The organism is Microbispora sp. NPDC046933 (assembly GCF_040644635.1).
Lineage (GTDB): Bacteria > Actinomycetota > Actinomycetes > Streptosporangiales > Streptosporangiaceae > Microbispora.
Genome location: NZ_JBEYWW010000006.1, coordinates 163,602 through 219,514, shown reverse-complemented (window position 1 = coordinate 219,514; position 55,913 = coordinate 163,602). Strand labels below are relative to the sequence as shown.

54 protein-coding genes (1 of these 54 only partly in view) are annotated in these 55,913 nt (G+C 70.3%); 23 read left to right on the top strand and 31 right to left on the bottom strand.

Annotation, left to right across the window (positions count from 1 at the left end; all coding sequences use genetic code 11):
• Positions 1-174 precede the first annotated feature (174 nt).
• Positions 175-489, top strand: coding sequence for a nuclear transport factor 2 family protein (locus tag ABZ857_RS10730; protein WP_357040798.1), 315 nt, complete (start codon positions 175-177; stop codon positions 487-489).
• A gap of 19 nt (positions 490-508) precedes the next feature.
• Here ABZ857_RS10730 and ABZ857_RS10725 read toward each other — a convergent pair whose 3' ends face one another.
• Positions 509-1,099 carry a DinB family protein gene (locus ABZ857_RS10725; RefSeq protein WP_357040795.1) on the bottom strand — a complete coding sequence of 197 codons (591 nt, stop codon included), beginning with the start codon at positions 1,097-1,099 and terminating at the stop codon, positions 509-511.
• 251 nt (positions 1,100-1,350) lie between these two features.
• The gene (locus tag ABZ857_RS10720; protein WP_357040792.1) at positions 1,351-1,659 is read right to left on the bottom strand and encodes a MiAMP1 family antimicrobial peptide; all 309 of its coding nucleotides are present in this window, start codon (positions 1,657-1,659) and stop codon (positions 1,351-1,353) included.
• Positions 1,660-1,881: 222 nt separating this feature from the next.
• Here ABZ857_RS10720 and ABZ857_RS10715 point away from each other — a divergent pair, with 222 nt between their 5' ends.
• Positions 1,882-2,367 (top strand): FBP domain-containing protein, encoded by a 486-nt coding sequence (locus ABZ857_RS10715; RefSeq protein ID WP_357040789.1) that lies wholly within the window; start codon positions 1,882-1,884, stop codon positions 2,365-2,367.
• A 266-nt stretch (positions 2,368-2,633) separates the two neighbouring features.
• Here ABZ857_RS10715 and ABZ857_RS10710 read toward each other — a convergent pair whose 3' ends face one another.
• The 4 genes from ABZ857_RS10710 to ABZ857_RS10695 form a co-directional block, all read right to left on the bottom strand.
• Positions 2,634-3,443, bottom strand: coding sequence for a PHP domain-containing protein (locus ABZ857_RS10710; RefSeq protein ID WP_357040786.1), 810 nt, complete (start codon positions 3,441-3,443; stop codon positions 2,634-2,636).
• A gap of 139 nt (positions 3,444-3,582) precedes the next feature.
• Complete coding sequence (locus ABZ857_RS10705; protein WP_357040783.1) at positions 3,583-4,020, bottom strand: DUF1232 domain-containing protein; 438 nt, start codon at positions 4,018-4,020, stop codon at positions 3,583-3,585.
• 215 nt (positions 4,021-4,235) lie between these two features.
• The gene (locus ABZ857_RS10700; RefSeq protein WP_357040780.1) at positions 4,236-4,865 is read right to left on the bottom strand and encodes a DUF305 domain-containing protein; all 630 of its coding nucleotides are present in this window, start codon (positions 4,863-4,865) and stop codon (positions 4,236-4,238) included.
• Positions 4,866-4,944: 79 nt separating this feature from the next.
• The gene (locus ABZ857_RS10695; RefSeq protein ID WP_357041095.1) at positions 4,945-5,352 is read right to left on the bottom strand and encodes a DUF6153 family protein; all 408 of its coding nucleotides are present in this window, start codon (positions 5,350-5,352) and stop codon (positions 4,945-4,947) included.
• Between the two features lie 214 nt (positions 5,353-5,566).
• Between ABZ857_RS10695 and ABZ857_RS10690 the strand changes: the two genes are divergently transcribed.
• The 3 genes from ABZ857_RS10690 (at position 5,567) to ABZ857_RS10680 (ending at position 8,343) form a co-directional block, all read left to right on the top strand.
• Positions 5,567-5,896: a hypothetical protein gene (locus ABZ857_RS10690; RefSeq protein WP_357040777.1), complete on the top strand. Its 330-nt coding sequence runs from the start codon at positions 5,567-5,569 to the stop codon at positions 5,894-5,896.
• Between the two features lie 153 nt (positions 5,897-6,049).
• Positions 6,050-7,048 carry a PLP-dependent cysteine synthase family protein gene (locus tag ABZ857_RS10685; RefSeq protein WP_357040774.1) on the top strand — a complete coding sequence of 333 codons (999 nt, stop codon included), beginning with the start codon at positions 6,050-6,052 and terminating at the stop codon, positions 7,046-7,048.
• On the top strand, positions 7,048-8,343 hold the full coding sequence (locus ABZ857_RS10680; RefSeq protein ID WP_357040771.1) for an MFS transporter: 1,296 nt from the start codon (positions 7,048-7,050) through the stop codon (positions 8,341-8,343). Before ABZ857_RS10685 ends, ABZ857_RS10680 begins: the two co-directional genes overlap by 1 nt.
• Before the next feature lie 176 nt (positions 8,344-8,519).
• Here ABZ857_RS10680 and ABZ857_RS10675 read toward each other — a convergent pair whose 3' ends face one another.
• On the bottom strand, positions 8,520-9,134 hold the full coding sequence (locus ABZ857_RS10675) for a DUF305 domain-containing protein (RefSeq protein ID WP_357040768.1): 615 nt from the start codon (positions 9,132-9,134) through the stop codon (positions 8,520-8,522).
• Positions 9,131-9,742, bottom strand: coding sequence for a DUF3105 domain-containing protein (locus ABZ857_RS10670; protein ID WP_357040765.1), 612 nt, complete (start codon positions 9,740-9,742; stop codon positions 9,131-9,133). The genes ABZ857_RS10675 and ABZ857_RS10670 overlap by 4 nt, the downstream gene beginning before the upstream one ends.
• 309 nt (positions 9,743-10,051) lie before the next feature.
• Here ABZ857_RS10670 and ABZ857_RS10665 point away from each other — a divergent pair, with 309 nt between their 5' ends.
• Together ABZ857_RS10665 and ABZ857_RS10660 are read left to right on the top strand one after the other, a co-directional pair.
• On the top strand, positions 10,052-10,459 hold the full coding sequence (locus tag ABZ857_RS10665) for a metalloregulator ArsR/SmtB family transcription factor (protein WP_357040762.1): 408 nt from the start codon (positions 10,052-10,054) through the stop codon (positions 10,457-10,459).
• Positions 10,452-11,576, top strand: coding sequence for a cation diffusion facilitator family transporter (locus tag ABZ857_RS10660; RefSeq protein ID WP_357040759.1), 1,125 nt, complete (start codon positions 10,452-10,454; stop codon positions 11,574-11,576). Before ABZ857_RS10665 ends, ABZ857_RS10660 begins: the two co-directional genes overlap by 8 nt.
• A 71-nt stretch (positions 11,577-11,647) precedes the next feature.
• On the opposite strand, the gene ABZ857_RS10655 is transcribed toward ABZ857_RS10660, so the two are convergent.
• From ABZ857_RS10655 to ABZ857_RS10640, 4 genes are read right to left on the bottom strand one after another with little or no spacing between them, the layout of a single operon-like run.
• A complete protein-coding gene (locus ABZ857_RS10655) occupies positions 11,648-12,445 on the bottom strand; it encodes an amino acid ABC transporter ATP-binding protein (protein WP_357040757.1) in 798 nt (265 codons plus the stop codon).
• Complete coding sequence (locus ABZ857_RS10650; protein ID WP_357040754.1) at positions 12,442-13,089, bottom strand: amino acid ABC transporter permease; 648 nt, start codon at positions 13,087-13,089, stop codon at positions 12,442-12,444. Before ABZ857_RS10650 ends, ABZ857_RS10655 begins: the two co-directional genes overlap by 4 nt.
• Positions 13,089-13,931 carry a transporter substrate-binding domain-containing protein gene (locus tag ABZ857_RS10645; protein WP_357040751.1) on the bottom strand — a complete coding sequence of 281 codons (843 nt, stop codon included), beginning with the start codon at positions 13,929-13,931 and terminating at the stop codon, positions 13,089-13,091. The genes ABZ857_RS10650 and ABZ857_RS10645 overlap by 1 nt, the downstream gene beginning before the upstream one ends.
• 44 nt (positions 13,932-13,975) lie before the next feature.
• Positions 13,976-14,959, bottom strand: a complete 984-nt coding sequence (locus tag ABZ857_RS10640; RefSeq protein ID WP_357040749.1) for a cation diffusion facilitator family transporter — start codon at positions 14,957-14,959, stop codon at positions 13,976-13,978.
• Between the two features lie 15 nt (positions 14,960-14,974).
• Here ABZ857_RS10640 and ABZ857_RS10635 point away from each other — a divergent pair, with 15 nt between their 5' ends.
• Complete coding sequence (locus ABZ857_RS10635; protein WP_357040746.1) at positions 14,975-15,127, top strand: hypothetical protein; 153 nt, start codon at positions 14,975-14,977, stop codon at positions 15,125-15,127.
• Positions 15,128-15,204: 77 nt separating this feature from the next.
• On the opposite strand, the gene ABZ857_RS10630 is transcribed toward ABZ857_RS10635, so the two are convergent.
• Positions 15,205-16,272: a hypothetical protein gene (locus tag ABZ857_RS10630; RefSeq protein ID WP_357040743.1), complete on the bottom strand. Its 1,068-nt coding sequence runs from the start codon at positions 16,270-16,272 to the stop codon at positions 15,205-15,207.
• A 341-nt stretch (positions 16,273-16,613) separates the two neighbouring features.
• Positions 16,614-17,315: a DivIVA domain-containing protein gene (locus tag ABZ857_RS10625; protein ID WP_357040740.1), complete on the bottom strand. Its 702-nt coding sequence runs from the start codon at positions 17,313-17,315 to the stop codon at positions 16,614-16,616.
• 592 nt (positions 17,316-17,907) lie between these two features.
• Between ABZ857_RS10625 and ABZ857_RS10620 the strand changes: the two genes are divergently transcribed.
• Entirely contained in the window at positions 17,908-18,795 is an 888-nt protein-coding gene (locus tag ABZ857_RS10620) for a hypothetical protein (RefSeq protein WP_357040737.1), read from the top strand.
• Here ABZ857_RS10620 and ABZ857_RS10615 read toward each other — a convergent pair.
• Both ABZ857_RS10615 and ABZ857_RS10610 read right to left on the bottom strand, forming a co-directional pair.
• Positions 18,741-19,109, bottom strand: coding sequence for an MmcQ/YjbR family DNA-binding protein (locus ABZ857_RS10615; protein ID WP_357040734.1), 369 nt, complete (start codon positions 19,107-19,109; stop codon positions 18,741-18,743). The genes ABZ857_RS10620 and ABZ857_RS10615 overlap by 55 nt on opposite strands.
• A complete protein-coding gene (locus tag ABZ857_RS10610) occupies positions 19,106-19,501 on the bottom strand; it encodes an MmcQ/YjbR family DNA-binding protein (protein ID WP_357040731.1) in 396 nt (131 codons plus the stop codon). Before ABZ857_RS10610 ends, ABZ857_RS10615 begins: the two co-directional genes overlap by 4 nt.
• A 232-nt stretch (positions 19,502-19,733) precedes the next feature.
• Between ABZ857_RS10610 and ABZ857_RS10605 the strand changes: the two genes are divergently transcribed.
• Positions 19,734-20,564: an AraC family transcriptional regulator gene (locus ABZ857_RS10605; protein WP_357040728.1), complete on the top strand. Its 831-nt coding sequence runs from the start codon at positions 19,734-19,736 to the stop codon at positions 20,562-20,564.
• 30 nt (positions 20,565-20,594) lie between these two features.
• Here ABZ857_RS10605 and ABZ857_RS10600 read toward each other — a convergent pair whose 3' ends face one another.
• Both ABZ857_RS10600 and ABZ857_RS10595 read right to left on the bottom strand, forming a co-directional pair.
• Entirely contained in the window at positions 20,595-21,614 is a 1,020-nt protein-coding gene (locus ABZ857_RS10600; RefSeq protein ID WP_357040725.1) for a zinc-binding dehydrogenase, read from the bottom strand.
• A gap of 279 nt (positions 21,615-21,893) precedes the next feature.
• Positions 21,894-23,330 carry a carboxylesterase family protein gene (locus tag ABZ857_RS10595; protein WP_357040722.1) on the bottom strand — a complete coding sequence of 479 codons (1,437 nt, stop codon included), beginning with the start codon at positions 23,328-23,330 and terminating at the stop codon, positions 21,894-21,896.
• 270 nt (positions 23,331-23,600) lie between these two features.
• Between ABZ857_RS10595 and ABZ857_RS10590 the strand changes: the two genes are divergently transcribed.
• Positions 23,601-23,783 carry a hypothetical protein gene (locus ABZ857_RS10590; protein WP_357040719.1) on the top strand — a complete coding sequence of 61 codons (183 nt, stop codon included), beginning with the start codon at positions 23,601-23,603 and terminating at the stop codon, positions 23,781-23,783.
• 523 nt (positions 23,784-24,306) lie between these two features.
• On the opposite strand, the gene ABZ857_RS10585 is transcribed toward ABZ857_RS10590, so the two are convergent.
• The 7 genes from ABZ857_RS10585 to ABZ857_RS10555 all read right to left on the bottom strand — a co-directional run bounded on the left by ABZ857_RS10585 (position 24,307) and on the right by ABZ857_RS10555 (position 29,559).
• Positions 24,307-25,182, bottom strand: a complete 876-nt coding sequence (locus tag ABZ857_RS10585; protein WP_357040715.1) for a hypothetical protein — start codon at positions 25,180-25,182, stop codon at positions 24,307-24,309.
• A 74-nt stretch (positions 25,183-25,256) separates the two neighbouring features.
• Positions 25,257-25,961, bottom strand: a complete 705-nt coding sequence (locus ABZ857_RS10580; RefSeq protein ID WP_357040711.1) for a cation transporter — start codon at positions 25,959-25,961, stop codon at positions 25,257-25,259.
• Entirely contained in the window at positions 25,961-26,296 is a 336-nt protein-coding gene (locus ABZ857_RS10575) for a metalloregulator ArsR/SmtB family transcription factor (protein WP_357040708.1), read from the bottom strand. The genes ABZ857_RS10580 and ABZ857_RS10575 overlap by 1 nt, the downstream gene beginning before the upstream one ends.
• Positions 26,297-26,508: 212 nt before the next feature.
• On the bottom strand, positions 26,509-27,456 hold the full coding sequence (locus ABZ857_RS10570; RefSeq protein ID WP_357040705.1) for a M56 family metallopeptidase: 948 nt from the start codon (positions 27,454-27,456) through the stop codon (positions 26,509-26,511).
• On the bottom strand, positions 27,453-27,809 hold the full coding sequence (locus ABZ857_RS10565) for a BlaI/MecI/CopY family transcriptional regulator (protein WP_357040702.1): 357 nt from the start codon (positions 27,807-27,809) through the stop codon (positions 27,453-27,455). The genes ABZ857_RS10570 and ABZ857_RS10565 overlap by 4 nt, the downstream gene beginning before the upstream one ends.
• A 496-nt stretch (positions 27,810-28,305) precedes the next feature.
• Complete coding sequence (locus ABZ857_RS10560; RefSeq protein ID WP_357040699.1) at positions 28,306-29,130, bottom strand: alpha/beta hydrolase; 825 nt, start codon at positions 29,128-29,130, stop codon at positions 28,306-28,308.
• Between the two features lie 72 nt (positions 29,131-29,202).
• The gene (locus ABZ857_RS10555; RefSeq protein WP_357041092.1) at positions 29,203-29,559 is read right to left on the bottom strand and encodes a MerR family transcriptional regulator; all 357 of its coding nucleotides are present in this window, start codon (positions 29,557-29,559) and stop codon (positions 29,203-29,205) included.
• A gap of 413 nt (positions 29,560-29,972) precedes the next feature.
• Between ABZ857_RS10555 and ABZ857_RS10550 the strand changes: the two genes are divergently transcribed.
• Positions 29,973-30,881, top strand: a complete 909-nt coding sequence (locus tag ABZ857_RS10550; protein ID WP_357040695.1) for an MFS transporter — start codon at positions 29,973-29,975, stop codon at positions 30,879-30,881.
• A 67-nt stretch (positions 30,882-30,948) separates the two neighbouring features.
• Here the strand turns inward: ABZ857_RS10550 and ABZ857_RS10545 are convergent, their stop codons facing one another.
• Entirely contained in the window at positions 30,949-31,794 is an 846-nt protein-coding gene (locus ABZ857_RS10545; protein WP_357040692.1) for an NAD(P)H-binding protein, read from the bottom strand.
• A 109-nt stretch (positions 31,795-31,903) separates the two neighbouring features.
• Here ABZ857_RS10545 and ABZ857_RS10540 point away from each other — a divergent pair, with 109 nt between their 5' ends.
• Positions 31,904-32,305 (top strand): helix-turn-helix domain-containing protein, encoded by a 402-nt coding sequence (locus ABZ857_RS10540; protein WP_357040689.1) that lies wholly within the window; start codon positions 31,904-31,906, stop codon positions 32,303-32,305.
• 139 nt (positions 32,306-32,444) lie between these two features.
• On the opposite strand, the gene ABZ857_RS10535 is transcribed toward ABZ857_RS10540, so the two are convergent.
• Positions 32,445-33,107, bottom strand: coding sequence for a response regulator transcription factor (locus ABZ857_RS10535; protein WP_357040686.1), 663 nt, complete (start codon positions 33,105-33,107; stop codon positions 32,445-32,447).
• Entirely contained in the window at positions 33,095-34,219 is a 1,125-nt protein-coding gene (locus tag ABZ857_RS10530) for a histidine kinase (RefSeq protein WP_357040683.1), read from the bottom strand. Before ABZ857_RS10530 ends, ABZ857_RS10535 begins: the two co-directional genes overlap by 13 nt.
• Positions 34,220-34,351: 132 nt before the next feature.
• On the opposite strand from ABZ857_RS10530, the gene ABZ857_RS10525 reads away from it, so the two are divergent.
• Positions 34,352-35,341, top strand: coding sequence for a hypothetical protein (locus tag ABZ857_RS10525; protein ID WP_357040680.1), 990 nt, complete (start codon positions 34,352-34,354; stop codon positions 35,339-35,341).
• Positions 35,342-35,436: 95 nt separating this feature from the next.
• Here the strand turns inward: ABZ857_RS10525 and ABZ857_RS10520 are convergent, their stop codons facing one another.
• A complete protein-coding gene (locus ABZ857_RS10520; protein WP_357040677.1) occupies positions 35,437-36,279 on the bottom strand; it encodes a helix-turn-helix transcriptional regulator in 843 nt (280 codons plus the stop codon).
• Between the two features lie 264 nt (positions 36,280-36,543).
• Here ABZ857_RS10520 and ABZ857_RS10515 point away from each other — a divergent pair, with 264 nt between their 5' ends.
• The 6 genes from ABZ857_RS10515 to ABZ857_RS10490 all read left to right on the top strand — a co-directional run bounded on the left by ABZ857_RS10515 (position 36,544) and on the right by ABZ857_RS10490 (position 41,093).
• On the top strand, positions 36,544-37,302 hold the full coding sequence (locus ABZ857_RS10515; RefSeq protein WP_357040674.1) for a glucose 1-dehydrogenase: 759 nt from the start codon (positions 36,544-36,546) through the stop codon (positions 37,300-37,302).
• Positions 37,303-37,405: 103 nt separating this feature from the next.
• Positions 37,406-38,173 (top strand): SDR family NAD(P)-dependent oxidoreductase, encoded by a 768-nt coding sequence (locus ABZ857_RS10510; protein WP_357040671.1) that lies wholly within the window; start codon positions 37,406-37,408, stop codon positions 38,171-38,173.
• Positions 38,174-38,405: 232 nt separating this feature from the next.
• On the top strand, positions 38,406-38,726 hold the full coding sequence (locus ABZ857_RS10505) for a hypothetical protein (RefSeq protein WP_357040668.1): 321 nt from the start codon (positions 38,406-38,408) through the stop codon (positions 38,724-38,726).
• A gap of 19 nt (positions 38,727-38,745) precedes the next feature.
• Positions 38,746-39,204 carry a DUF4158 domain-containing protein gene (locus tag ABZ857_RS10500; RefSeq protein ID WP_357041089.1) on the top strand — a complete coding sequence of 153 codons (459 nt, stop codon included), beginning with the start codon at positions 38,746-38,748 and terminating at the stop codon, positions 39,202-39,204.
• 8 nt (positions 39,205-39,212) lie between these two features.
• A complete protein-coding gene (locus ABZ857_RS10495) occupies positions 39,213-39,989 on the top strand; it encodes a Tn3 family transposase (RefSeq protein ID WP_357040665.1) in 777 nt (258 codons plus the stop codon).
• A gap of 96 nt (positions 39,990-40,085) precedes the next feature.
• Positions 40,086-41,093 carry an RNA polymerase subunit sigma-70 gene (locus ABZ857_RS10490; RefSeq protein WP_357040663.1) on the top strand — a complete coding sequence of 336 codons (1,008 nt, stop codon included), beginning with the start codon at positions 40,086-40,088 and terminating at the stop codon, positions 41,091-41,093.
• A 320-nt stretch (positions 41,094-41,413) separates the two neighbouring features.
• Here the strand turns inward: ABZ857_RS10490 and ABZ857_RS10485 are convergent, their stop codons facing one another.
• Entirely contained in the window at positions 41,414-41,998 is a 585-nt protein-coding gene (locus ABZ857_RS10485; protein ID WP_357040660.1) for a dihydrofolate reductase family protein, read from the bottom strand.
• Between the two features lie 175 nt (positions 41,999-42,173).
• Positions 42,174-42,470: a hypothetical protein gene (locus tag ABZ857_RS10480; protein WP_357040657.1), complete on the bottom strand. Its 297-nt coding sequence runs from the start codon at positions 42,468-42,470 to the stop codon at positions 42,174-42,176.
• Between the two features lie 420 nt (positions 42,471-42,890).
• Between ABZ857_RS10480 and ABZ857_RS10475 the strand changes: the two genes are divergently transcribed.
• The 3 genes from ABZ857_RS10475 to ABZ857_RS10465 form a co-directional block, all read left to right on the top strand.
• Positions 42,891-52,343 (top strand): calcium-binding protein, encoded by a 9,453-nt coding sequence (locus ABZ857_RS10475; protein ID WP_357040655.1) that lies wholly within the window; start codon positions 42,891-42,893, stop codon positions 52,341-52,343.
• 13 nt (positions 52,344-52,356) lie between these two features.
• Positions 52,357-54,624: a hypothetical protein gene (locus tag ABZ857_RS10470; RefSeq protein ID WP_357040652.1), complete on the top strand. Its 2,268-nt coding sequence runs from the start codon at positions 52,357-52,359 to the stop codon at positions 54,622-54,624.
• A 465-nt stretch (positions 54,625-55,089) separates the two neighbouring features.
• Positions 55,090-55,913 carry the 5' portion of a dicarboxylate/amino acid:cation symporter gene (locus ABZ857_RS10465; RefSeq protein ID WP_357040649.1) on the top strand. Its footprint extends 475 nt past the window's final position, so 824 of the gene's 1,299 nt are visible here — the first part of the coding sequence; the start codon lies at positions 55,090-55,092; its stop codon lies off the right edge, out of view.

Here is a 55,913-nt window from a genome sequence, read left to right as displayed (position 1 = left end):
CCTCATCCTGAGGACGGCGGCCCCCTGCCGTTATCGGCCGGAAGCATGGTTCACACCACCCGCGACCGTACTTCCGGCCGGTTCTCCCCCTCGTGACAGGCGTGGCGCCTCACGACGCGTACAGGTTTTCGACTGCTTCCCGCGGAGAGACTCAGGGGTGCGGGCTCGGGAGTGATGGTCGACGATACGGGTCAGCAGCCGGGCGAGCTCCTCGCGTTCGGTGTGCGAGAGCGGCGCGCACAGGTCCTCCTGAATCTGCGCCAATACGCGACCGATCGTTATGAGCTCAGCGACCTCGTAGCCCGCCTCGGCCGCTTGTTGGACGAGAAGCGTCTCGGGGATGTACGGACCGTTTTCACCGAAGACGCCTCGGTCGCCACCGCCATCGGAGTGAATCGGAACGGAAACCGCCGTCCGCGGAGCTCTCGCGACCCGGCACGCTGCGCGGGCCCGGGATCCGGCGGATTTCCGTCCGGCGGGTGGAGGTGACGACGGCGGCGGGGCGAGGTCAGCCGCGGGCGGCGTCCCGCGCGGTCTGCTCCAGCCGGTTCCGGTAGCTCTCCCACCAGGCCTGATCCCCGGAGGGCAGGTTGAGGTTTCCGTCCCGCATCCCGGCCGCTCCGTCGACGAGCTCCCTGACGATGTCGGCGTGGCCGGCGTGCCGGTTGGTCTCCGCGATCACGTGCACCAGGATCTGGTGCAGCGTCACCTCGCTCCGCTCATCCGGCCACCACCGCACGCGGCCGACCGCGTCGAGCGCCAGCGTGGCGATCGTGGCGTCCGAATGCCGCCACACCCGGCGGTACAGCTCGACGATGTGGTCGCGCGACTCGTCCGCGGTCGCCCACATGTCCGCGTTGTCCTCGGCGTCGTCGGCCATCCACGGCAGCGGTTCGCCGAACGGCCGCCCGAAGGTCTCGCCGAAGTAGACCGCCTCCACTCCGGCCACGTGTTTGACGAGCCCCAGGAGGTTGGTGCCGGTGGGGGTCAGCGGGCGGCGGATCTCATACTCGGAGAGCCCGTCGAGCTTCCACAGCAGGGCATCGCGGGCGGCTTGCAGATAGCGTTGGAGATCAGTCTTCGGTTCCGATGTGGCCATGCCCGGCAGTCTTTCAGCCGGCACCGGCGGCCCGCACCGGCCTTTTCGCGGGCGTTGAGCCCCGCGACGATGGGAGCGATCGCGGGGATCGCGTCCTCCCGGACCACGTAATCGAGCAGGGCTCACCTGCACGGAGAAGGTCCCCACGCCACCAGCTGACGCAGCAGGGGTGCGGCCGGCCCACCTGCACGCGGAATGCGGAACGCCCCGCCCCCGGCAGGTGCCGGAGGCGGGGCGTGGCGGAGCCGGGGTCAGCAGACGATGAAGATGCTCTGCCAGCCGACCGGAGTCCTCTGCTCCGCGTTCCTGTCGGCGGCGAGCGTGAAGTGGGCGACGCCCTGCGCGTCGGGCTGGTTGTACATCCGGCCGCTCTGGCCGTCGCCGTACCAGCGGTACGACCCGTGGAAGGGGATGTTGGACACGCCGCAGCGGTCGATGACCACCGACCTGCCGCTGAAGCCGGGCCCCTCATAGGCGACGTACTGGGAGGCGTAGGCGGCGCCGGCGCTGATCGCGATTGTCGCGGCCGTCAGGGCGGGGACGAGGAGGTACCTTTTCATGACGCTCCTTGGGCTGGCCGAACTTCTACTATCAGTAATCGGATAGTAACGGAGAGTGTTCGGTCCGTCATCCCCTGCTCGTGGGGGAGTTCAGGTGATGGTCGGCGCAGCCGGGCGACCGCGCCCGGGCTGCAGTAAGTGAACAGCGTCCGCCTTCCTAGGACCCCTAGGTGAATACATAATCGCTTGCCCCTGATTTTAAGGGGCGATAGCTTCGTGCCTATGAGGCCAATTGCCGAGCGCGAGATCCGCGCCTCGTTCGTCAACTGCACCAAGGGCGAGGTCAAACGCCTTGCCGTACCGAGGGACCTGGATGTGCGGCCCTGGGACGACCTGGACTTCCTGGGCTGGCAGGACCCCTCCTCGCCGGGGCGTGCCTACCTCGTGGCAGAGCAGGGCGACCGGCTGGTCGGGGTGGCGCTGCGACGGGCCACCTCCAATGCCGGGCATGTGCGGCGCAGCATGTGCTCGCTCTGCCTGACGACGCACACCGGCGACGGCGTGTCGCTGATGACCGCCCGCCGCGCCGGCGGCAACGGCAACTCCGTGGGCGCCTACATCTGCACCGACCTGGCGTGCTCTCTCTACCTGCGCGGCAAGAAGGACGTCGGGCCCGGCGGGCGGATGCCCGAGTCGCTCACGCTCGAAGAGAAGATCAGCAGGACCGCGGTGAACGTGAGCGAGTTCCTCCAGAAGGTCACCCAATGAATCCGCCCCCCGTACGCGGCGGCCTGCCGGAGCCGGAATCCTCGCCGGTCACCTGACCCGGCGAGGGCGCCGTCGAGGGACGGTCATGCCGGGGTGCCGGTCGACGAACCTGCCACCGGCCTCATGGCCCGGGTGGCCGCTGAGGTCGAACGCGCCAGGGAGGAGTCGCGCCCCGGATCGTCGGCCCAGGCGTCGCCGGTGGACCATTCTGCGGCATCCGATGCGTTTCGCGGTCCGGCGCGCCAGATCGCGCCCCTGCCCGGCCGTCAGCGTCGCTTCCAGAAGTCGGTCAGGTGCGCCCCGGGCCGGAATCCGCAGGACTCGGCCATCGCACTCGCCTCCGAGAAACCGCGGGCCAGTGAGGGGGGATCGTGCGCGTCGCTGGCGAAGGTGACGGCCTGACCGCCTTCCTCGTGCCACCAGCGCACGACCAGCGGATGCAGGGGAACCCTGGTGTTGATCTCCAATGCCTTGCCCGCACCCGCGAGGGCCCGCAGGACCACGCGGTAGTCGTCCTCGAACGCCACGGGATCGTACGGTTCGGCATCGGCGGGCCAGTGCCGGACCGGATAGTCGATGTGGGCAAGGATCTCGAAGTCGTCGAACCGCTCGATCATCCGCAGGGTCTCGGCCAGGTAGCCGCGCACCACCGCGGAGGCCGGCTGGTCCCGGTAGAGACCGGAGACCTCGGTGGACCCGCTGCCGACCGGCAGGAAGTGCACGGAGGCGAGCACACGGTCGAATCCCCCCGACGCGAGGAGCGCACCGGCCCGGTGGCCGTGCCGGTGGGGTTCGCTCAGCTCGACGCCCGACAGGATCCGCAGGTCCGGAAAGCGGTCGCGGCATCGGTGCAGGCACTCCAGATAGCCGTCGAGGTCGATCTCCGGTGGGGTGAGCACCCGGCCGTTCACCAGTGCCTGCCAGGCGTCGGGAATCCTGTCGTGCTCGCGCAGGAGCCACGGGGTGAAGTCGGCGTGCTCGGTGAAGGCCAGGGACGGCAACCCGATCTCGACGGCCCGCTCACAGGTCCGCTCCATGGAGCCGGCCAGAGCGTCCCAGGACCATTCGCTGTGCACGTGACTGTCTGCGGGAAGCGGGTTCGCCGCCGGTGAACGCAATGAGACCGCCTCAGCGCCGAGGGGACGGGACATCAACAGATCTGCGAAGGCCGATGCTGCTGTGAAGCGCGCAGTTATCGACACTACTTGCGCCAGGTCACGATGAATCAGGGGCGGCGGGCGGCTTGTCCAGTCCGGTCAGCCTGACCAGGACGGCGAAACCATCGTCGGTGCCGGGCCAGTGCCGCCGCACAGCGGGTAAGCCGGCGCGGCGGACGACCGAGCGCAGGACGGCGGTGACGATGATGGCGTCGTCGGCATAGCCCAGGACCGGGATGACGTCGGGCACCAGGTCGATGGGGATCGCCAGGTAGGCCAGCAGCAGCGCGAGCCGTACGCGGATGCCGCGGGGCAGGTCGCGATCGGCGGCCAGGCGGCGGACCAGGCGCAGCGTGTCGGGCAGCAGCCGCAGCGCCTCGCGCAGCAGCCCGCCGCGGGGGCGAGCGATGGCCAGCGCGCCGATCAACGCCAGCCAGGTGACCGCCAGCGCGACCGCGAGCCCGATGAGCAGGTCCCAGCCCTGCGATCCGGTCATGCCTGCTCGCTTTCGTCACGGCCGGGCACCGTGGCGCCTGGTTCGATGGGTTGTCTCGGCCGCGAGTGCGTGCCGAGGCGCAGGCCGGGGCGGCGCAGCAGTCGCGTGCGGCGATAATAGCTGTCTGCTTTGTTCGGCCGGCCGCAGTCAGCACCGCCTCGAACGCCATGCGATCGATGGGCGGCGAGGCACGCTCGCCGCCCATCCCGCCACACCTACCGCAGGAGCCGCTTCATCGCGGTGATCTCCGCGGACTGGCTGGAGATGATGGAGGCGGCCATCTGCTTGGCCGGCTCGTAGATGCCGCCTGCCTGCTCCTGCTCGGCCATGGTGATGGCGCCTTCGTGGTGCTGGATCATCATGGTCAGGAACGCCCGGTCGAAGGCCGCTCCCCTGAGGCCTTCGAGCTTCTTCATGTCCTGGCTGGACATCATTCCGGGCATGCCGTGGTCCATCGGCGTGGTGTGCTCGCCGGGCACCTGCGCGCCCCAGCCGGTGAGCCAGTCGCTCATCGTTCGGATCTCGGGATCCTGGGCCGCTTCGATCTTCTTGGCCAGTTCCTTGACCCGACTGCCGGCGGCGTGGTTCTTGGCCAGCTGCGCCATCTCCACCGCCTGGCGGTGATGAGGGATCATCATCTGGGCGAACATGACGTCCTGGTCGTTGTGATCGGCTGCCGGGCTCGTGGCCGGAGTCGACGCCATCGGCATGGCCGACGTGGAGGCCATGGCCGGCGTGGTGTGATCGGCGACAGTGGCGTGATCGGCGGCATCCGTGGAGCCGCAGGCGGTGACCAGCAGACCGGCCGCTGCGAGAACGGCCGCGGGAATGACAATGCGCTTCATGAACGAACACCCTCCGTGTTCATCGAGGTGTATGGAAAGCCGGCGCTCGGCGGTCGAAGCAGACCGCCGAGTGCGGCCTCTACACCCGGATCACGCAGAGTTGCGCGAGAGTCGGTCCTCGAGGACGGGCGGTGGGCCCGAGCGGCATCCTTCCCCGCAGGGGCCGTATCGACGCCGGCACGGCCCAGCCGAGTACCGTCGCGACGGCGAGGAGCACGAGAGCCGTTCCAGCCGCCGGGAAGGCGAGGCAGACCTGGCCGCCCGCGTGGCCGTTGTGGGAGGAGCCGTGCCCGTCCTGGTGACGGTTGTCGAGCGACATCGGGGTGCCGGCGCCGACGGCGTGATCAAGCCCCATGGCGAGAACGCTTGGAGCGGGCGCCGGGCCAGGTGAGGGTTGCATTCCGTGCATGGCGACCAGCCCGCACAAGACGGCGGCGACCAGCAGCAGCCCGCCCAGCGGAGTGAGCCTGCGAGCCGCATCGCCCATCGTCACGGTCGTCACATTACCGGCCGTTGCGGCCGGCCCCGCGCCCTGGGGCGACGCCGGCTCACCGCGTAAGAGCGTGGGGCATCTTCACGGAGGGAAAGGACAACACGTTGGCCGTGACCACGCTTTGCGATTGATCGATTACAGTGAGCGACTTGTGGAGTGGGGTGCGCGAGGCGGAGCACGCCAGGCGAGGGTCCTGGTGTGGGCCTGCGTGCTGCTCGCAATCGTCACCATCGCTCACCTGTCGGCGCATACGCTGACGCCGCACCATCACAGCGAGTGCGGCTCCCGTCCGGCGCAGTCGTGCGATCACCATCCGGTGCCGCACCATCATGATGCGATCGCTCATCCGGACGCCTTTCCCGTGCCGGAATGCCAGCAGCTTGCCGTCGCGCCCGCGACCGCACCGCGGCTCGTCATCGCCGAGTCCGCTGTCGCGGTGAGCGCGGCCCTGCCACCGCCGGCTCCGGGACGAGACCCTCCATGCGGCCATCGCGCACGCTCGGTGCGGACGCACACGCTCGAGGTGTATCGGCCCTGAAGGTCACAGGCGACGCCGGCCCTCCACGAGGTCCGGCCTGCCCGCCCTGTGTGCATTCCTTCAGGACCCCGGCGCCGTGCGCCGGAGAGAGCGTGACCGACCATGTCTTTGATCAATACTGTTCCGACGTCCAGACCTTCCCTTGCTCAGCTGGTGGGCAACACTCCCGTCTGCTGGATCTCCGAGCCGTTCACCCCGCCCGGGCGGGGCTTCTGGGCCAAGCTGGAGGGCGCCAACCCCGGGGGGCTCAAGGACCGCCCTGCCCTGCACATCGTGCGGCGCGCCCTCATGCGAGGCGATCTCACCCCCGGAGCGATGATCGTCGAGTCCACTTCCGGAACCTTCGGCCTGGGACTCGCGCTGGCCGGCATCGTCTACGGTCATCCCGTCACCGTGGTGTCCGACCCGGGGATGGAGGCGATCGTGCATCGCCTTCTGCGCGCCTACGGCGCGCGTGTCGAAACCGTCGAACGGCCGCATCCGGAGAGGGGCTGGCAGCAGGCCCGCCTGGACCGGGTGCGCCATCTGCTGACCCGGCATCCGGGAGCCTACTGGCCCCGGCAGTACGACAACCCCGACAACGTCGACGCCTATGCCGGACTGGCACACGAACTCGTCGAGCAACTCGGCCGGGTCGACGTGCTGGTCTGCAGCGTGGGCACCGGGGGCCACTCGGCGGGAGTGGCCAAAGTCCTGCGCCGTCATCACCCTGCCATGCGCCTGGTCGGCGTGGACGCGGTGGGATCGACGATCTTCGGACAGCCCGCCCGCCCGCGTCTGATGCGCGGCCTGGGCAGCAGCATCCATCCCCGCAACGTCGCGCGTGAGGAGTTCGACGAGGTCCACTGGGTCGCCCCGCACGAGGCCGCCTGGGCCTGCCGCACCTTGGCCGCCACGCACTACGCCAGCGGAGGGTGGAGCGTCGGCGCCGTCTGCGTGGTCGCCTCCTGGCTGGCCACCACCTTGCCCGGCGACTCCCGGATCGTGGCGATCTTCCCTGACGGCCCCGCCCGGTACTACACCACGATTTACGACGACGTCTACTGCGCCGCACATCACCTGCTGGGCAGGCCTCCGGCCTCCGAACCCGAGGAGATCAAGCACCCGGGCGAAGCCGAGGCGGTCACCTGGACGCGGATGGTGATGCGCTGATGTGGCACCGCTACCGCTCCTTCGACCGCAGCGTCCGGCTGCTCATGCTCAACCAGTTCGCCATCAACGTCGGCTTCTACATGCTGATGCCCTATCTGGCCGGTCACCTGGCCCACGGCCTGGGCATGGCGGCCTGGACCGTCGCCCTGGTTCTGGCCATGCGCAACCTCAGCCAGCAGGGCCTGTTCCTTCTCGGCGGCGCTCTGGCCGACCGGCTGGGCTACCGGCCGATCATCATCGCGGGCTGCCTGCTGCGCACCTGCGGATTCGCTCTGCTCGGCTTCGCCGCCACTCTGCCCGCGCTGCTGGTCGCCTCGGCGATGACCGGTCTGGCCGGTGCGCTGTTCAACCCCGCGGTCCGGGCCTACCTCGCCCATGACGCCAAAGACCGCCGGGTGGAGGCGTTCGCCCTGTTCAACGTTTTCTACCAGGCGGGCATCCTGGCCGGTCCCCTGATCGGGCTCGCCCTCGTGACCGTCGGCTTCCCGCTGGTATGCGGAACGGCCGCGACCGTGTTCGCGCTGCTGACCCTGCTGCAGTCGGCGGCACTGCCGCCCTGCCGCAGCACCACTGATGCGCCGACGGGGCTGCCGGCCGGATGGCGCATCGTGGTCACCAACCGGCCGTTCCTGCTGTTCACCCTGGCCATGTGCACCTCCTACGTACTGGCTTTCCAGATCTACCTGGCGCTGCCACTGCACCTGGGCAGCACAGGCGAGGTCAGCGCCCTGTTCGTGGTGTCGGCCGTGGTCGCCATCGGCGGCCAGCTGCGCATCACCGAGTGGGCCCGCGCCCGCTGGAGCAGCGGTCAGGCCATCAGCCGCGGGCTCGCGCTGATGGCGCTGGCCTTCGTGCCCATAGCGATCACGGCCTGGACCGGGGGCGGGCGATCGGATGGCCTGCGTCTGGCGGCGGTGCTCGTCTGCACGGTGATGCTGGCGCTCGGCGGCGCACTGACCTACCCGTTCGAGATGGACACGGTGGTGCTGCTGTCGGGGGAACGGCTCGTCGCCACCCATTACGGGCTGTACAACACGGTGGCCGGCATCGCTGTCACCCTCGGCAACGTGATCATCGGTGCCCTTCTCGATTCCGCGGGAAGTGCGACACCATGGGCGCTGCTGGCGGCGGCGGGCACAGCGGGCGCGATCGCCGTCCATTTCCTCACCCGAGGCCGCCGCGCCACGGACGCCCCGCCTTCCGAAGCCCTCGCGGCATCGCAGGCGAAGCCGGAGGGAACCGCCGGACCAACAGTTCCTCCGCGTGCGCGGACAGCGGGGGACAGGCCGAGATAAGAAGCCGACCGGCGCTCACGCGGTTGTTCGATTCCTCACGCGGCCGGTCGGCCTCAACCGGCCGGCCGCGCTCTGGCCTCTGCGCCACCAACTGCTCATCCGCATCTCCGACACAGCGTGGATCCCGAGCCTGGGGGAGTGCCCCACAGCGGTGGTCACAGCCCCGGCAGTGCTGTTCAGCCTGAAGCTTCCCTCGTCGACAGCATCCGTTCCATCAACGAGATCTCCCCCTGTTGAGCCGCGACGATCGCCTCCGCCAGCCGTCGAACGCGCTCGTCGCCGCTCAACCGCAGGGCGGCACGCGCCATGTCCACGCCACCCTTGTGATGCGCGATCATCAGGCGGAGGAACAGCGCCTCCGCCTCACGCCCCTGGGCCCCCTCCAACTGCTTCAGTTGGCCGGATGTCGCCATTCCCGGCATCGAGGCGGCGGTGTGACCCATGGAGCCGTGCCCCTGCCGCGTCGTCCATGTCATCGGAGGAGCCAGGGAGGTCTGCGGCAGTCCCCACATGTCGAGCCAGGCGAACATCTGGCCGATCTGCTGCTGCTGGGTCAGCGCGATGTCATAGGCGAGAGTCCGCACCTCCGCATCCGCGGTGCGGTCGCGCACGATCATTGCCATGCGTACGGCCTGTGCGTGGTGAATCTGCATGTCCCTGGTGAATCCGGCCTCGGGTGAGTCGTCGGCCGGACCCTGACGATTGAGGGCCGCTCCGGCCAGGACGACCACCACGGCGGCGACGGCGGCAACGGCCAGGGCGCGCGGTCTCAGGCGTCTGATCCAGGTCATACGGAGGGCTCTCCCGTTCCGCCGTCGCAGGGCGCGCCCGGCTCGGGAGCTTGAGGGCTCTTCGCGTGGGCACGGATGAAACGCGCGAGTCTCGGGTCGTCCGGGCCGTCCAGGGTCAGTTGCTTGCCCCATGCGCTCGCGACGACCGCGGACCTCTGACCGGCGAACGGAGAGAGGACCACGTACTCCTGGCCGGCGACGAGATCGCGGATTTTCTGCAGATCCTCCCTCGGGAGAGCCGTCGAGTGTGTGATCCAGACGGCGCCGTGCTCCTGCGCGTGCACCACGTTCTCGGTGCGAACCGGCTGGTCATAGATGCCGCAGTTGATCCAGGTCGGGTCGTGGTCACCGCCGACCGGTGGGGACTGCGGGTACGCGACGGTCTCGGTGGTGTGATCGCGGCTCTTGATGACATAGCTGCGCACGGCATCAAGCGAAGTCCTGTTCCTCTCCTTGAGGAACAAGACTCCACCTGCCACGGCGATCCCGCTCACCAGAAGGGCCGACGTACCGATCAGAGTGACTCTCCGCAACCGGTCAGACCTCCGCTGCCGGGCCTGCAGTTGCGAGAGGCGCTCTTGCCTGGTCGCCTGCTCCGCACCGCTCATCGGGCTTCTCCTATCGCCTATCTTCTACGACGCGTAGAACTTCTACACAAAGTAGAATATGGCGGCCGTAAAGCCGGTTCGGGTGCCCTGGGGATGTCGCAGCCGCCTGGGAGGCCGACGTTGCTCGCGCGTGTAAACGATGAGTATCCGTGGAGCTGCTTGTGGTAATAGTCACAGGTCGAGACAGGGATCGGCCTGCCGGACCCTCTCCGAACGCCTCATGACCGCAGCCCGAGCCCCTCGCATCTGAGCACGTGTCCTGGCATCGCGAGCGTTGACAGATGAGATCGTCTCGTTATGCTCTCATATATGAACAGTGGTGCAAATGTAACGGCGATCGTCTCGACCGACTCCTGCTCGCTGCCCGTCGTCGATGCGGCCCGCGTGGAGAGTGTCCGGCGGGCGATGCCCGGCCAGGAGATGGTCGAGGACCTGGCGCAGATCTTCGGCCTCCTGGCCGATCCCGGGCGGTTGCGGCTGATCGCGGCGCTGCTGGAGGGCGGCGAGATGTGCGTGTGCGATCTCGCTGCGGCGACCGGCCACAGCATGTCCGCCGCGTCCCACGCCCTGCGCCTGCTCCGCGTCCACAACGTGGTGAAGGTGCGACGCGCGGGAAGGATGGCCTACTACCGCCTCGCGGACTCGCACGTACGGCTACTGTTCGACCTGGCGATCACCCACATGCGGCACGGCGAGCAGGACCGGGACGATGAGTAAGGGTCACGACCACGGCCATGGTCACGGGCACGCGGTCAGCGCCGAGGCCGACCGGCGTCTGCTGACCGGCGCGCTGGCGCTCATCCTCGGCTTCATGGCGGTCGAGGTCGTCATCGGCGTCGTCGCGCACTCCCTGGCCCTGATCTCCGACGCCGGGCACATGCTCACCGACGCCATCGCCATCGTCTTCGCGATCATCGCGATGCGGATCGCCGCCCGCCCGCCGCAGGGCGGCTTCACCTACGGCCTCAAGCGTGCCGAGATCATCTCGGCCCAGATCAACGGCATCACGCTGCTACTGCTCAGCGTCTACTTCGTCTATGAGGGCGTACGCCGCCTGATCGAGCCGCCCGAGGTGGAAGGCGCCTACGTCGTCGCCACCGGCATCGCCGGAATCGCGGTGAACCTGGCCGCGACCTGGCTGCTGAGCAGGGCCAACCGCGCCAGCCTGAACGTCGAGGGCGCCTTCCAGCACATCCTCAACGACCTGTTCGCCTTCATCGCCACCACCGCCGCCGGCGCGGTGATCTGGCTGACCGGCTGGGCCCGGGCCGACGCCCTGGCCGCGCTGGTCGTGGCCGCCCTGATGCTCAAGGCCGGATGGGACCTGGTGCGCGAGTCCGGCCGGGTCTTCATGGAGGCCGCCCCCGCCGGGATGAACCCCGCCGAGATCGGCCGCAAGGCCGCCGCCCTGGAACACGTGGTGGAGGTGCACGACCTGCACATCTGGGAGGTCACCAGCGGCTACCCCGCCATGTCCGCGCACATCCTGGTCGCCCCCGGCGCGGACTGCCACGCCGTACGGCAGGCGGCGCAGCGGATGGTCCACGACGAGTACGGCATCGCCCACACCACCCTCCAGGTCGACCACGCCCCGCCGCAACTCCTGACCATCGGCGAAACGGCGGCCGAGGCGGCGGAGCCCCACTGCGTCACCGGACTCGACCGTGTCACCGAACCACACTCTGCCACCGAACCACGCGGTGTCGCCGAACCACGCGGTGTCACGGAACCACACTGTGCTGACGCGCACGGTCCCGCGCACAGCGGCAGCGCCTCGTCCGACACGCCGGCGGGGGCCGAGCCGCCCGCGGGCTCGCCGTCCGAGGACCGCTGAGCCGGCGGCCGTGTCGTTGAGGTGTTCGTTCTCCTGACGGCCGGAGGCGTCACCGGCTCCCTCAGACCGGGTTATCCGGCCGCTTCGATCTCCGGCTGGGATTCCGGCCCGGTCATCACGCGGAGGAAGGACCTGACCCGGGTGTTGGCGGGGTCGCTGAAGAAGGTCTGGGGAGCCTGCTCCTCGAGGATGTAACCGTTGTCCATGAACAGGACGCGATCGGCGACCTCGCGAGCGAACGCGATCTCGTGCGTGACGATCACCATCGTCATGCCCCTCCTGGCCAGGTCTCGCAGAACCTGCAGCACCTCGGCCCGCAGCTCGGGGTCGAGAGAAGAGGTCGGTTCGTCGAGCAGGACGACCTCCGGGTCCATGGCCAGCGCCCTGGCGATGGCGACTCTCTGCTTCTGGCCCCCGGAGAGCCGCGAAGGGTACTCGTCCCGCTTGTCGGCGAGGCCGACCCGTTCCAGCAGCCGCTCTCCCACTTCCTGTGCGTAGGGCCGCGGCAGACGTCGTACGGACAGCGGTCCCTCCACCACGTTCTGCAGGACCGTCATGTGGGGGAAGAGGTTGTAGTGCTGGAACACCATCGCCGTGCGGATGCGGATGTCGCGGACGAGCCGTGCCTGGCCCCGCCCGGCGCCCCGTACGGAGCAGTCGACGGTCCGTCCGCGGACGGTGACGATGCCGGCGTCGGGTTGCTCCAGGAGGTTCAGGCAGCGCAGCAGGGTGGTCTTGCCGGAGCCCGAGGGGCCCATGACGACGACGACCTCGCCGCTGTGGACGGAGAGGTCCACGCTCTTGAGCACCTGGAGGTCGCCGAAGCGCTTGTGCAGTCCGTGCGCGTCGATCGCGAGCCTGTCCGTCATGCGTACGCCCTTCCCATGTGCCGTTCGAGCGCCGTCTGTCCGAGGGACAGGGCGGTGTTGATGAGCCAGTAGCCGATGGCGGCGACGACGAAGGCCTCGATGTAGCGGAACGACGAACTGCCCGCGCTCTCGGCCACGCGGGTGAGTTCGACGACCGTGATGACCGAGGCGAGCGAAGTGTCCTTCATCAGGGCGACGAACCGGTTGCCAATGGCGGGCAGGGCGGTCCGGATCGCCTGCGGGAAGATGATCCGCCCGAGTATGCGCCGGTAGGTCATCCCCATCGAGTGGGCGGCCTCCCACTGCCCCTTGTCGACGGCCAGGATTCCGCCGCGGAGGTTCTCGCTGAGGTACGCGGCGGAGTAGAGGGTGAACGTCAGGATCGCGGCGGGGATGGGCGGGATCCTGACCCCGAGCTGGGGCAGCCCGAAGTAGACCAGCATGATCTGGATGAGCAGGGGAGTGCCCCGGAACACCGAGACGTAGCCGATGGCCGCGAGTCTGAGCGGCAGGAACGCCGAGATCCTGGCCAGCGCGACGAGGGTGCCGAGACCGGAGCCGAGGACGAAGGACACGAGGCCGAGAAGGAGCGTCACGGCCAGCCCCTGGAGCAGGGCGGGCATCGGCAGAGCGAGAAAGTCCATCAGGAACTCCTCTCCGCGGGCGGTCGGGTGGTCTGAGCTGTCGGCAGGCCGCGTACGGCGGCGGCCATGTCGGTGCCGCCGAACCAGCGGCGCGAGATGGCCGACAGGGTGCCGTCCGCGAGCATCGCGGTGATCGCCGTGTTCACGGCGTCCTTGAACCGTGGGGACTTCTTGCGGAAGGACATGCCGAGAACCTCCTGGTGCAGCACCGGGATCGCCGCCCGGACCGGCAGCGCCTTCTTCGCGGCGAGGTAGCCGCCCTGGAACCGGGAGACCAGGGCGGCGTCGGCGCGGCCCTGGGACAGGTCCGTCAGGCCAAGCATCGCGTTCTTGTAGGTCCGCAGGTCCGCTCCCGGAATGGAGGCCCGCGCGAACTCGGCCTCCGTGGTGCCCTCGGAAACGGCGATCCTCTTGCCGGCCAGGTCCTTCGGCCCGGCGATGCCGGTGGTGCCCGCGCGGACGAAGACGGCGACGTCGTTGACCGCGTAGGGGCGGGAGAAGTCGACCTGCTGCTCGCGCTTGCTCGTGATGGTCTGCGCGGACACCACGATGTCGAACCTGTCCGCCTGGATGCCTCCGACGAAGTCCACACGGGGTATCCCCAGCCGCTTCGCGAGGTCCTTGGCGACGTCCACGTCGTATCCGGCCGGCTGCGCGGCGTCGTCGAGGAAGTTCCACGGCGGATTGGCCTGGGTCAGGGCCACCCGCAGAGAGCCGGTGGCGCGAGCGCGTGCCAGGACGTCCTCGGCGCCCGCTCCCGAGCACGCGGCGAGCGGCAGCGAGACCAGGAGAACCACGGACCCGGCGGCCTTGCGGCGGATTCCGGTCGTCGTCCGGGTCACCCGGCGCCGTCTGTCACGGCTGTGGCCGTACGCGGTGCGCATGGTCAGCCGTTCGGGGACAGGTAGTGGGGGCCGTGCGGGTCGGCGCAGTGGCGGGGGTCGACGCAGTCGACGGCATCCGTCGCCGATCGAGAGGCCTGGTCGACCTGCAACGTCGTGTGGGAGATGCCATAGGAACTCGCGAGCAGCTCCTGCAGCCGGCGCCGTACCGCGCCGCAGTCGCCCGGGGGGCGGACGAAGACGTGCGCCGACAGCGTCAGGTCGCCGGAGGTGAGCTCCCAGACGTGCAGGTCGTGCACCTCCGCCACGTCCGGCTGGGTGGCCAGCCTCGCGCCGATCTCAGCGGGAATGAGCCCGGCGGGAGCCGCCTGGAGGAAGATCCGCCCGGTCTCGCGGATGAGGCCGTACCCGGCCTTGAGCATCAGCGCCGCCACGATCAGCGTGGCGATCGCGTCCGCCCGGGCGAAGCCCGTAAGGAGAACGATCAGCCCGGACACGGCGGTGGCGATGAACGCGAACAGGTCGTTGAGGATGTGCTGGAACGCGCCCTCCACGTTCAGGCTGCTTCGATCCGCCTTGCTGAGCAGCCAGGTGGCCGCGACGTTGATCACGATGCCGGCCAGCGCGGTGACCAGCACGAGGCCGCCTTCGACCTCAGGCGGGACGATGAGGCGACGAATCGCCTCGTAGAAGAAGAACCCCGCCAGCACCAGCAGCGTCGCACCGTTGAGTTGCGCCGACAGGATCTCGGCCCGCTTGAACCCGTAGGTGAATCCACCTCGTGGCGGGCGGGCGGCCAGCGCCATCGCCACCAGGGCGAAGGCGATCGAGGCGGCGTCGGTGAGCATGTGCCCGGCGTCGGAGATGAGTGCCAGGGATCGCGCGGCGAGCCCGACGACCAGCTCGGCCGCCATGAACGCGACGAGAAGCGCCAGGGCGGCGATCAGGAGCCGCTTGTCCGCGTTCGCCGAAACCGCATGGCCATGCCCGTGTCCGTGGCCGTGTCCGCGCGCGTGGCCGTGGTGCACGCTACCCCCGCGACCGTGACTCTGCCTGTGATCAGGCTCATGATGTGGCTGTTCATGATGGGGGTGGGTGTGTTCATGGCTGTGGCCCGGCTCGTGGCGGTTCTCGTGATCGGCCGTCTGATCCGGTGCCGGGTGATGTGGAACTGCCATAGTGAGAACGCCTCCTGATCCCAATCCCGGCCGGGCTTGCAAGCGCCTGTGACGGCTCGACGGCACGGGGTTCCTCCTGCCATCGCCGAGAAGCATCAGTGCCGGAAGGCCCTCAGCAGGCTCTGACGCTGCCGCTCGCTCAGGTCACCCACGCGGGCTTTCCTGCCGGTGCCGCCTGCCGCCATGAGCGCGGCGGTACGGAAGCGATCACGACGAGGAAGAGCGTGGAGGAGACGTGCGACGGGAATCCGGCTCGCCACCGAGTTCTCCCGATTCACCACCTGGGCAGGCGACATGCCGCCAGAGGCGAACGCCGCCCGGAGCTCTGCTCGGGTCAGAGGCCGAGATCGTGACACCGCGGACGCGGGAGATGATCTGGTGAGTTGCACCACGGGGACGTGAGCAACGGGCCTGGCAGAGGCAGGGCCGGCTGCCATGGCCCTGCCGGGCCGCTCGGCTGTCTGGGCGCCTTCCTCCTCCTCGTGCATGGCGTGTGCCGCGGCCAGAAGGGCGCCGGCGGTGACGGAGACAGTGGCGGCGATCGCGAGATGCCGTTTGGAGAGGCGGCCGTTCCGCTGCCGGCTGCCGGCGAGCCTCATGCCGACGATCGCCGTGCGCGACAGGACGCCGATGACCACTCCGAGCAGGATCGGCACCCACTGCTGAGGCAGCGGCCGAAGAGTGGCGGTGAGCACGCCGACCGCAGGGCTGAGGCAGGCCACCACCAACCACGGACTCAACCGCTGCTTGGCCATGTCGAGAAGAGCGGCCAGCGCCAGCCCTTCACTCGCCGAGTGCACCGTCAGGGCGAGAATGATCACAGCGGATGCGGTCAATGCCAGCGTTGCCCCTTCGATCGCACGGTGCAACGTCAGAGCCGCCGCCGTGCCCATGCCGCCGTACAGCGCCGCGCCGACCACCTCCTTGACCCGCCGGTGCAGACCTGGCGCGTGCCTGCCGGCACGCGGCTGATCCTCGTCATGAGGACAGGCACAACCCTTTCGGGTGAAATAGGTGATCACGGTGAAGCCGAAGGCGGCGGCCAACGCCACCATCCAGAACGGGGTGCCGCTTTCCGCCGCGTCGTGCCAGGCGTCAGGAAGCAGGTCGACGAGAGCCGTGACCAGCATCATCGCCGAGGCGATCGCGAGCCAGATCGTCATCCGTTCCGAGTTTCGCCGGGCGAGCCATGCCCCTGCGAGGGTCGAGGCGCAGACCAGCGCCACGGCGGCCCACGCCTCCTGCCCCGCGGGTTGCCGCTCCAGTGCGGCTCCGACAACCCCCGGCCAACCTGTCAGTGGCATCTGTGCATCTCCTGAGGTCAATTCGTTGGAGTGGTGTTGGAGTGGTGTTGGAGCGGGCACGCGACATCGCGCAGCGAACAGGCGGACGCCCTGCGGCTCCGTGACGCATGGCGGGGACGGGGGTCGCCTCGCGAGTGCGACGACGATCGCCGGCCGGAGGTCTCCTGGCGGCAGGCCGCACGGCCCGATCGCCGGGTGCGTCAGCCCGCACTCACGTCAACGGCGCCGGCCTCAACGCAACGGTCACTGCTGCCGGAGCTCCGAGAGGCGTCGTGACGCGGAGGATGCGGATGCGCCGCCTGACCGGGGTCTTCCAGCTCGTCGAGCAACCTGAGCATCTGATCTGTGTGGTCGTGGAAGCATTGCCGCAACACGCTGTCGAAGTCCGCGACCAGCGCCTGCAGATCCCGCAGCCGGCGTTCCATGACCTCGCGCCGGGTCTTCTGCGCCTGACGCTGCAGATCCAGCATCCGCTCCACGGTGTCTCGTCCCAGCCCCTCGGCGCGCTCGCGGGCCTGGGTGACAATCGCGTCGGCCTCCTTGCGCGCCATGGCGACGATGCGGTCCGCCGCCTCCTCCGCCACCTCGACGATGCGTGCCGCCCGCTCACCCGGTGATGGGGGAGTCTCCAGAGCCGCGCGGGCTGCCGTGTTCAGCCGCGACCTCAGCTCCTCGTTCTCCCGCAGCAGCCTGCTCAGGGCCGATTCGACCCGGCCGAGAAAGCCGTCCACCTCAGCCAGGTCGTAGCCCTCCCGCAGGCGGACCACGGTGAACACCTGATTGCGTACGTCGCTGGGGGTGAGAAGCCGCGACGCCCCATCGCGGCCGCTGAAGGGCACGGGGTCGCCTTCGAGGACCTCTGTGTCATGTCCGTGTCCGTGTCCGTCGCCCATGGCCTGCATCACCGAACCTTTCATTTCGGAGGCATGAAGGAATGTCTGCGCGATATGAGGAGAATCGTCCCGACGTGGATTGAGGTCTGGGGCGAGATGGCAGGTGGAGCCGGGTGCCGGCGAGGGAGAGTGGTGACGGACCTCGTTGCAGGACGAGCCGGCGTTCCCTTAGCCGGCGATGCGCTCATTCGGCGCCGGGGACGGGAGCCCTGCGAAGGTCGGACACCTGCAGGCCGGAAGGATGGTGTTCACCCTGGGATCTCCCGTCTGTCCCGTTAATTGACTGCTGCCCGAGTGTCGGTCCCTGGCGCTGACCCTGAGGGCGCTTACGATCGGTAGTTTTCCAATTACCGCTCGTTTACACGTCTGAGCAACAGCTCAACTATTCCTTTACCTTCCGGGCCCATCATTCCGGTCAAAGGCGACAAATTGCATCAGCCGATAACGAGGCGTGGGGATGCCGATTGGAACCCAGGCGAGTGTCGGAGCTGGAGCGGTTGCGTACCGCGCCGACGCGGGCCTCGGGCCTGGTGATGGTGGCGGAGCTGCATCGGGTGGCCGAGATCGGCAGGCGGCCACGCTGCTGGCCACCGTGCGGCATTTGGAGACCTCGTCGGTCGATGATGCCCTGGACGTGCTGGACCTGCTGATCACCTCGAATCTGCTGGCCCGGGCGGAGCGGGCTGGCAAAGCCGAGCAACTGCGCACGTTCCCCAAGTTGCGCAAGGCGGCGCGCACTATGGCCTCGGCGGTGGAGGTGCTGATGTCGGCGCCGGAGGCGACCGAGGATCGGCTGGTGTCGTTGGTGGAGGTGTGGAAGGCGATCGAGGAGGTGGTGCCGCGCGAGAAGCTGGCCTCGGCGGTGGAGACGATCGTGGCCTTCGTGCACATGACCCACGATGACGCGGCCGCCGAATGGCGAGCCGAGCTGATCAAGCGCTACCGCACGGTGCAGGGCTTCATCGAGCTGCCGCTGGAGGTGTTCGACCGTACCGGTCTGCCGGCCGACTTCACCCACATTTGGACAAGATCCGCGCGCACTGGGGAGACATGCTGGGGTGGCCGGCTCGCTGACGATGGGTACGGTGCGCGCCTACGACCTGATCCGGCTTTTGCGGTCGGGCCGGTCGATCTCGATGGCATCGATGCGCTCGCTCTGCAGCAGGCGGGTGAGCCCCGGCTCCGTAGACGCCGGTGCCTTCGACCCCAACCCGCGTCAGGTGCCCGAAGCGATGCCGCGTCGGCGTTGTGCCTCTTCCAGTTGGGTGGGACGCAGGCGGTCGGCGAGCGGCCGGGCGGGCTTCTCGTCGAAGAGCGGCAGGGTCGGTTCCATCGGTCTCTCGGGTCGGTGGCGGACGTGTGCGGGGCGTGGCGAGCCTTGCACGGGACGCTGGCGAGCGAGGGCTCAGCCGCTCGCGGGGAAGCTCGCGGCGCTCATCGAGCACCGGGACGGTCGCGTCGCGGCAGCCGTTCGACGACCAGGTCGTAGGAATCCTCGACCGCGTCGGTGACGAGGCGCCCGGTGATGCCGGGTCCCGGCCCGAGCGAGATCCAGTGACGTTTGTCGAGGTAGCGGCCCGGTGTGATCGAGGCGTAGCCGTGCACGTACGCACGGGCGAGTTCGGGGTCGCACTTGACCGTGATGATCTGCTCGTCCGGGTCGTCGGTGACGATCAGGAACACCTTGCCCGCGACCTTGTACACGTCGAGCTGGGAGGTGAAGGGGCGTCCGTTGCTGACGCCGGGCAGCGCGAGGGCCGTCCGGCGGGCGGTCTCCTGGAGCCGGTCGCCGGCCACGCTCACCGGGCCGCCCGCGCGCCGCTGCCGTAGGTGTGAGGGTCGACGGGCTGCTCGGCCTTGGGCAGGCCGGCGACGACGAGCCGGTAGGACTCGGTGACGAGTTCCCTGACGAGTGACTTGTCGACGCCTTCCCCGCCTTCCAGCGTGATCCAGTGCTTCTTGTTCATGTGGTAGCCCGGCGTGATGTGGCTGTTGTGTTCCCGCGGGGCAAGGGCCTCGCCGGGCTCCGCCTTGAGGATCACGACGGGGCGGCCGGGGACCTCGGTCATCAGCATGAACACCTTGCCGCGGACCTTGAAGACCTCCCAGCCGTCGCCGAAGGGATGATCCAGCCGGGCTCCGGGAAGTTCCCGCGCACAGTCGGCGGCGGTCTTGTGCAGGGTCGGTCCGTTCATGAACGTCTCCTTCCTCGGGTGGGTGGCGGGCTGGGCGCCGAAGGACGCGAACAGCGCGCCGCGCGGTCGCGGCGGCACCCCCATCCTTTCCGGGAAAGCGGCACATCAGGCGGTAGACTGCGGACACGTGATGGTCGGCAGACGACACCCCGGGCCGGGCGGGCAGGCCGGACCTGCTGCAGTCCCGCTGTACGGTTTCCAGCCCCCGGTCGGCACTCCGTACGGCCTTGAGGTGATTACCGTCGAGGACTTCTTCGCCCAGCACGACGACTGGCCGTGGAATCCGCCCCGCCCGGGCCGCGCCACCTTCCACTACCTGATCCTGGTCACCGCCGGCGAGTTGCGGCACGACGTCGACCACGTCACGCGGACCATCGCCCCCGGCCAGTGGCTGTGGGTGCGTCCCGGACACGTGCAGTGCTGGCATCCACCCGGCACCGCCCGCGGCCCGTTCATCCTGTTCGAACCGGACGTACTGACACCCGGCACCGCCCGCCTCCTGGCCCCGCTCACCGCGCACGATGCCCCCGCCGTGCTGAGCCCGCACCCCGACGACGCCGCCTGGCTGCAGCAGACGGCCCTCCAGCTCCTTGACGAACACCGGGCGCTTGGACGTCGTCCCCTCGATGTCCACCATGCCCTGCGGCGCAGCCTGCTCGAATCGCTGCTGCTGCGCCTCGCCAACGCCGCCGGCATCACCCCCACGGGTGCGGCGACGACCGGCACGGGCCATGGTGATACCTACGGTCGGTTCGCGGACGCCCTGGAGCTGTACTTCCGCGAACTGCACCAGGCCGCGGACTACGCCGAGCTGCTCGGCTGCTCGGTCCGCACCCTCAGCCGCGCCGCTCGAAACGCCACGGGCAAAGGGGTGCGTGACCTGATCGACGAGCGACGCCTCCTTGAAGCCCGGCGCCTGCTGGGATATGCGCAGTGGGACGCCCGGAGCGTGGCCGCCCACCTCGGCTTCACCGATCCCGCGAACTTCGGCCGCTTCTTCCGCGACCGCACCGGTCTCACCCCAGCCGCCTTCGCGGCCCGCGCACTTACGACCGATCCGTGAGCCGAGCGCGGCGCTCCGAACGCTCGCCGCTCAGTCGTTCAGGACAACGACGTGCTTGCCCGGGATGGCGCCGGACTCGACGTCGGCCTGGGCGTCACGGACCTGTTCCAGGCCGTGGTAGACCTTCGCGACGGGGGCCATGAGGCGCCCTTCGGCGAGGGCCCGGAGCTGGCGGGCGAAGACGTCGGACGGCAGGTCGGCGGCCTGGCCCGCGTAGCTGGTCAGCCGCACCCCGCTGGGGATCAGGAACGGGCTGAAGTCGGGGATGGACCAACCCCCCGCCAGAGCGCCGGTGAAGCACACGGTGCCGTGCACCCGCACGCATCCGAAGGTGTCCGGCAGGACCGTGCAGCCCACCAGCTCCAGCGCCGCGTCGACGCCCTGCGGCACGAGGTCGCGAACCTTCTCGGCGAGGCGCCCGTCGTCCACGACCGGGTGGTCGACACCCATCGCCCGCAGCTCGCCGGCACGGTTGGCGTGCCGCGTGGTGGAGATGACGGTGGCGCCCATCTCCTTGGCCATCGTCGCCGCACTCAGACCCACTGTGGAGGTGCCGCCGCGGATCAGCAGCGTCTGCCCGGCCTTCAGGTCCAGGCCGCGGGTCAGCGAGCCGTACGCGGTCTGGAACATTTCCGGCAGGGCGCCGACCACGTCCCACGGCAAGCTGGTCTCGAACGGGATGACCTGCCCGGCGGGGACGGTCACGTACTGGGCGTAGGCACCGTCGTACGAGCGGCCCATGCCGCCCATCATGGTCGCCACCTGCTGGCCCGGTTGCAGCCCGCTGTCCTCGTCGGCCTGGTCGACCACGCCGACGCCCTCGATGCCGGGGATACGGGGGTAGGTGACCTCCGGGTCCGACTCGCCCTTGCGGGTGGTGACCTCGGACTCGTTGACGCCGAACGCCTTCACCTTGATCCGCACCCAGCCTGGCGCGCGTACGGGCACCGGCACGTCCTTGATCTCCAGTGCGTCCAGGCCGCCGGGCCGGGTGACGACGACGGCCCGCATCGTCGCCGGTGCGTCGTCGGCTGCTGTCGGCTGGCTCATACCGAACTCCTCTATCATGTTCTCGCCCGCTGAGATGTGAACCCGCAGCCGTGGCTCCAGACGCGTCGGCGTGCCCGGCGAGGTTGTCGTCCGCCTCCACCCGGTGAAGGTCATCACCTACGGCGGCGTCCTCGACCGGCGATGGCCGCTCCGGTCACCCGGATCGGGATGCCCGGCAGTCAGGGCGGCGCGCAGTGTTCGCTCCAGTGCGTCCAGGCCGCCGGGCCGGGTGACGACGACGGCCGTGCGCCGTTCCGCGCCCTTATCGCCCGATGACCGTCAGGGGCGGTCGATGCCTTCCCACAGGTCGAGGGCCGCCCGATAGTGGGCCGTGGCCTCGAAGGGAGGGGCGCCGACGCTTCCCGAGGTGGGCCGGTCGGTGACGGCGGGCCACAGGCGGGTCCCCTCGCCGGTGGCGAAGTCGAGCACAATGTCGCGGATACGCGTGTCACGCTCGGCCTGTTCGGCGCTGCGGCCCGGCTGCTCCTGTCCGACCAGGGCATACATCTCGGTGCCGTGCACGGCGGGTGCGCCCTCGGCGGGCCCGATCAGGAGGAGGTGGGCGTTGCCGCCCGCGGCGGCGTGGGCCAGGGCGCCGCGCGCGGCGGGGAGCCCGAAGACGTAGTCCGCCAGGAGCGCGGCGCGGACCTCGGCCGGAGTTCGGCCGCCCTGGTCGTAGGCGTCGACGATCTTCTTCGCTCGGGAGCGGGGAAGGCGCCACCCCGCGACTTCGTTGATGACGCGGTCGACGGTGTGCGGGTCGAACCGGTCGAGGTCGTTGGCCACCCACCAGCCCATGTCGTCACTGGCCATGCTCAGCAGGACGTCGACGTCACGGTGCGCGCCCGAGGCCAGGACGTCCATGGGGTGGGCGTGCAACACCGCACCGGGCTGTCCGGTGTCCAGGACGACACCGAGGCTCTTGGCGTCCATCCCGCCGCGGACGCCGAGGTCCGTCGGCGTGACCTTGTGCAGGGCGGCCACCAGGGAGGCCGTATCGAGGTCGAGCAGCTTCTCGGGGTTGCTCGCGACGCCGAGTTCGGTGACGAACCGGTGCGCGAGCTCCTCGGCCCACCAGGCCGGCTGGAGACGCGAGGGCCCTGCGGAGAACCCGGCCAGACGCCGGTACAGACCGTCCGCCGTCGAGGCGCCGAGCAGCCCGAAGGTGGAATAGGCGCCGGCACTGTGACCGAAGACGGTGACGTTGTCGGGGTCGCCGCCGAAATAGGAAATGTTCCGCTTGACCCAGGTCAGCGCGGCGATCACATCCTGCAGGCAGAGGTTGCTGGCCTCGGCAAGAGCGCCGCCGTACTGCGACAGCGAAACCGCGCCCAGAGCGCCGAGCCGGTAGTTGATCGACACGCCCACCACGCGCCCCGATGCGGCCAGACCGGAGGCGTTCGAGGTGATCTGCGTGTTCGCGCCGTACTCGAATCCGCCCCCATGGATGTACACGGCCACCGGGAGAGCCTCCCCGGCAGGCTCCTCGGGAGCCCACACGTTCAGGTTCAGGCAGTCCTCGCCCATCCCGCTGTCCGCCTCCAGCCAGTCACCGCTGTCGGGCTGGACCGGGGCGACACCCTTGCGGTCGTAGGGGCGCTCCGGATCGAAGTCCACGAGCACGGGGTGGCGGTACCGCTCTGCGGTGGCGTACGGGATCCCCCACCAGGACCGCACCCCTGGTGCAGTCGGGGCCGTAGGTGCGGTGGCGGTCATGGCATCTCCTTCGGGCACAGGGAGGGGTGTTGCGTCAGAGCTGCCGCGTCGCCGTCACGCACGGTGAGATCCGCGGCACTCATCCATGATGAGCTTGCTTCTGGCATATCGGCTCCTTGGGGGCGGACAGCTCATAGTCGCCAGGAGACACCCGGAGCTGCCCGGATGGTTCTCCTCGGGCGCGGACGCGTTGCGCTGTCCGTACTGCAGGAGGGTGACAGGCGGCGCCGCACTATCGCCCTGCGCTGGGCTTTGTACGCGGGAGCCGGAATGCGCGACCTCAGCCCGTGGGATGCCTGGCCGCTCGGGATCGAGGGGCACGTCATGCGCATCAGACGCGACCTCGCCGCCCGCGTATCCCCCTGGTTCTGGCCCGCCGGCGCCTGGCTGGCCAACGGCCCCGCGAAAGTACCTGTGCCACGCCGCAAATACGGCCGGTGGAACCTCTACTGACCCCCACGCCGACCGTGGCCTGCCGCGCACGAACACCGAACCCTGGCGCCCCGTTGTCGCGGCCACGCTCGGGCACAAGACCCGGTAATGGCTACGCGGCTACGCGGCGGCAGGCTCCGCTCGCGGTGGTTATCCGGGGCTGACGGGCATGCCGATGTTCACTGGGCCGGTCTGGTCGTTGATGCGCGCCAGCCGAGCCAGCCGTTGGTACGAGCCTCCGCGATCCGGTCGGTGAAATTCCGGGCGATCTCAACCAACCGGGCCCGCTGTCGGGGGTCGACGCGCAACAGCGGGCAACGCACACAGGCGTGCTCGTGAGCGCAGGGCGTGCCGTAGGGCCGGCCGCACGTGCCGAGTTCGACCTTGCGCAAGTCAGTGCTACTGGAACTCGGTTCATTCCTCCTCGGTCGGTTCGCGATACTGCGCGGCGGGTCGGTCGGCGCGCCGGCTGTCGAAGTAGGCGCGGTAGGACTGGATCAGGTCGGCCTGGAGCACGGCCAGGTAGGTGTGTGTGGTGGCGAGGTTATGGTGGCCGAGGATCTTTGGCGGCGATGCGCACCGGAAGTCCGCCGGTCACCGCGTCGGTGGCGAACATGCGGCGGAAGTCGTGCGGGGTGTCGTGCAGGGGTTGGCCGGCGGTGAGCCCGGCGCGGTGGAGGGTGTCGTTGAGTAGCCGGTAGAGGACCTCGGTGCTGATGATCTCGCGTCGCCGGCCGACCTTGCGTTGGAACAGGTGCGGCAGCGGCGGCCCGGTGGTTCGCTCGTGCGGGTCGTAGCGAGCGACCGGGGGCACCCGGCCGTCGGCGTCCCGGATCCGGTGGATCACCGCAGCCAGGACACTCGCCAGCTCCGGGGTCACCAGCAGCAGCCGTTCCTCGTTGCTCTTCGACGGGACGATCTGCAGCAGTGGCACTACTTCGCCGGTGTCGGGCAGCCGGTGGGACGCCAGGGCGAGGTGGGTGATCTCCAGCAGCAGCTCGGGCAGATCCACCCGGGGCAGCATGGCCGCCACGGTGGCGCGCAGGCTCTTGAGCGACTCGCTCTCGCCGGCCGCCTCCGGCCGGCCCACCGCCAGCTTCACCCGCCCCTCGTCGGTGGGCACCAGCCGCACGCTCGCCTGCGGGCCGGCCAGCTCGGCCAGGTGCGTCTGCACCGGCGCGGCCAGACCGAGCCCGGCGAGGATGTCGGCGCGGACCGCCTGCCAGGCGGCCCCATCCAGCAGCTGCGCCCGCGGATCGACCCACCGCGCCGACAGGGCGGCGAACACATCCCTGCGGCGCAGCTGCTCCAGCACGCACAACACGTACGCGTCCCGGTCGACCGCGCCCTCGGACAGTTCAGCCGAGCAGGCGCGGGTCTCCTGGGTACCGAATGCAAGCCCCCTCCGGCGTAGCGCCAAAATCCGACCCTCCTCGAGGGCCTACGGCCAGCCGCCGGCTGGCCCCGGCGTCTGAGCTCGCCCAGTGCCGGTCGTCAGCCGGATTCCTCCTCGTCTGCGCAGCACCCATCGGAACATGAGGCGGCGCCACGTGGTTCGTCGGCGCCGATAGCCGGCGTCGCACAGCAGGCGTCTCCGCGCCAAGCCTCGCGACCTTCCTTGATCGCGACCGCGGCGATGACCAGGGCGGCGATCGGGTCGGCCCAGGACCACCCGAAGAGGCCGTTGAGAGCCAGCCCGATCAGCAGCACCGCAGACAGGTACGTGCACAGCAGGGTCTGCTTGGAGTCGGCCACCGCGGAGGCCGAGCCGAGCTCGCGGCCGGCGCGGCGCTGTGCGGCCGACAGCGCCGGCATGACGACCAGGGAAACGGCGGCCAGCACCAGACCCGGTGTGGAGTGATCGGCCTCGCCGGCGCCCAGCAGGGAGCGCACGGCGTCGACGGTGACGTAGGCGGCCAGGGCGAAGAAGGAGATCGCGATGACCCTCAGCGCCGCCCGTTCCCGCTTCTCGTGGTCAGGCCCCGAGAACTGCCAGGCGACCGCGGCAGCCGAGGCGACCTCCACCACGGAATCCAGGCCGAACCCGATCAACGCCGCCGATGAGGCGACGGTGCCGGCGGCGATGGCGACGACGGCCTCGACGACGTTGTAGGTGATGGTCGCGGTCACCAGCAGCCGGACGCGCCGCCGCAGCCGCTCTCGCCGGGCTGGGGTGGGGCCGAGCGAGATGCCGGCCATCAGCAGCAATCCTTCTTGTCCGCGTCCACGCAGGTCCGCTCGGCGGCCACGGCGATCACAGCAGTGCGTAGGTCGTCCAGCGCGTGGCCGAGCCTCTCGTCGGCCAGTTCATAGCGGGTTCTCCGGCCGTCGGGAAGGGCCACCACCAGGCCGCAGTCGCGCAGGCAGGCCAGGTGGTTGCTCAGGCGGGTGCGGGAGACGCCGAGGAGGTCGGCCAGGTCGGCCGGGTAGGCCGGCGCCTCGCGAAGCGCGATCAGGATCCGGCAGCGAATGGGGTCGGCCAAGGCGCGGCCGAAGCGGGCGAGCACTTCCACGTCAGAGGCGATGGTGAACACTCCTCAACAGTACACGGAACCCTGAATTCAGGAATCCATGTATTCAAGAGCTCGGGGAGGCCACTTGGCCTTCGGCATGGGGCCTGGATCCATCGCTTCCGCACCGGCCGTACGGGATGAACGGCTTCAGCGGACGGGCGTTCTCGCTCGGGTGGTGGGCCGGTGACCGCGATGGTCCTGCTTGTCCTGGCGGTGCGATGCGGCTCGCACGGTCATCCGGGCCGGATGACGACGCACAGCAACGGTGCGATCAACACGGCCGTAGGCCCGCTGAGGAGCAGGCTGGCGGCTGAATAGGCAACGGCGGGAATCCACCGCGACCGCTCATCCGCGCCAGGGAGAAGCCGTTCGAGACGATGAGCGACCGCGGTGTCGGCCAGAGCGAGCACGCCGACCTCGGAGGAGCCCGTTCGTGGCGTGGCCATCCGCAGCAGGGCGCGAGCCAGCGGCAGTTCCCCGTGCAGCCGACGGGCCTGGTCATCCGCGAGCATCTCCAGCAGGACGGGAACGACCTGCCGAGCCGTCCGCGCCGCCGGGAGCCGGGGAAATGCGTTGGCCAAGGCGATGAACGGCAGGAGGATCAGATCGTGCCTGCCCCGGGCGTGCGCTCGTTCATGTCCGAGGACTGCCAGCAACTCCTGCCGCTCCAGCAGGTCGAGGGTTCCTCGGCTGAGCACGATACGGGCGCGCCGCCCGGGAACGCAGTAGGCGACACGTTCCGCGGTGGGCAGTACGTAGGCGTCATGAACGGGGAAATGATCGGCCACCACGTCGATCAGCAAGCGCTGCCGCCGCTGCTCGGCGGCCGTTCTCACAGTCACCCTGACGGTGTGCGCGATCAGCCATGCGAGCACGCCCAGTGACCAGGCGAGGGCGACGAGCTGGGCCGGGCCGAGCCCGGTCAGCCCGGGTCCATCGAGGACCTGACCGATAAGGGTGTGCATACCGTGTGGAAAGACGGCGGCCAACGGCGCAACCGAGGCGACCAGCCCCACCCCCACCGCTCCGAGCCCGCCGGCCAGGCCGATGGCCTGCCACAGCGCCAAGGCGGCTCTGGGGCATCGGCGGGTCCACTGCGCCGCGGCCAGCCGCGCGGAGACCCGACCTCCGAACACAACGGGCACCAACGCGACGCCTGCCGCGAGCAGCCACAGGCTCATCGAGGAGCCTCGTCTCGTTCGTTGAGCGCCTCGCGGAGGGCCGCGGCCACTTCCGGGGAAACCGTGCCGACGAACCGGCTCACGGCAGCCTCCAGATCACCGGCCTCGTCGAGGGCGGCGCGCATGGTCTCGGCCACGAAGGCGTCCTTACCCGCACTGGCCTTGTACAGGTGCGCTCGTCCCTGCCGCTCCCTCGAGACCAGACCTTTGCGGGACAGCCGTACGAGAACGGTCAGCACCGTTGTGGCCGCCGGCCGGGAAGGAAGGCTGCCGGCCAGATCCTGAGCGAACATCCCCTCCGGGTGGCTCCACAGGGCCTCCATGATTGATCGCTCCAGGTTGCCGAGTCGCACCGTCCCGCCTCTCTGTCACGCCGATGACTCTCTACTGAGAGTAGAAGGTGACCAGGCGGCATCCGGACACAGCAGATTGTCAGCCCGAGGGGCGACGCCGGTCACCGGGGATATCCAGGTGGCGGTTTTACCGGCTCGGTCAGAGCTTCGCTCCTCCTCCCCGTACGCTCCGGAACTGCCCGCGGAGTGCGGGTCAGGCGTTCACCGGATGCGCGGCGAGCAGCGTACCGGCCGCGGAGACGTCGCGGGCCTCAGGTCCGGCCAGACGGCGCGGACAGGAAAGGCTCACGGCCACCGGAGCGGCAACGTCTCGGGCGCCTGAGAGGGGCCGCGGCTCGCGATGTCTCGTCCGGCTTCCGCCTGCCTGGCTTCCTGGCTTCAGTCTGCTGACAACGCGCGTTCAAGACTGTCGAGGCACCTCCGACATCACGGGTCGCCGCCCCCAGGCCGAGCTGTGGGGTCAACCCCACAGCGAGCCCCGGTCCTGCACTGGCCGTTAGCGGCTCTGGATCGCGTGACCGAGTCCGCTCCGCTCGAGTCTGATCAGCCACTCAACGAAGAGCCCCAGCACGGTGTCGGGTGTCTCGATCTGCGGGTTGTGGCCCGAGCCATCGATGACGGCGGTGGCCATGTGCGGGTAGTGGTCCATGAGCGAGAGCTGGTCGCGCCAGCCGACAACGGCATCCTGACGTGCTGTCACGAGCAGATGCGGACCTCGGTGCGTTTGGCGCTGTTCCTCGGGAGCAGCGGGCAGGAGGAAGTCCGATTCGAGTTCGGCGGCCGCCTCGCGGTCGTGAAGACGCCAACCGGGAAGGAGATGCTCGCTGAACGCGTCCCAGCGTTCTCGGTCAAGCTGAGCCATCACGAGGCCGAAGACCTCCCGTTCCGGGTCTGGCAGTCCGCGGAGGAACGCAGTGTCGCGTCCGAGGATCGTCTGCTCAGGGAGGCGGCGTTGCGCGCCCCACTTCACGACGGGTGCGAGAAGTGCCATGCCGGTGACCTGTTCGCGCAGACGGGCGGTGACCTCTCGCGCGATCTGACCGCCGAACGACTGGCCCACCACTGCGAAGGGCTCGTCGCCCAGTGCCGCGACTATCCATTCGCACACCGCGTCCGTCAGCGAGGAGGCTGTGGTTCGTCCCGGCAGTCGCGGGCTCTTGCCGTGCCCGGGAAGATCGAGATAGAGCCTGCGGTATCCGGGGCGCTCCTCGAACGCCGGCTCCAGTGGCAGCAGAAGTCTGTGATCCACGGTGTAGCCGTGGATCATCACGATCGGGAACCCGTGCCCACGCGAGGTGTGCCAGATGCGATGTGTGCTCATGTCCGCACCGTAGGACCTTGACACTAATGTCAAGGTCCAATCGCACCTCCGCCTGCCCGCCGTGGCGGCCGGTCAGGCCAGTGCTTTGACCGCGCTCAGGTAGTCGTCGATCGCATCGCGGTTCCGAACGAGACACTCGATGCGCCTCGTCATCCGATCCCGCTCGCGCTGCAGCGTGGAGAGCATCTCCGGCGTCGCGTCACTGAAATGGATCGTCCGTGGCTTGTCGAGGCAGGGAAGGATCTGCTTGATGATCCGTGTGGGCAGGCCGGCATCGAGCAGCCCGCGAATCTGGACGACCCGGTCGACGAGGTAGTCGTCGTACTCGCGGTAGCCGTTGGGCAGACGGTGCGGCTCAATAAGGCCCTGCTCCTCGTAGTAGCGCAGCGACCTGGCGGGAGTGTCGGTGAGCTTGGCGAGTTCTCCGATACCATGTGAGCTCCTTCACTGCCGCCCCGTCTCGATCGGCTTTGACCTTCACACTAATGTCAACCATCGACGATAAGGCTCATGATCGAGACGCGATCCCTTACGCGGCCCTCGGCGCCACACGAACGTTTCCCCCTGTCAGGGTTACTGGCGCTGGGCACGGCCGGCTTCATCACGATCATGACTGAGGCTCTGCCTGCCGGTGTGCTTCCAGCGATGAGCACAGACCTCGCCGTGAGCGAGACAAGTACAGGGCAGACTGTGACGATCTACGCGATCGGTTCGTTCACCGCCGCTGTGCCGTCGACGGCGGCGACGGTCGGTTGGCCGCGCAAGCGTCTGCTGATGCTGGCGATCAGCGGGTTCGCAGCCGCCAACACGGTGACGGCGGTGTCGGCAAGCTACCGCTCACGATGGCAGCGCGGCTCGTCGCCGGCGTGGTCGCCGGGCTGCTGTGGGCGTTGCTTGCCGGGTACGCCCGTCGGATGGTCGCGCCGCATCAGCGTGGCAGGGCGCTGGCGATCGCGATGGCAGGCACGCCCGTGGCTCTGGCGATCGGCGTGCCGGCGGGGACGTTCCTGGCCAACGTGATCGGCTGGCGGGCGACGTTCGGACTCATGACGCTGCTGACGGCGGGACTGATTGTCTGGGCGGTGGCGACCATCCCCGCTTTCCCCGGGCAGGAGCGGCATGCACGACTGCCGATCCGGAGGGTGCTCATGACCACCGGTGTTGCGCCGGTCTTGTTCGTGACGTTGACCTTCGTGCTGGCTCACAACATCGTCTACACCTACATCGCTCCGTTTCTGGCACCGCTGGGACTCGGACATCGGGTCGACGCGGTACTGCTCGTCTTCGGGGTTGCCGCTCTGGTCAGCATCGTGATCACCGGTGTGCTGGTCGACCGCCACCTGCGACCGTTGACCATCGCCAGTTGTGCGCTGTTTGCGGCGGCCACGCTCGCACTTGGCATGTTCGCCTCGCTGCCGCTGCTGGTGTTCACCAGTGCCGCGACCTGGGGGCTGGCGTTCGGTGGTGCGGCGACCTTGTTGCAGACAGCGGTAGCCGAGGCGGCCGGTTCTGCTGGAGACGTCGCGCAGTCTCTCCTTGTCACCTGCTGGAACGTCGGCATCGCCGGCGGTGGTGTCGTCGGCGGGCTTCTGCTCGATTGGGCGGGCCCTGTTTCTCTGCCATGGTCGGCGCTGATATTGCTGGTTGCAGCGCTTGTGGTGACCCTCGCGGCTTACCGCCACGGTTTCCCCGGCCGCCTACGCCGCGCTGTGCGAGGTGACGTCCCCTCAGGTGGTGTCACTCCAAGCTGACGAGGCACCGCGCTAATGAAAAAGCCTCCGCCGCCCCGTGACCGGAGCGCCGGAGGCTTGTCACTGTTCACCGGAAGGCTTCGACATTGCGGCGGGCCCACTCGGCGAAGGGGCGGGGCGCACGGCCCAGCACGTGCTCGACATCCGGGCTGAGCCGCAGCTCGGCGGCGTTGGGCTCGCCGAGGACGGCCAGCGCGGTCTCCACGGCCGGCTCCGGCATGAACGCGACCATCCGCGCGTGCGCCTCGGCCCGGGTCAGCTCCACGAACCGCACCGGCTCACCGAGGGCCGCGCCGATCGCCTCGGCCTGCTGCCGGGGCGTGACAGCCGCCGGCCCGTTCAACTCGTAGGCATGACCCGTGTGTTCGTCCTTGCGCAGGGTCACGGCCGCGACCTCCGCGATGTCCGCCGGATCGATGATCGGGATCCCGACATCACCGAACGGCGCGGCGACGGTCCGCTCGGCGCCTACCGACTCCGCCCAGGCGTAGGCGTTGGACGCGAAGACGCCGGGCCGCAGGATCGTCCAGGCCAGGCCGGACTCGCGCACCGCTTCCTCGGTCGCCCGCATGACGCCTCCGTGCGAGAGCGACTCCGGCCTGGTCACCACGCCTTGTGAGGAGAGCAGCACCACCCGCCGGACCCCGGCGACCCTGGCCACGTCCAGGATCGCTCTCGGGTCGAGCCCCTGGCCGCCCGTACCGCCGTCGTGCAGGAACAACGCCTCGGCACCGTCGAGGGCGGGCCGCAAGGTCTCCGGCGCGGCCAGGTCGGCCCGCACGTGTCCGGTCCCGCTCGGCAGGTCCACGGGGGCCATCCCCCTCGACACCGCCGTCACCCGCTCGCCGGCCTCCGCCATGGCCCGCACCAGCGACCGGCCGACGTTCCCGGTCGCACCCGTCACCACGATCATGATCAACCCCCGCGTCTTTCCCTGTGGCTTCTCGCGATGACGGCGACGCTAACACCCTCCGTATAGTAGGTACCTAGAGGAAAGTAACTACCTCAGAGGGGTGTGACTAATGGCGACCGAGACGAGCGGGCCGGCGGCCGATGCCATGACCGACCCCGAACTGGCCTGCCCGATCTCCCCGGTCGTCGACATCGTGTTCAGCCGGTGGACCTCGCCCATCCTCTGGTCGCTCCAAACCTTCGGCCGCCAGCGGTTCGTCGAGCTGGAGCGGCGTATCAAGAGCATCACCCCCAAGGTGCTCACCCAGCGCCTGCGCCAACTGGAGCGCGACGGCCTGGTCGTCCGCACCTACCACCCCGAGGTGCCGCCGCGCGTCGAATACGAGATCAGCGAGCTCGGCCGCAGCCTCGCCCCCCTCTTCGCCCACCTCGCCGAGTGGGCCACCACCAACCTCGAGCACGTCGAACGGGCTCGGCGGCACTACGACGACGCGGGGGTGACCCGCGGCTAGATGTTCTGCGAGCGTTGGCGACCTCGGACGGACGTCACAGTTCCGATGCTCGTCAACCCCCCGGCTCCTGGACGGCTGCGCGATCGCGGCAGTCACCACCGCTCATCCCTCGGCCCGCAGATCTCCAGATCCGGCCTGGCTAGAGCGGACTGTCGTGGGCGATGAGGGCGAGTTGGACGCGATTGTCCAGGTTGGTTTTCGTGAGGATGCGGGAGACGTAGCTCTTGACCGTGCCGACGCTCATGTGGAGCTCGGCCGCGATGTCTGCGTTGGACCTGCCCCGGCCGACCGCGGCGGCGACCTCGCGCTCGCGGTCGCTGAGCCTGGACAGCAGCCTGCGTGCGTCGTCGCGGCGGCGGTCCTCCGCCTCCGGCGCCAGGTGGGCGATCAGGCGCCGGGTCACGCCGGGCGACAGGATCGGCTCGCCCGCCGCGACCCGGAGGACCGCGTCCACGATGCCCTCCGGTGGGGTGTCCTTGAGCAGGAACCCGCTGGCCCCGGCGCGCAGCGCGCCGAAGACGTGCTCGTCGGCGTCGAACGTGGTCAGCATGATGACGTGGGGAGGGTCGGGCCGTCGCCGCAGCAGCCGGGTGGCGTGGACCCCGTCCAGGCCCGGCATCCGGATGTCCATGAGCACCACATCGGGCGCGTGCGCGTCGACCGCGGCAGCGACGTCGGCGCCGTCGGCCACGCCGCCCACCACGAGGAGTTCGTCGGCGCCCCTGAGCATCAGCGTCAGACCCGCCCTGACGAGCGGGTCGTCGTCCACGACCAGCACGCGTATGGCGGTCACACCGGCCATGGTAGCCAGACCGCCAGGCGGAACTCGCCTTTCTCCACCCCGGCCTGCTCCACCCGGCCGCCCGCCAGCTCGGCCCGCTCCCGCATCCCGGCCAGGCCGGCGCCCTCGCCCCGGGGAGCGTGCACCACGGGATTGCGCACCTCGATGGCGAGCCCCCGGTCCGGCCCGCCGTCGAGGCGGAGAGCCACGGGCCTGCCCGGCGCGTGCTTCCTGGCGTTCGTGAGGCCCTCCTGGACGATCCGGTAGGCCGCCCGCGCCGTCGCGCCCGGCAGGTCGGGCAGGCGCACGCCGCCGTCGTGCATCTCGACCTCCATGCCCGCCCGCCGTACCTCCTCGATCAACGTGCGCAGGTCCAGCTCGGCCAGGACGGGCGCCTCGCGGAGCACCGAGATGACCTGGCGCAGTTCCTGCAGCGCCTGGTGCGCGCCGGAGCGCACCACCGCGGCCGCCTCGACCACCTCCGCGGGGTCGGCCCGCGCGTTGAACTGCAGCGCCCCGGCGTGCAGCGCCAGCAGCGACAGCCGGTGCGCCAGCACGTCGTGCATCTCGCGGGCGATGGCCAGGCGTTCGTCATGGCGGGCCCGCTCGACGCGTCGCCGTTGCTCCTCCTCGGCCCTGCGGACCCGCTCCGCCAGCGACAGCACCAGTTGGCGGCGGGCCCGCGCCAGCATCCCCCATCCGGTCAGCGCCACCCCGAACAGCACCGCGACCAGCGCCCACACCGGGTACGGCGCCAGCCCCGGCGGCCGCAGCCCGAACCGGGCCAGCGTCGCGGCCACCCAGGCCGCGCCCACGCCGATCGCGACGACCGAGCGCCGGTACAGGGCGGTCATCAGCGTGGCGATGCCGGCCGCGACCGACGCCGAGGCCGCGGGCACCGCCAGCGCCACGGCCACGAGCGCCATGGTGGCCGGCCACCGGCGCGACAGCCACAGCGCCCCGCACGCCGCCGCGCCACCGGCCACGTCCGCGACCAGCCACCAGCCGGATGCCGCGCCGAGGTCGTCTCGCACGACGACCGCCGCCGCGGCCAGCGCGCAGGCGACGCCTCCCGCCCGGATCGCCCGGTCCCGCCGGGTCCTGGCAGGGCCCGGCCGTACGTCTGCCGTCACGGACGCCCAGCGTAATGACGGCGGGCCCGCCGACGGCAGCAACCAAAGTCGACGCCGGGTTGTCACCCGGGTTGCCACGGGCAGGACCCGGGGTGGAAGACGTGGGTGGTGTGCGCGGAACACGCTGGCCACATGACGGCGAACAAGACGCGCGGCCGCCGGGCCGCACTGCTCCTCGCGGTGATCACACCGCTTGTGGCCGAGTTCACCCTCGGCAACCCGCCGCTGCGCATGGCCTGGCTCCTGCTGCTGTGGATCCCGATATACGGCGCGGGCGTCGTCCTGGTGCGCGAGCTGGTACGGCGGGCCGGGACGGGCTGGACCGGGGTGCTGCTGCTCGGCGCCGCCTACGGCATCGTCGAGGAGGGCTTGGCGCTGCAGGCGCTGAGCAGCCCCACGATCTACGGCGCCGCCGGGTGGGCGCCCCGGATCCTGGGCCTGAACAGTGCCTACGCCGAGCTGCAGATTCCCTACCACGCGGTCTTCAGCGCCGCGATCCCGATCCTCCTGACCGACCTGATCGTCCCGTCCCTGCGCGACCGGCCCTACCTGGGCAGACTCGGCACCTGGCTGGCCGGGACGGTCTTCGTCCTCGGCGCGCTGCTGCTGCGGGTGACGGCCATCGACCCCGGGTACGAGGCGCCGCCGCCGATCCTGGCGGGCTGTGCGGCCGCCGTGGTCCTGCTGGCGGCGGCGGGGCTGCGGCTGAAGTCCCGCCCGGGCATGCCCTCGATCAGCCCGCCCGCGCCCGCGGCGGCCGGGGTGTTCGGCGCCGTGACCGTCTTCGGATACCTGGCGTCGCTGTTCCCCTTCGGCGGCGCGGCCCAGCCCGCCTTCACCCACGGCGGGTGGGTGCTCGTGCCCATGTCGGCCGCCGCCGTTCTGGCGGTCGGCGCCGCGTGGCTCCTGCGCCGCTGGACGGCCGGAGGCCTGTGGACGGACCGGCACAGCCTCGCCCTGGCCTCCGGCGCCCTGATCGCCCACACCGCCTTCGGCCTGATCTCCAACACCGACACGGCGGCCGACCGCGCCGGTCTGGCGGCCGTCGGCCTGGTCATGATGTGTCTGCTGGCCGTCCTGGGCCGCCGGGTCGCGTCGCGCCGGGCGGGGGTCCAGGCGTAGCCGCCCGAGTCCCACGCTTCGGCGAGCGGCACGAGGCGTTATCTGGTGCTCTGCCTATCGGTGAACGCCGAAGACTCGTACGACGGGCCGGACCCCTACCTCTGCGGTTCGCTCTGGCGTCGGGTGGCGTGGATGGAGCCGAGGAGGTCGAGGGCCTGGGCGCTGGGGCTGCCCGGTTCGGCATGGTAGATCACGAGCTGCTGCCCAGGGGCGTCACGTATGTCGAAGGCCTGGTAGGTGAGCGCGAGGGGGCCGACGTCGGGGTGCAGGAAGTGCTTGGCCTCCTGGGTCTTGCCTCGTACGGTGTGGGCCTCCCAGAGGCGGGCGAAGTCCGTGCTCTGGCCGGTGAGGGTGCGGACGAGTTCGGCCAGGCGCGGGTTGTCCGGGTCGAAGCCGACCGCCTGGCGGAGGTTGGCGACGGTGGCCTGGGCCGCGCGGTCCCAGTCGGTGTAGAAGCGTCGGCCGGCCGGATCGAGGAAGGTCATGCGGGCCAGGTTGTCCGCCGGCTCGAAGGGGCTGTAGAGGGCGTCGGCCAGGGCGTTGGTGGCCAGGATGTCCAGAGTCCGGTTCATCACGAACGCCGGGGTGTGGGGATAGCCGTCCATCAACTGGCGCAGCGCCGGGCCGACCCGCTCGGCGGCCCGAGTGAAGGGCCGGTCGTCCGGCGCGGTCCCGGCCAGCCGGTACAGGTGCGCCCGGGCGTCGGCGTCGAGGCGCAGCGCGCGGCTGAGAGCGTCGAGCACCTGGCCTGAGGGGTTGCGCTCGCGTCCTTGTTCCAGGCGGGTGTAGTAGTCGGCGTTCACGCCGGCCAGGACGGCGACCTCCTCACGGCGCAGCCCGGCGACTCTGCGGGCGCCGTAGCTCGCCATGCCGACGTCCTCCGGCCGCAGGGCGGCGCGGCGTGCGCGCAGGAAGTCTCCCAGGTGGTTGCCATCCATGCGACCAAGCTATCCGGCGGCCGCGTGTGCCGCCTGGGTGCGCCGCACCCAGGCGGCACACGTCCTGGTCAATGCCCTCTGACGTGCGCAGACTCGATGGAGCAGGCCAGAAAGGTGCTCTACCACGAGCACCTCGTGCAGTGCCGGCAAGAGCAGCCGTCATGACCGAGATCGCCGGGTCAGCTTGCCCCCGTCACCGGCGCCCGCAATGCGGCAAGACCTGACCGAGCAGACCACATCAACGAGAAATCCGAGGCAATTCCCATGACAGGACAACGACTCGCCGACAAGGTCGCGCTGATCACGGGCGCGACCGGCGGCATCGGCGCGGCCACCGCCGAACTCTTCGCCCGCGAAGGCGCCCGGCTGGTGATCACGGATGTCGCCGAAGGGCCCCTGCGGGAGCTGGCCGGCAAGATCGAGGCCCTCGGCGCGGAGGTTGTCGCCGCCCGCCTCGACGTCTCCTCCGCGCGGGAGTGGGAGGAGGCGATCGGCGTTGTACGCGAGCGTTTCGGCAGGCTGAACGTGCTGGTGAACCTGGCCGGCATCGTGGACTGGCCGGGCATCGAGGGCACGGCGGAGGACGCCTGGGACCGCGTCATCGAAGTCAACCAGAAAGGCACCTGGCTCGGCATGAAGGCCGCGATGCCGCTCCTGCGCGCGAGCGGCAACGCCTCGGTGATCAACACCTCGTCGGTGCTCGGGCTCGTCGGCAGCGGCTCCGCCGCGGCCTACCAGGCGTCCAAGGGCGCGGTACGCCTGCTGAGCAAGACCGCAGCGGTCGAGTACGCGCGACAGGGCGTGCGGGTCAACTCTGTGCATCCCGGCGTCATCGCCACGCCGATGATCCAGGAACTCCTGGACGAGCAGGGCGACCAGCAGCCGGACATCCAGCGCACCCCGATGCGCAGGGCCGGGCGGGCCGAGGAGGTCGCACCCGCTTACCTCTTCCTCGCCTGCGACGACTCCTCCTTCGTCACCGGCGCGGAGTTCGTGATCGACGGCGGGCTCACCGCGTACTGAGCAGCCATACAGCTAACGGACATGGCTGCCGGCGCGTCGTCACGCCGCGAACCGGGCGGTCACGCCTCCGGCGCCTGGCCGTGAAACAGGAAGGAAAAGGATGATGACATCCGCGAATGCGTCCGCCGAGACCACCGAGTTCGCCGGAAAGGTCGCCCTCGTGACCGGGGCCGCGCGCGGCGTGGGCAGGGAGACCGTCCGCCTGCTGCACCGCCGCGGCGCCCGGATCGTCGCCCTCGACCAGCGCGAGGAGGTGGAAGAACTGCCCGCGCAGTTTCCCGGCGTGCATCCCCTGATCGCCGACGTTACGGACGAGGCGGTGGCCGAGCGGGCGGTACGACAGGCCGTTGAGATGTTCGGCGGTCTGGACATCCTGGTCAACAACGCGGGCCGCACGTTGAACAAGCCGATCACGGACACGACAGCGCAGGACTGGGACGCGTTGATGGCGGTCAACGCGCGCGGCTCGTTCTTCTTCGCCCGCGAGGCCTTCCGCGTGATGCGGGAGCGAGGCGGCGGCGCCATCGTGAGCACGGGCTCCTACGTCTGCACCGTCGGCATGCCCGACGGCGTCGCCTACGCGGCGTCCAAGGGCGCCTTGGCCCAGCTCACCAAGGTACTCGCCGTCGAGGGCGGCCCGCTGGGCATCCGGGCGAACCTCGTGGCCGCGGGCGTCATCGAGACCGACTTCCTCGACACCTTCCGCACCGACAGCCGCGCGTACCTGGCCTCTTTCGCCGGCGCTCAGCCGCTCGGCCGGGTAGCCCAGCCCCAGGAGATCGCCGAGGTCCTCTGCTTCCTCGCCTCACCGCGCGCCAGCTTCATCACCGGTGCCGTGGTCGCCGCCGATGGCGGCTTCACTGCGATGTGAGACTCATGAACACGATGGCGGTGATCGGCGCCGGGACCCAATGGGATGTCATCGACGTCGCCACGGGTTCATCGCGTGCGACTACGCGGCCGACCGCGTCCCGCTGCCCGGCGGCCTCGTGCACGCACCGGCCGCTGACGGGTCGAACACTGCCTCATCCGCCGGGCCTCGGCATGTGGATCGTGAAGTCCAAGAGGCATGCCGCCGTGCTGTCGGGCAGACGGTCCGACGGATGGTCCTCAGCGGCGAGGAGAACAACCGCCTGGAGTACGGTCTCGACCTCCGGCCCCTGGTCCTGGAGCATGGAGGCGCCGCTCTGTCACGCGGAATCGCGCCGGAGTCGGCCGAGGCGAGCCTGATCCTGAAGCGGATCATCCCTGACGACCTCACCGCGGAGGAGACCGCCGCCCTGATCACGTGGCTGGACATGGTCGCCGAGCCCCGAGTGGAGCGGTACTGGCAGCTCCTGCACCTCCTCAAGGGTCAGAAACCATCCCCACCGGCGGTCCCGGCCTTCGAATGGCTGCTGGCCGCACTGCGCGCGCACCGTTGATCCGTCCGCTGATCGGCGGCTGATCGGCGGGCTGATCGGCAAACGACGTGGTGATCACTCGCGCCTGGGCTTCGCCCTCCGGGTCGTCACGGTTCGGCACCTCGGGATGTTCCTGGCCGATCCGTTGGACGTTCCGGTCGAGCTGGTGGACTACCTGGCCGAGCAGCTGGGCATCGAGGACCGGTCCTGCGTCAAGCAGTACACCGAACGGGAGAAGACCAAGCTAGAACACGCCTGGGGCATTCAGCAGGAGTACGGGCTGAGCTCGTTCGCCGCAGTGGAGTCCGAGCTGTCCGCGTGGATCGTCGACCAGGCGTGGGTGACCGGGGACGGGCCGAAGGCGAGCCTGGAGGGTGCGATCGCGTGGCTGCGGGACCGGCAAGCGCTGCTGCCCGGCATCACCACACTGGAGCGGTTGGTCGCCGAGGGACGGCAGGCCGCCGACCGGCGGTTGCGGCGCCGCTGGCCGACCAGGTGATACCGGAGGTGTCCGGGGCACTGCTCGCGCTGCTGGATGTGCCGGAGGGCAAGGACAAGCGGCGCCGAGTGAGCGAGCTGGAGCACAAGCTCGCGGTGCTCGTGATGTCCTGGCACCCGCGATTCGTCAAGGCGTTCACCCACACCTCCGGCAACGAGGCCCGCGTCGCCGACCTCGGCCTGTCGGTCGCCGCGGTGCTGTGCGCGCCGGAGGCGATCATCACCGATACCGGGTCCTACAGCGACATCGTGTTCGGCCTGCTGCACCTGCTGGGCCGCCAGTACCGGCCCCAGCTGGCCAACCTGCCACATCAGCGGTTGTGGCGCATCGACCCTGCCGCCGACTACGGCCCGCTGGACCGCGCCGCCCGCGGCCGCATCGACGTCGACCGGATTACCCAGCACTGGGAGGACATGCGCCGGGTCGCGGTGTCGATCCACTCCCGTGAGGTGTCCGCGCACGAGGTCACCCGGATGATCTCCCGCGACGGCAACCCGACCTTGCTCGGGCAGGCGATCGCCCACTACGGTTGCATCTTCAAAACCCTGCACATCCTGCGCCTGGCTGACGACGAGCCCTACCGGCGTGAGATCAAGCTTCGGCGTCCGGGTCACGCAACGGACGGTGGCTGCCGCCGAGGTCGGGTAGGCCGCTGCACTGGGCGATCAGCCGGACCAGCCATACCCGCCCGATCTTTCCCAGTACCACGGGGACCCCACCTCGACATCGAGGGTGTGCCCGACCAGAACACGTCCCCTGGATCGACCCCTCCCCATCCGGCCTGACGAACGGCCCGGTGTCAGCGGCTTCACCGATCAGAAATCCTCCGCCACGTCGTCAGTTCTGGTAGCCCCTCGCCACCCGCGGAAGGATTGACGACCATGACCGACGCCAGACTGCTGGGCGACGACGAGGCCGCGTTCATCGCGGCGGCCCGCTCAAATGACGCAGCACAGTTCGCGCTCATCACGGAGCGCTACCGGCGTGAGCTGCAGGTGCACTGCTACCGGATGCTCGCGAACTACGAGGACGCCCAGGACATGACGCAGGAGACGTTCCTGCGGGTGTGGAACAAGCGGGAGTCGTTCAAGGGCCACGCTGCGCTGCGGACCTGGCTGTGCCGGATCGCGACGAACGCCTGCCTTGACTTCCTGGAGAAGCGCAACGACCGCACACCCGTGCCTGCCGAGCTGCCGGGCGCGGGCTCGGAAGTGCACTACCTGCAGCCCTACCCGGACCGGATGCTCCCGGAGGACCCGCAGGAATCGGTGGTGGCGCGGGAGACGATCGAGCTGGCGTTCATCGTCGCCGTCCAGCACCTGCCGCCGCGGCAGCGGGCGGTGTTCATCTTGCGCGACGTCCTCGGCTGGCCGGCGTCGAAGGCCGCCGACGCCCTCGAGCTGACCGTCGCATCGGTGACCAGCGCACTGCAGCGGGCGCGCGTGACGATGCGCGAGCAGCTGCCCGACCGCCGCCTCGACTGGCGGAGCCCTGCCACGCACGAGCTGTCGGATGACGAGCGCGGCGTGGTGAAGTCGTATATGGACGCCCATGAGCGCAACGACCTCGACGGGCTGACCGCCCTGCTGCGCGACGACCTGCGCTTCGTGATGCTGCCCGAGCCGGGCACCTTGACCATCACGGCCAAGGACGCGGTGGACGGCTGGGTCTCCGGTGGGCTCTTCCAGCGCGGCCACGACGACTGGCGCTGCATCGCCACGACGGTCAACCGCAAGCCTGCCGCCGTACTGTACCTCCGCACCCCCGACGACCCGGAATACCGTTTGTTCACCATCGCGGTCCTGCACATCGTGGACGGCAAGATCGCCGAACTCACCGGATTCGACGCCACCGACAAACCATGGCTGGGCCTGCCCGCGACACTGTGATCAGACAAGTCCCCATCGTCGACGAGTCCAGCGCACAAGCCGGCGTCACCGAAGTCACCGTGGAATGAGCACCCCGACCAGCTGAACACCAACGCGGCAACGCGAACACCACCGCCCCGCCGGCGTTGCCGGCGGGGCATCTTCATGCCCGACGAACATCGTCACGATCAACGACGCCGTCGTCCTCATCTCCAGCGAGTCGGTCAACACTCGGAACGCAAGGAAGGGCCGGGAAGAGGTTCCCTCATAGCCGAGGGTCGCGGTGAGCACGCCAGGAAGGATTTCGACCTGGCCTCACGAACCGAGCATTTGGCCCATGCTCAACGCCTCGTCTCGTACCTGGTCAGCACCACACCGCCGGGAAACGTCCGGGTCTCCACCAGGCTCAGGTTCACCCAGTTGTCCAGGGCTGTGAAGAACGGCGTGCCGCCGCCCACCAGGACCGGATGGGTGACGATCGCGTACTCGTCGATCAGCCCGGCCCGCATGGCCGCCCCGGCGAGCGTCGCGCCGCAGATGTCCATCGGGCCGCCGTCCCCGGCCCTGAGCCGGGCGATCTCGGCGACCGCGTCGCCGCTGACCAGGCGGGTGTTCCAGTCGACCTTGTCGATCGTCGATGAGAACACCACCTTCGGCATGTCCCGCCAGAGGCGCGCGAACTCGATCTCCGCCGGGGTAGCGTTGGGCTGCTGGTCGGCGGTCGGCCAGTGGGAGCTCATCGCCTCCCACAGCTTGCGCCCGTACAGCGACAGATCGCTCGCCCGCATCTGGTCGTACCACCACTGGAACAGCTCGGCGCTCGGCGATGAGTCCGGTCCCTCCCCGCCACTCCAGCCGATGTCGTCGCCGGTCGCGGCGATGTAGCCGTCCAGGGTCACGTTCATGCCGAAGATCAGTTTCCGCATCGTGCCAGCCTCTCGTGAGTCGATCTCACACGTACAGACGGGCGCGGGGCGGAAACCTAATCGGTGCGCGGATCTGCGTCCGCGGGTAGTCCTCGCGTTCCGCACTCAGCACGGAGTACTCGGCGGGCTCGAGCACCACCGACCGGATCTCGCTTTCACCCTCGCACACGCCTGGTCACACAGCTACAACGCCGGGCCCTCTCGCGCCCGGCGGGATCGCGTTCGGCCTGCCACCGGCCGTGCGCCTCGGCCGACACCCGGGCGTACTTGGGAGCACCGTGGCCACCTGCGAGCGGGTCAGCGCCTTGCTGTTGTCCGGCGGCACCGGCCGGGGCCGCAGCCGCACCGACGGATCCCCGGCCAGCCACTCCTGCTGGCGCCAGTAGCCGCACGCCGAGCCCAGTGCGGTCAGCCGGGTGCTGAACGTCTTCGCCGAGCAGCCGCCCCATGCGAGGGTGAACCAGCCGGCCACCCGGTCCGGTCCAGCTGCGCCACGTTGGTGTCCGCGCCGAAGTCGCGCACCATTCGGTCCAGCGGGACCGCGTAGCCGCGGTGGGTGTTCGCCACCGCGATCGTGTCCGGGAACGTGGCCACCGCGTCCGCCAGCCGCACGCTCGCCGCCGGCACCGGAAGCGTCCGCACCGTGGCCATCCGACCCGCCTTCCGCGCTACCGCAGATAGCTTCCGGAGTCCCCCCGGCCAAACGAGATCATCGTGCCAAGTCGCCCCTCACGCCGGGCCTGCCCGGGCCGTCGGACGCCCGGCCTCCGGCACGGACCTGCTCGTGTGGATCTCCCAAGTCGGCTCCAACCTGATCGCAAGTCGCCGCCACTAGAACAGGCCGTCGGTATGTCACCCGTCGGTTCTGGGGGTCCGGTTGTCGAGGCGGCGATTGATCAGCGCGCTGTGCGTTCTGGGGATGATGGCGGGTCTGGTCACCGGCCTGCCGCGGGCCGCGTCGGCGGCCGCGCAACGGGATGAGGAGACCGCCGCGCTCGTGTCCGCGGTCGAGCGCTTCGCCGCCGTGGGCAGGGACATGGCGGCGCTCGGCCCGATGGGGGAGCAGTTACCCCTCGTCGGCCTGGTCCCCGGAGGGGAGGACGGCCTGGGCCTGGGCGACCTGTTCGACATCGCCGTGTACGACCAGCTCAAGAACCTCACCAGCCTGTCCGACCTGGAGGACGAGTATCCGCTCTCCGGTCCGCGTACCGGCCGGTTGCTGGCGAAGGCGAGCACGCAGGGCGACGTCAGGCGCCTCGACCTGACCCTGGAGGTGACCAGGACGGTCGCCAACAGGCCGGCCTCCGTCAGCAGCGCACAGCCCAGGGTCTCACTGGCCACCTCGGGTGGAGTGGACGTCACGCTGAAGCTCGGCGCGAAGCTGCCCTTCGCCTACGACCCCGCCTCCAAGACCGCCTGGCTGGGCAAGGACGCCGTGGTGACGGTGCAGGCCGACGGGCGGCTGGCTGCGGGGGCCAAGCCCTCGGCCGCCTTCGGTATCCTCGGCGTCGACCTGTCCGCGGGCTCGTCGCTCTCCTTCACCTCCACGTTCACCGCCACCGCCTCCGACCCGGACGGCGACGGCAGGCTCGACCTGCGGGAGCTGGGTGCGGACGGCGCCGCGGCCGGGTTGTTCACCTTCTCCAGGAAGGGCTCGGCGACCGCCAGGCTCGCGGTCACGGCGCAGCCGTTCGCCGGCGCGCAGGTCGAGGGCGCCACCGCGACCGTCGACGTGAACTGGCCCGACCTCGCCACGGGCGGGCCGCAGGTGAGCGTGAGCCAGCCCGACCTGGACCGGCTGAACCGCTTCCAGACGCTCACGCCGAAGGACCTGCTCGACGGGCTGACGCATCTGTCCGGCGCGATCACCGCCGTCCAGCGGAGCCGGTGGGGCGGCCAGGGCGACCTGGACCTGCCGTTCATGCGGGGTTCCCTGGCCGACGCGGTGCGCATCTCCGAGGCGATCGACAAATTCGTCGCCGACAGCGTCGACCGGAACACCGGCCAGCCCACCTTCACCTCGATCCAGGACATGTTCGCCGCGCTCGGCAGGGCGCGCGGCCTGCCCGGCGGCGCGATCATCAAGGTCGCCGACGCGGGCTACGACGACGCCACCAAGAAGATCGCCTTCACGCTCGTGATCGACCGCCCCGTCAACCCCGCGCCCGAGCCGCTCAACCCGGCCGGACAGGCGAGCAGCGGCGCGGGCACCGGCGTCACCTACACGGCCACGACCCTCAAGCACGCCGGCCAGAAGTGGACGCCCGGAGAGTTCGCCGGCCGCACGATCACCGCGGGCACCTCGACCGGCATGGTGGCCGACAACACCGCCGACACCGTCACACTGACCGGCGACGGCTGGCGCGGAGGCGTGCCGGCGGCCGGGGCGGCCTACCGCATCGCCGCCGCCGACCCGATGATCGGCCAGGTCACCCTCGGCGACACCTTCAAGGCCCGCGCGGGCCTCGCCCAGGCCAACGCGACCACCTCGGTCGCCGGGGTGATGCGTGGTTACCACGCCGCCGCCACGGTCGTGCTCGACCTCGGCGACCCGGCCACCGGCCAGGAGTGCGCCACCCGGCCGGATGGCCAGCACAAGGCGTGCCCCTACAAGCACGTCAACCCCGACGGCAGCGCGACCGTGGTCACCGAGCTGCCCCGGCCCGCCGACCGGATCATGCTGCGTACCGGCCGTGACCTGTTCGGCGCGCGCGTGTCCGTCCTCACCTCGGTCAACGTGGACGCCGTCGTCGGCTACCTCGGCGTACGGCTCACCGGCGACCTGTCCATGAGCGGCAAGTCCGGCGGCGACGTGGTGAAGGTCGCGCTCAAGGACGTCGGGGACGTGCCGCTGACGCGGCTGTTCGAACGTCTGGCGAGCGACCCCTCGGACGTCCTCACCTCCCAGGTGGACGCCGCGGCCCGGGCCAGGCTGACCCTCGGCGTTCCCGGGCTGGCCGACTTCTTCGGCGGCAAGGTCACCGGCGACGTGGAGATGCCGGACGTCCGCACACCGGACAGCCTGGTCTTCCGCGGCTTCGACCAGATCGGAAAGGTCAAGGACTTCGCCTTCGACCCCGACAACCCGCAGGCGCTGTTCGGCGCGCTGGTCAAGTCGCTGGGCGCGCTGGCCACCTACCTCGACCACGTCCAGCCCAGCGGCCCCGTCGGAAAGGCGATGACGGCGAAGCTGCCGCTCCTCGGCCGTTCGCTGTCGGACCTCGTCGCCGCCGACGAGATGGGCTCGGGCCCCGGCGTCGTGTACGGCGACGGTGCCTGCGGGAGCGAGAACGGCTTCGTCACCGACCCCTCTCGGACGTTCACTCAGGCGCACATCGGGCGCGGCGTCGTGATCGGCACACGCGTGATGACCGTCGAGGCCGTCTGCGGCGAGCACACCCTGGCGTTCACCGCGAAGTTCGGCCAGTCCCGTCCCGAGCCGGGCACCGCGTACGCGCTGCGTTCGCCGCTCAGGGACGCGATCGACCGGCTGACCGCGGCCCCGCCGGACACCGTGCAGGCACTGGTGGCCGAGCTGAACAAGGCGCTGGGCGGCCAGGTCCGCATCGGCTACGAGGACGGCGCGCTGCACCTGTCGCTCGCGTACGACAAGAAGGCGGCGCTGAAGGAGCCGCTGCGTTTCTCCTTCGGGGACAGCAGCCTGGTCGCAGCCTCCGGTTCTGGCACGCTCGACGCCTCTGTCGGCGGGCAGATCCGGCTGGGGATGCGGGTGGCGCTCAAGCGCGACTTCGATCTCGCCCGCGACCTGCTCATCGACACCGACTCCGGCCTCGACCTGGAGGCGAGCGCGCGGCTCGACGGCACGATCAAGGCGAACGTCGGCCCGCTGCCCGTCTCGGTCGGCAAGGCGGACGACGACCCGATGCAGGCGAGGCTCGCGTACGGCGTGAACCTCCGTTACGACGGCGAGTCGCAGGAGGCCGTGCCACCGGCCGACTTCTTCGCCGGGCTCGACCTGTCGCTCAACGAGACGACGGAGCCGGTCACCTGCGATCGCGACCCCCGGCGTGACGAGACCGACCTCGCGCTGTGCGCGGTGCTGCCCGCATACGTCAACGGCAGCCCGATCACCGCGGACGGCAGGCACGCGCTCGTCCTGCGCCTGCCCAGGGCCGCTCCGCTCGCGGACATGTTCGACCTGACGAAGAAGCTGCCCGGCGACATCGACCGGCTCGAGGTGCCCGACTTCGACTTCTCCACCCTGCCCGCGGGGCTGGAGCTCGACTGGACCAACCTGGGCGACGGCATCGACCGCTACCTCACCGCACTGGAGACCGGCATGCGCACGGCCTCCTACGGCGGCAGGCTGCCCCTGGTCGGCGACGACCTGCAGCAGGGCGCGGACTTCGTCGGCGCCAAGCGCCAGGAGATCAAGGCGGCGATCGCCAAGCTGCCGAACGGCGGCCGGGTGCCCACCGGCAAGGACCTGCGCGAGTGGTACAACGCCGAGCTGGCCCCCAAGGTCGGCCCCGGCGTGCAACCGGTGATCACCTGTGTGCAGGCGCCGGAGCCCGCGGACCCCACCGCCTGCGACGCCGCCAAGGGCACCGAGCTGACCGGCGTGAAGTTCACGATGAGCATCGGCAAGGGCGTGGTGGACCCGCAGCAGGGCTGCGTGGAGGGCTGCGCGGCCCTGGAACGACAACTGGACATCGGTGTCCCCGGCCTGGCGCTGCGTCAGGGCCCGGGCAAGGGCGTGCGGGCCGAGATCGGCTGGCACGCGCAGGTGACCGTGGGCCTCGACCGCGTCAACGGCTTCTACATCGACGCCGCGCCCGACAAGCGGCCGCAGGCCAGCGTGGGTGTCAACGTGTCATTGCCCGAGGAGATCAACGCCAAGCTGTCCATCCTCGACGTCACGGTGAAGAACCGCTCGCCGCAGTCTCCCGACCTGTTCGCCGGCACGTTCACCGTCGGGCTCAAGCCGGTCGGCAAGATCGGCCTGGCGCAGCTCGCCGACGCCTCCGACCTGGTGGAGACGTCGCTGCACGCCAACGCGGCCGTCGACTGGCGCTTCACCGTGACGCCCGGATCGCCGATGCTGCCGGGCCTGTTCGGCGACTTCCACCTGGCGTGGGACCTCACCAAGGGCGGCTCTCCCGACCCGGCCAACCTGTCCATCGCCTTCACCGACGTGAACCTGGAGGCCGGAGACTTCTTCCGTACGGTCTTGGGGCCCGTGGTGACCCAGGTCAAGCGGGTCACCGATCCCGTGCGGCCGGTCGTCGACCAGCTGTACGCGCCGATCCCGGTGCTTTCGGACCTCAGCCGGGCCGCGGGCGGCGGCGACGTGAACCTGATGACGATCGCCAAGAAGTTCAACACCCTGGGCGGCAATAGCACGACCCAGTTCATCGAGCGGATGATCGAGATCACCAAGCTGGTCACCTCGCTGCCCGACTGCCGGGGTGAGCTGCACATCCCGATCGGAAGCTTCACCGTGGCCGGCGACAAGGCGCTCACCACGGAGAACTCGCCGGACGTGGCGGACTCCCTGATCGCGGACGTGTCGCCCACGACGGACGACCTGTTCGCGGCGCTCGACAAGGGCGCCAGGACGTGCGACAAGGGCAAGGCCGCGAAGGCCGGGGCCGAGGCCGAGCAGGGGCCCATGCAGCACTCCGCGAAGGCCGGCTTCAGCTTCCCCCTGCTGGACAACGCCGGGCGGTCGATCTTCAGCCTGCTGATGGGCAAGGACGTCGAGCTGGTCGCGTACGACTCCGGCCCGCTGCGCCTGGGCTTCACCTACAGCCAGTCGTTCGGCCCGGTCTACGCGCCGCCGCCCATCATGGTGGTCATCTCCGGCACCGCCGGGGTCGAGGCGCGGATCAGGGCGGGCTTCGACACCTACGGCATCCGCAAGGCCGTCGAACAGGGCAAGGCAGACCTCCAGATCCTCGACAGCCTGTATCTCAAGACCACCGACGAGCGTGGCCGCCCCCTGCCGGCGATCAAGCTGTATGGAACGCTGGAAGCGGGAGCCGGGGTCGACCTGCTGCTCGTCAAGGCAGGCGTGAGCGGAGGGATCTCCCTGGGCATCGCGATGCTCTGGGCCGACCCCACCAACGACGGCAAGTTCAGGTTCTTCGAGTTCGCGGGAGTCCTGCTGCGCAACCCGTTGTGCCTGTTCACCATGGACGGCAAGCTCAAGGTCTATCTCAAGGCCTGGGTGGAGATCGGCATCTCGATCTTCAAGAAGCGGTTCGACTGGACGATCGTCGAGGCCACGCTGCTCGACTTCTCGGCCAAACCCAAGTGCGACGAGGCCCCGCCCAAGCTCGCCACGGTCAGCGGCGACGCCCTGGTGCTGCACATCGGCCCGATGCGCGCGGCCAGAGGAGGCAGCACCGCCAAGCCGAGCGACGACGCCGAGCAGTGGACGGTCAGCCAGCTCCCCGGCGACGAAGGGTTCGTGGTCAACGCCCTCGGCGTCCGCGAGGAGCACCACACGGCGGGCCTCGACCGGGTGCTGGCCGACGGCCGCGGCGCCAAGGGCGGCCTCAAGCTCGTCTTCCAGGGGTACGCCGACGCCTCAGGCGCGCCGTTCCCGTTCGACCGGAAGATCGTCGCCTTCGGCGGCGACGGCGACGACATGATCCTCGCCGGCACCGGCAGGAACGTGATCGACGGCGGCAAGGGCAACGACCAGATCACCAGCGCCGACTCCTACGACGAGCAGGGCGGGTCGGCCCCGATCGTGGCCGGGGGCCCCGGCGACGACTACCTGACGATCGGCGGCGCGGGCGGCTGGGTGGCCGGTGACGGCCGCCTCACCCCCGCGACCCGGAAGGTCGGCACGGCCGAGGTGGCCGACTGGAAGGCCGAGGGCCTGCCCGGCGCGCCGGACGACGGCCCTGGCGACGGCGACGACCGCATCGCCGCCGGACTCGGCGCGAACCGGCTGTGGGGCAACGGCGGGAACGACACCATCGGCGTCGCCTCCGACAACCCGCTCGCCGCTACCGACCCCTCGCCCCGCTACCGCGCCCAGCCGAGCCTGCTGGTCGGCGGGCCCGGCGGCGACATCCTCACCGGAGGCTCCGCCGCCGACGAGATCTACACCGGGCCGCAGGAGGAGTTCGGGCCCGACGCGACCGGACCGGCCGACTCCGGGCCGAACTACGTCGACACCGGCGCGGGCGCCGACAAGGTGTACGGCAGCCAGGCCGTCGACCTGGTCGCCGGGCACTCCCGCCCCGGCGAGACCGTACGGATCCTCGGCGGCGGCGGCGAGGACGTCCTCGCGGGCGGCCACGGCAAGGACGAGATCTTCGGCGGCCCCGGCGACGACTGGGTGATCGCCGAGCCGTCCGACGTGAGCGAGGCGCAGGGCCGCGACGAGTTCGGCCCGGCCAGGCGGGTGCGGCACCTGCCGCTGCCCGCGGGCGTCGAGCCCTCGGCCAAGCTGCTGGTCGGCGGCGACGGCGACGACCACATCGTGGGCGGCGACGGCGGCGCCACCGTCTTCGGCGACAGGCTGCGTGACGAGCCGTGCACCGAAACCGGCACAGGGACCGACGCGGACGGCCGCGACCTCGTCCTCGGCGGCTCGGGCAAGGAGATCGTCTCCGCCGGTGGGGGAGCCGACCGGGTCGAGGCAGGCGGCGGTCAGGACCGCGTCTGCGGTGAGAAGGGCGACGACGTCCTGTACGGCGGAGCGGGCGACGACGACGTCAGCGGCGGCAGCGGCGATGACACCGCCTACGGCGACGACGGAGCCGACGAGGTCAGCGGCGGCAGCGGCGATGACACCGCCTACGGCGACGACGGAGCCGACGAGGTCACCGGCGGCAGCGGCGACGACACCCTGTACGGCGGAGCCCAGGACGACGTGGTCGCGGGCGAGGCCGGCGAGGACACCGCGTTCGGCGGCCTCGGCGACGACCTGCTCGTCGGCGGCAGCCGTACGGCGGGCAAGGCCGACGCGGGCGACACGCTGTACGGCGACGCCGGAGCCGACCGCCTCGTGGGCGACAACGGCGACGCCACCGGCTCCTTCGACCTGGACGGGACGCCGGAGGAGGCCGGCGGGCCCGACGTGATCCACGGCGGGGCCGACAACGACACCGCCTTCGGCGGGATCGGAGCCGACGAGGTGCACGGCGACGCCGGTGACGACCATCTGGAGGGCGGCAACGGCGCCGACCGGGTCTTCGGCGAGGCAGGGGAGGACGAGCTCGTCGGCGGTGGCTCCGGGCCGCACCCCGACGCGGGCGACACCTTGCTCGGCGGCGACGGACCGGACGTGATCGCCGGTGACAACGCCGTCCTGAGCACGTCCGGCACGGCCACCCCCGTCGCCGTACGGCCCGGCCAGCTCCACACCCATCGGGTGGAGCCGCTGGCGGGCGGATCCGGCGCGGACGTCGCCGACGGCGGCGCGGGCAATGACGCGATCTTCGGCCAGGGCGGCGCCGACCGGCTCCGCGGCCAGGCGGGGGACGACTACGCCGAGGGCGGCCCCGGCGTCGACTGGGTCGAGGGCGACCAGGGCGACGACGACATCGTGGGCGGCTCACACGTCGCGGCCGACGACGCCGCCGACGCGCTGTTCGGCGGCCCCGGCGACGACGTCGTCGCGGGCGACAACGCCGTGGTGACACTGGCGGGCACCCCGGCCCGGGCGACGGTCCGCCTGGGCTCGGCCGGCACGCCGATGACCCCGCGGGCGGTCACGCTCCTGGGCGAGGGCGCGGGGGACGACCGCGTCTCCGGCGGCTCGGGCGTCGACGTGCTGTGGGGACAGGACGGCGACGACCACATCTCCGGCGGCGGTCAGGGCGACTACGCCGAGGGCGGCGGCGGCGCCGACCAGATCCGCGGCGACCTCCCGCTGTCGGCCACCTCCACTCAGACCACCAGCGAGCCGCTCGCCGACCCCGGGTGGAAGGGGAACGCGAGCGAACCCGCGGAGCTGGAGGGCACCGACGCCACTCCCGGCCAGGACGACCTGATCGGCGGCTCGGCCAAGCCGGGCGCACCCGACAAGGGCGACGCGATCGAGGGCGGCGGCGCCGCCGACGTGCTGCTCGGCGACAACGGCTCGCTCGTCCGCACGCTGACCGGGAACACCGAGCGCGTCTACACCGAGCGCTACCCGGCGGGCCAGGCGCCCGCGGACGCCACGCGCAGCCGTACGCACGACCCGGCCCTGCCGGGCGACTCCACCCGGTTCTGCACGCAGGCCCAGCCGACGTGCGAGCCGGAAGGGGCCTTCGGCGCCGACCGCCTGTACGGGGACGAGGGCGACGACGGGCTGTGGGGCCAGGACGGCGACGACCGGCTGTACGGCGGCGCGGGCGACGACGACATGTTCGGCGAGCTCGGCGACGACGAGATGGACGGCGGCGCGGGCGAGGACGCCATGCTGGGCGACCGCGGCGGTGTGGTGAACGAGCGCATCGACGCGGGCGACGCCCAGCGGCTCGGCTTCACCGTCAGCCTCAACGCCCCGCCGAAGGAGACCTACCGCGGCTTCCCGGCCGGCTCCTATGACCGCCGTACCGACCTGCTGCACGACGCGGACGGCGACACCTGGGTGGCCGCGGCCCTGCCGCACGACGGCTTCGCCAAGGGCGGCGACGACCGCATGCGCGGCGGGCCGGGCCGCGACAGCATGCACGGCGGCGCGGGCGACGACCTGATCAACGGCGACAGCGGTGGCGACGAGGTCTTCGGCGACGACGGCGCGGACGTCATCTGGGGTGGCAAGGGCTGCGACCCCGTCCTGGACGCGGCGACCGCCGACTGCCTCAGCGGCGGCGCGTTCGACCCGGCCGCCCGGGGCACCGGCGACCGCTTCGTCGACCACGTCTTCGGCGGCGCCGGAGCGGACCTGCTCGACTACAACCCGCGCGGCTCCTACCCCAGCGACTGCGCCCCCGGCCGCATGCCGGAGGGCACGCTGACCACCGTCGTCGACCCGTGCCTGTGGTTCCGGATGACGGACAAGGACAACGCGTCCGCCGCCGACGACCAGCACCACCAGGGCGTCGACTGGCAGTACGGCGGCGCGGACCGCGACGTGCTGCAGGGTGACCGCACCGCCAACGGGCCCAACCCGGGCGACAAGATGATCGACTGGAACGGCTCGTTCAACCTGTACACCCACTGCGGTCCGGCCAACGGCGGGCACAACATCGTCCGGCAGCACTCGCCCGCGATGCTCGACTTCCTGGCCAAGGTGGCCTGGGGCGCCGGCGCGGGACGCGCCCAGGGCGACCCCTCGGCCCAGCGGGAGCTGGCGATCCCGGCCAACGACAGCGGCTCGCCGTACCCCACCTCACCCGGACACTTCGACTCGCCCGTGGCCTGCGCGGGCTGATCAGGAGAAATGGATGTTACGCCGACTGATGGCGGCCGCCCTGGCCGTCACCGGACTGGCCGCGGCGGGCCTCGCCGCGGCCCCGGCCCACGCGGCCCCCGCGAAGCCGCCCTCCGATCACACGAGGTGCGATCCGGGGCACTGCTTCACCGTCGACGTGAAACTCGACCGCGCCCCGGCCGTGGGACAGACCGCGACGCTCACGGTGGACGTCACCGCGAAGGAGGACGTGCCGGACGCGACGACGATCGTCGAGTTGCCGGAGACGCTGCGCTGGGTGCGCCCGCCCGCCGGGCTCTCCCGCGCCGCGGCGACGATCGGCCGCAGCCCCGTGGACCGCGCGAGCCGTACGGACCGGGTCCGGGGCGGCAGGCCGGTCCGGTACGAGGGCGTGGTCACCGCGGTCGCCCCCGGCCCCGCCTCGATCCGCGTCTACGCGCGGGACGGGCGGCCCGGCCCGAGCAGCGAAGGGCTCGCCTATCTCACCATCGGGGAGAAGTCGTCGGTCTTCGGCAGGCCGCGCGACGGCCGGCCGCGGCCCGAGGGGCCGCAGGCGTCCGTGACCGCCCTCGCCGGTGACACCTGCGTGCACGGACGCGTCACGCACGTGAAGGCGGACGACGGCGCTGTCAGAGGCGTGCCCAAAGTCACCGTGGAGGCGTGGGACAAGGACCCGGAAAGGAGCAACCTGCTCGGGCAGGTCCTGACCGACGACGCGGGGGACTACAAGGTGTGCTTTCCCGGGACGGATGAAGACGGCGGCGAGCAGGACGTCTATCTCCAGGTGCACACGGTCAGCCCGCTCTGGAAGGTGGTGGAGCCGGGCGTCAGCGACAACCTGTTCTACTTCGACTACAGCGCCGTGGTGAACGACGTGCCCAGGGGCACCGACAAGACGACCCTCGACTACGCGGCCAAGCCCGGCGACGAGATGGAGGGCGCTCTACGGATCCTCACCGCCGCCTACGACACGTGGAAGGCCTACACCCGGTGGCTGAACCAGCCGGGTGACGACTGTTGGAAACCAGGCGAGGCCGCCTGCCGGCAGGTGGTCGTGAAATGGGCCCCCGACCAGGTCCTCGCTCGCTCGTACTACTGCCCGGCCGTCGTCCCCAACGAGTGCACCAGCCGGTTCCAGATCCACCTGAGCGCATCGGCCCACCTGCAGAAGATGACGGTCGCCCACGAGCTGGGGCACTTCATCATGGACTACACCCATGACCGCCTGCCGCCTTACGACGCCTCCTGTGAAGACCACTACATCAAGACCTCGGAGAGCCCGGCCTGCGCCTGGACCGAGGGGTGGGCCGACTGGGTCGCCGTCCAGACCTACGACGACACGCACTTCCGGTGGGGGCCGACCGACACCCCGGTCGACATCGAGAGCCCGACCTGGTTCAGCGCGGGCTGGTTCAACGGTGCGGAGGTCGAGGGTCGCGTGGCCGGCGCCCTCCTCGACCTGGCCGACTCCGGCCCGCGTGACGAGAAGTACTGGGACGCCGGCGGTCTGGGCCCCGCCGCGGTCGTGGCCGCCTTCAGGAAGGCGCCCGCGAACGACATCGACCAGTTCCTGGGCGGGCTGAGCGCGCAGGACAAGGTTCTCGCCGAGCAGGTGCTGTTCCAGAACACCATCCGCAACACGCGCTACGAGGACCTCTTCGATCGGAAGATCGCGCACTGGCCCTCCAACGACCATCTTCTGCCGGTCTTCCCGACGACGGCCGGCAAGTGGTCGGTGGTGGCGACGGTCGCCTCTCCGCCGAACGGCGCGAACGTCGACCTCTACGCGTACCCCGTCGATCACGGGAAGGTGCCGCTCGCCAGCTCGGACGGGACCGCCTCCAACGCGGACTTCATCGCCGTGCAGCCGGCCTCCGACGACGACGTCTACGTCGCGAGCGCCGCGTCGGACGTCGACTACCAGGAGTACGCGCTGGAGGTGGCCGAGGCGCCCGACGGCGACCTCCAGAAGGGAACCCCGCAGGAGATCACCATGGGTGCCGACCGGCTGGTCGAGATCCGTACGGCCCGGATCGAGCAGGGCGAGCCCGCGACGTTCATCGCCACGCCCCGCGACGGGCAGGACGTCGACCTGTTCGTGATGACGCCGAATCCCAGCGTGTGGGGCCTGTCTCGCGCCAAGGCCAGCCGTTCCGCCGGCGGAGGGCCGGGCAAGGCCGAACGCGTCTCCATCTCGGACCCCAAGGTGTCCGGTGTCTACGCGATCGTCGTGATCAGGAAGAGCGGCGCGGGAAACGTCCTCCTCACCCGCACCACCTGATCGATCCCACGCCCGAGCGGCGGCTTTCCCGACCGACCAGGGAAGGCCGCCGCTTCGCCATGTCGGCACACGGCCGGTCATCGCACGGCCGCCGAGCACCGCCCAGCGGCCGGACCGCAGCCTGGCCGGAGCGACCCTCCCCAAACCTCTCCGACCTCCAGTGTCGCCTGGCGGTGGACGTAACGCGGGGCGCCCTGGGCGGTCGGATTTTGGGTGCGGTTGAGGCTTCTCCCGCGCAGGGGAACGTGATACGGATCACAGAGGAAGCCGGAATTTACTGCCGGTTGAGGAGGTTTTGTCGCGCTATGAGGTTCTTCCCGGTGACCGTGTGGCTCGTCGAGCGACTGCACGTCGACCTGTGCCGTCTGAACAGCCGCCTCTGTCCCTGAACGCGGTTACCACTCCCTTCCCCTCACCTCGCATGCCGCCTCGGCGTCAGCATGCCCTTCTGCCGGAGTCTCGTTCGTGAAGAAACTCTCCTTCTCCCTGCAGTCGCTGCTCGGTCTGGTGATAGGCGCCGCCCTCGGGTTCGTCGCCCGCGCCGGTGACATCACCTGGCTCACCACCACCCTCACCGAAGTCGGCAAGATCTTCGTCCAGCTCCTCAAGCTCGCGGTCGCGCCGCTGGTCTTCACAGCGGTCGTCGTCAGCGTGGCCAACCTGCGCAACGTCAGCGGCGCGGCCAGGCTCGCGGGCAAGACGCTGCTGTGGTTCCTGATCACCTCGCTGATCGCCGTGGTCTTCGGCCTCGGCCTCGGCCTGATTCTCAATCCCGGCCAGGGCGTCACCATCTCCACCGCGGGGGCGAAGGCCGTCGACCTGGAGGGCGCGGGAACCTGGCTGGATTTCCTGACCGGCATCATCCCGACCAACATCGTCACCGCCTTCACCGAGCTGAACGTCCTCCAGATCGTCTTCCTGGGAGTCGTCCTCGGGGCCGCAGCCCTGGCGGTCGGTGAGAAGGCCGAGCCGTTCCTCGGCTTCAGCCGGTCGGTCCTCGATCTGGTCCAGAAGGCTCTGTGGTGGGTCATCAGGCTGGCCCCGATCGGCACCGCCGGTCTGATCGGCAAGTCGGTGGCCAGCTACGGCTGGGACCTGCTCGCCCCGCTCGCGAAGCTCAGCGCGGGCGTCTACATCGGCTGCCTGCTGGTGCTCCTGGTGAGCTACCCGCTGCTGCTCGCCTTCGTCGGCAAGGTCAGCCCGCTCACCTTCTATCGCAACGCCTGGCCCGCGATCGAGCTGGCCTTCGTCTCCCGCTCCTCGGTCGGGACCATGCCGCTCACCCAGCG

Coding starts and splice junctions, on each gene's coding strand:
- ABZ857_RS10730 (WP_357040798.1), top strand. CDS start 175: ATGGTCGACGATACGGGTCAGCAGCCGGGCGAGCTCCTCGCGTTCGGT.
- ABZ857_RS10725 (WP_357040795.1), bottom strand. CDS start 1,099: ATGGCCACATCGGAACCGAAGACTGATCTCCAACGCTATCTGCAAGCC.
- ABZ857_RS10720 (WP_357040792.1), bottom strand. CDS start 1,659: ATGAAAAGGTACCTCCTCGTCCCCGCCCTGACGGCCGCGACAATCGCG.
- ABZ857_RS10715 (WP_357040789.1), top strand. CDS start 1,882: ATGAGGCCAATTGCCGAGCGCGAGATCCGCGCCTCGTTCGTCAACTGC.
- ABZ857_RS10705 (WP_357040783.1), bottom strand. CDS start 4,020: ATGACCGGATCGCAGGGCTGGGACCTGCTCATCGGGCTCGCGGTCGCG.
- ABZ857_RS10700 (WP_357040780.1), bottom strand. CDS start 4,865: ATGAAGCGCATTGTCATTCCCGCGGCCGTTCTCGCAGCGGCCGGTCTG.
- ABZ857_RS10695 (WP_357041095.1), bottom strand. CDS start 5,352: ATGGGCGATGCGGCTCGCAGGCTCACTCCGCTGGGCGGGCTGCTGCTG.
- ABZ857_RS10680 (WP_357040771.1), top strand. CDS start 7,048: ATGTGGCACCGCTACCGCTCCTTCGACCGCAGCGTCCGGCTGCTCATG.
- ABZ857_RS10675 (WP_357040768.1), bottom strand. CDS start 9,134: ATGACCTGGATCAGACGCCTGAGACCGCGCGCCCTGGCCGTTGCCGCC.
- ABZ857_RS10670 (WP_357040765.1), bottom strand. CDS start 9,742: ATGAGCGGTGCGGAGCAGGCGACCAGGCAAGAGCGCCTCTCGCAACTG.
- ABZ857_RS10665 (WP_357040762.1), top strand. CDS start 10,052: ATGAACAGTGGTGCAAATGTAACGGCGATCGTCTCGACCGACTCCTGC.
- ABZ857_RS10660 (WP_357040759.1), top strand. CDS start 10,452: ATGAGTAAGGGTCACGACCACGGCCATGGTCACGGGCACGCGGTCAGC.
- ABZ857_RS10655 (WP_357040757.1), bottom strand. CDS start 12,445: ATGACGGACAGGCTCGCGATCGACGCGCACGGACTGCACAAGCGCTTC.
- ABZ857_RS10650 (WP_357040754.1), bottom strand. CDS start 13,089: ATGGACTTTCTCGCTCTGCCGATGCCCGCCCTGCTCCAGGGGCTGGCC.
- ABZ857_RS10630 (WP_357040743.1), bottom strand. CDS start 16,272: ATGACGATCTGGCTCGCGATCGCCTCGGCGATGATGCTGGTCACGGCT.
- ABZ857_RS10625 (WP_357040740.1), bottom strand. CDS start 17,315: ATGCAGGCCATGGGCGACGGACACGGACACGGACATGACACAGAGGTC.
- ABZ857_RS10610 (WP_357040731.1), bottom strand. CDS start 19,501: ATGAACGGACCGACCCTGCACAAGACCGCCGCCGACTGTGCGCGGGAA.
- ABZ857_RS10600 (WP_357040725.1), bottom strand. CDS start 21,614: ATGAGCCAGCCGACAGCAGCCGACGACGCACCGGCGACGATGCGGGCC.
- ABZ857_RS10595 (WP_357040722.1), bottom strand. CDS start 23,330: ATGACCGCCACCGCACCTACGGCCCCGACTGCACCAGGGGTGCGGTCC.
- ABZ857_RS10590 (WP_357040719.1), top strand. CDS start 23,601: ATGCGCGACCTCAGCCCGTGGGATGCCTGGCCGCTCGGGATCGAGGGG.
- ABZ857_RS10580 (WP_357040711.1), bottom strand. CDS start 25,961: ATGGCCGGCATCTCGCTCGGCCCCACCCCAGCCCGGCGAGAGCGGCTG.
- ABZ857_RS10570 (WP_357040705.1), bottom strand. CDS start 27,456: ATGAGCCTGTGGCTGCTCGCGGCAGGCGTCGCGTTGGTGCCCGTTGTG.
- ABZ857_RS10560 (WP_357040699.1), bottom strand. CDS start 29,130: ATGAGCACACATCGCATCTGGCACACCTCGCGTGGGCACGGGTTCCCG.
- ABZ857_RS10550 (WP_357040695.1), top strand. CDS start 29,973: ATGGCAGCGCGGCTCGTCGCCGGCGTGGTCGCCGGGCTGCTGTGGGCG.
- ABZ857_RS10545 (WP_357040692.1), bottom strand. CDS start 31,794: ATGATCGTGGTGACGGGTGCGACCGGGAACGTCGGCCGGTCGCTGGTG.
- ABZ857_RS10540 (WP_357040689.1), top strand. CDS start 31,904: ATGGCGACCGAGACGAGCGGGCCGGCGGCCGATGCCATGACCGACCCC.
- ABZ857_RS10535 (WP_357040686.1), bottom strand. CDS start 33,107: ATGGCCGGTGTGACCGCCATACGCGTGCTGGTCGTGGACGACGACCCG.
- ABZ857_RS10525 (WP_357040680.1), top strand. CDS start 34,352: ATGACGGCGAACAAGACGCGCGGCCGCCGGGCCGCACTGCTCCTCGCG.
- ABZ857_RS10520 (WP_357040677.1), bottom strand. CDS start 36,279: ATGGATGGCAACCACCTGGGAGACTTCCTGCGCGCACGCCGCGCCGCC.
- ABZ857_RS10515 (WP_357040674.1), top strand. CDS start 36,544: ATGACAGGACAACGACTCGCCGACAAGGTCGCGCTGATCACGGGCGCG.
- ABZ857_RS10510 (WP_357040671.1), top strand. CDS start 37,406: ATGACATCCGCGAATGCGTCCGCCGAGACCACCGAGTTCGCCGGAAAG.
- ABZ857_RS10505 (WP_357040668.1), top strand. CDS start 38,406: ATGGTCCTCAGCGGCGAGGAGAACAACCGCCTGGAGTACGGTCTCGAC.
- ABZ857_RS10490 (WP_357040663.1), top strand. CDS start 40,086: ATGACCGACGCCAGACTGCTGGGCGACGACGAGGCCGCGTTCATCGCG.
- ABZ857_RS10485 (WP_357040660.1), bottom strand. CDS start 41,998: ATGCGGAAACTGATCTTCGGCATGAACGTGACCCTGGACGGCTACATC.
- ABZ857_RS10470 (WP_357040652.1), top strand. CDS start 52,357: ATGTTACGCCGACTGATGGCGGCCGCCCTGGCCGTCACCGGACTGGCC.